Source organism: Paenibacillus radicibacter (genome assembly GCF_024721995.1).
Classification (GTDB): domain Bacteria; phylum Bacillota; class Bacilli; order Paenibacillales; family NBRC-103111; genus Paenibacillus_AM; species Paenibacillus_AM radicibacter.
In genome coordinates this window covers 288,356-346,026 of the sequence record NZ_JANQBC010000001.1, presented here as the reverse complement: position 1 = coordinate 346,026, position 57,671 = coordinate 288,356, and the positions used below count along the sequence as shown (strand labels likewise).

The 57,671-nt window shown below is 42.7% G+C and carries 47 protein-coding genes (2 of these 47 running past the window's edge); 36 read left to right on the top strand and 11 right to left on the bottom strand.

Going from position 1 to position 57,671, the window contains the following annotated elements:
- From NV379_RS01625 to NV379_RS01605, 5 genes are all read left to right on the top strand, one after another.
- Positions 1–895, top strand: the 3' portion of a protein-coding gene (locus tag NV379_RS01625) for a sulfate ABC transporter substrate-binding protein (RefSeq protein ID WP_373426063.1). 167 nt of this gene lie to the left of the window's left edge; the window shows 895 of its 1,062 coding nt (coding positions 168–1,062); the start codon falls outside the window, past its left edge; it ends in the stop codon at positions 893–895.
- Positions 896–916: 21 nt separating this feature from the next.
- Positions 917–1,753: a sulfate ABC transporter permease subunit CysT gene (gene cysT, locus NV379_RS01620; RefSeq protein ID WP_258205515.1), complete on the top strand. Its 837-nt coding sequence runs from the start codon at positions 917–919 to the stop codon at positions 1,751–1,753.
- Positions 1,754–1,762: 9 nt separating this feature from the next.
- Positions 1,763–2,653: a sulfate ABC transporter permease subunit CysW gene (gene cysW / locus NV379_RS01615; RefSeq protein WP_258205514.1), complete on the top strand. Its 891-nt coding sequence runs from the start codon at positions 1,763–1,765 to the stop codon at positions 2,651–2,653.
- Positions 2,654–3,724 carry a sulfate/molybdate ABC transporter ATP-binding protein gene (locus NV379_RS01610; protein WP_258205513.1) on the top strand — a complete coding sequence of 357 codons (1,071 nt, stop codon included), beginning with the start codon at positions 2,654–2,656 and terminating at the stop codon, positions 3,722–3,724. It abuts the gene before it with no gap.
- A 184-nt stretch (positions 3,725–3,908) separates the two neighbouring features.
- Positions 3,909–4,907 carry an alpha/beta hydrolase gene (locus NV379_RS01605; RefSeq protein ID WP_258205512.1) on the top strand — a complete coding sequence of 333 codons (999 nt, stop codon included), beginning with the start codon at positions 3,909–3,911 and terminating at the stop codon, positions 4,905–4,907.
- Between the two features lie 64 nt (positions 4,908–4,971).
- Here NV379_RS01605 and NV379_RS01600 read toward each other — a convergent pair whose 3' ends face one another.
- The gene (locus NV379_RS01600; protein WP_258205511.1) at positions 4,972–5,301 is read right to left on the bottom strand and encodes a DUF1700 domain-containing protein; all 330 of its coding nucleotides are present in this window, start codon (positions 5,299–5,301) and stop codon (positions 4,972–4,974) included.
- Positions 5,302–5,311: 10 nt separating this feature from the next.
- Positions 5,312–6,169 carry a DUF4097 family beta strand repeat-containing protein gene (locus NV379_RS01595; protein WP_258205510.1) on the bottom strand — a complete coding sequence of 286 codons (858 nt, stop codon included), beginning with the start codon at positions 6,167–6,169 and terminating at the stop codon, positions 5,312–5,314.
- Positions 6,170–6,345: 176 nt separating this feature from the next.
- On the opposite strand from NV379_RS01595, the gene NV379_RS01590 reads away from it, so the two are divergent.
- The gene (locus NV379_RS01590; protein WP_258205509.1) at positions 6,346–6,876 is read left to right on the top strand and encodes an FtsX-like permease family protein; all 531 of its coding nucleotides are present in this window, start codon (positions 6,346–6,348) and stop codon (positions 6,874–6,876) included.
- A 104-nt stretch (positions 6,877–6,980) separates the two neighbouring features.
- Here NV379_RS01590 and NV379_RS01585 read toward each other — a convergent pair whose 3' ends face one another.
- Positions 6,981–7,652 carry an LrgB family protein gene (locus NV379_RS01585; protein ID WP_258205508.1) on the bottom strand — a complete coding sequence of 224 codons (672 nt, stop codon included), beginning with the start codon at positions 7,650–7,652 and terminating at the stop codon, positions 6,981–6,983.
- On the bottom strand, positions 7,652–8,023 hold the full coding sequence (locus NV379_RS01580; RefSeq protein WP_258205507.1) for a CidA/LrgA family protein: 372 nt from the start codon (positions 8,021–8,023) through the stop codon (positions 7,652–7,654). The genes NV379_RS01585 and NV379_RS01580 overlap by 1 nt, the downstream gene beginning before the upstream one ends.
- 113 nt (positions 8,024–8,136) lie before the next feature.
- Here NV379_RS01580 and NV379_RS01575 point away from each other — a divergent pair, with 113 nt between their 5' ends.
- From NV379_RS01575 to NV379_RS01560, 4 genes are all read left to right on the top strand, one after another.
- Positions 8,137–9,027 (top strand): LysR family transcriptional regulator, encoded by an 891-nt coding sequence (locus tag NV379_RS01575; protein ID WP_258205506.1) that lies wholly within the window; start codon positions 8,137–8,139, stop codon positions 9,025–9,027.
- Positions 9,028–9,115: 88 nt separating this feature from the next.
- Entirely contained in the window at positions 9,116–9,661 is a 546-nt protein-coding gene (locus NV379_RS01570) for a chromate transporter (protein ID WP_258205505.1), read from the top strand.
- Between the two features lie 77 nt (positions 9,662–9,738).
- Entirely contained in the window at positions 9,739–10,077 is a 339-nt protein-coding gene (gene ytxJ, locus NV379_RS01565) for a bacillithiol system redox-active protein YtxJ (RefSeq protein WP_258205504.1), read from the top strand.
- Positions 10,078–10,184: 107 nt separating this feature from the next.
- Entirely contained in the window at positions 10,185–11,105 is a 921-nt protein-coding gene (locus tag NV379_RS01560) for a DMT family transporter (protein WP_258205503.1), read from the top strand.
- 229 nt (positions 11,106–11,334) lie between these two features.
- Here the strand turns inward: NV379_RS01560 and NV379_RS01555 are convergent, their stop codons facing one another.
- Positions 11,335–12,507, bottom strand: a complete 1,173-nt coding sequence (locus NV379_RS01555; RefSeq protein ID WP_258205502.1) for a M20 family metallopeptidase — start codon at positions 12,505–12,507, stop codon at positions 11,335–11,337.
- A gap of 343 nt (positions 12,508–12,850) precedes the next feature.
- Here NV379_RS01555 and NV379_RS01550 point away from each other — a divergent pair, with 343 nt between their 5' ends.
- Complete coding sequence (locus NV379_RS01550) at positions 12,851–13,531, top strand: GDSL-type esterase/lipase family protein (RefSeq protein ID WP_258205501.1); 681 nt, start codon at positions 12,851–12,853, stop codon at positions 13,529–13,531.
- Here the strand turns inward: NV379_RS01550 and trhA are convergent.
- Positions 13,517–14,155: a PAQR family membrane homeostasis protein TrhA gene (gene trhA / locus NV379_RS01545; RefSeq protein WP_258205500.1), complete on the bottom strand. Its 639-nt coding sequence runs from the start codon at positions 14,153–14,155 to the stop codon at positions 13,517–13,519. The genes NV379_RS01550 and trhA overlap by 15 nt on opposite strands.
- 242 nt (positions 14,156–14,397) lie before the next feature.
- Here trhA and NV379_RS01540 point away from each other — a divergent pair, with 242 nt between their 5' ends.
- The 21 genes from NV379_RS01540 to NV379_RS01440 all read left to right on the top strand — a co-directional run bounded on the left by NV379_RS01540 (position 14,398) and on the right by NV379_RS01440 (position 41,641).
- Entirely contained in the window at positions 14,398–15,177 is a 780-nt protein-coding gene (locus NV379_RS01540) for a transporter substrate-binding domain-containing protein (RefSeq protein WP_258205499.1), read from the top strand.
- An 82-nt stretch (positions 15,178–15,259) separates the two neighbouring features.
- Positions 15,260–15,910 (top strand): amino acid ABC transporter permease, encoded by a 651-nt coding sequence (locus NV379_RS01535; RefSeq protein ID WP_258205498.1) that lies wholly within the window; start codon positions 15,260–15,262, stop codon positions 15,908–15,910.
- Positions 15,903–16,625, top strand: a complete 723-nt coding sequence (locus NV379_RS01530; RefSeq protein WP_258205497.1) for an amino acid ABC transporter ATP-binding protein — start codon at positions 15,903–15,905, stop codon at positions 16,623–16,625. Before NV379_RS01535 ends, NV379_RS01530 begins: the two co-directional genes overlap by 8 nt.
- 317 nt (positions 16,626–16,942) lie before the next feature.
- Positions 16,943–21,568: a discoidin domain-containing protein gene (locus NV379_RS01525; RefSeq protein ID WP_258205496.1), complete on the top strand. Its 4,626-nt coding sequence runs from the start codon at positions 16,943–16,945 to the stop codon at positions 21,566–21,568.
- A gap of 155 nt (positions 21,569–21,723) precedes the next feature.
- Positions 21,724–22,203: a glutathione peroxidase gene (locus tag NV379_RS01520; RefSeq protein ID WP_258205495.1), complete on the top strand. Its 480-nt coding sequence runs from the start codon at positions 21,724–21,726 to the stop codon at positions 22,201–22,203.
- Positions 22,204–22,260: 57 nt separating this feature from the next.
- A complete protein-coding gene (locus NV379_RS01515) occupies positions 22,261–23,007 on the top strand; it encodes a stalk domain-containing protein (protein WP_258205494.1) in 747 nt (248 codons plus the stop codon).
- A 410-nt stretch (positions 23,008–23,417) separates the two neighbouring features.
- Complete coding sequence (mle, locus tag NV379_RS01510; protein WP_258205493.1) at positions 23,418–24,266, top strand: alpha/beta fold macrolide esterase; 849 nt, start codon at positions 23,418–23,420, stop codon at positions 24,264–24,266.
- A gap of 267 nt (positions 24,267–24,533) precedes the next feature.
- Positions 24,534–26,423, top strand: coding sequence for a beta-N-acetylhexosaminidase (locus NV379_RS01505; protein ID WP_258205492.1), 1,890 nt, complete (start codon positions 24,534–24,536; stop codon positions 26,421–26,423).
- Positions 26,424–26,448: 25 nt separating this feature from the next.
- On the top strand, positions 26,449–27,360 hold the full coding sequence (locus NV379_RS01500; protein WP_258205491.1) for an ABC transporter permease: 912 nt from the start codon (positions 26,449–26,451) through the stop codon (positions 27,358–27,360).
- A gap of 13 nt (positions 27,361–27,373) precedes the next feature.
- The gene (locus NV379_RS01495; RefSeq protein WP_258205490.1) at positions 27,374–28,261 is read left to right on the top strand and encodes a carbohydrate ABC transporter permease; all 888 of its coding nucleotides are present in this window, start codon (positions 27,374–27,376) and stop codon (positions 28,259–28,261) included.
- A gap of 51 nt (positions 28,262–28,312) precedes the next feature.
- A complete protein-coding gene (locus NV379_RS01490; protein WP_258205489.1) occupies positions 28,313–29,917 on the top strand; it encodes an extracellular solute-binding protein in 1,605 nt (534 codons plus the stop codon).
- 12 nt (positions 29,918–29,929) lie between these two features.
- Complete coding sequence (locus NV379_RS01485; RefSeq protein ID WP_258205488.1) at positions 29,930–31,072, top strand: ROK family transcriptional regulator; 1,143 nt, start codon at positions 29,930–29,932, stop codon at positions 31,070–31,072.
- A gap of 24 nt (positions 31,073–31,096) precedes the next feature.
- On the top strand, positions 31,097–32,875 hold the full coding sequence (locus NV379_RS01480) for a prenyltransferase/squalene oxidase repeat-containing protein (protein WP_258205487.1): 1,779 nt from the start codon (positions 31,097–31,099) through the stop codon (positions 32,873–32,875).
- Between the two features lie 160 nt (positions 32,876–33,035).
- Positions 33,036–35,306: a type IA DNA topoisomerase gene (locus NV379_RS01475; protein ID WP_258205486.1), complete on the top strand. Its 2,271-nt coding sequence runs from the start codon at positions 33,036–33,038 to the stop codon at positions 35,304–35,306.
- 12 nt (positions 35,307–35,318) lie between these two features.
- Positions 35,319–36,047, top strand: a complete 729-nt coding sequence (gene ung / locus NV379_RS01470; RefSeq protein WP_258205485.1) for a uracil-DNA glycosylase — start codon at positions 35,319–35,321, stop codon at positions 36,045–36,047.
- Positions 36,048–36,068: 21 nt separating this feature from the next.
- Positions 36,069–36,488 (top strand): MarR family winged helix-turn-helix transcriptional regulator, encoded by a 420-nt coding sequence (locus NV379_RS01465; RefSeq protein WP_258205484.1) that lies wholly within the window; start codon positions 36,069–36,071, stop codon positions 36,486–36,488.
- A gap of 96 nt (positions 36,489–36,584) precedes the next feature.
- The gene (locus NV379_RS01460) at positions 36,585–37,337 is read left to right on the top strand and encodes an SDR family NAD(P)-dependent oxidoreductase (RefSeq protein WP_258205483.1); all 753 of its coding nucleotides are present in this window, start codon (positions 36,585–36,587) and stop codon (positions 37,335–37,337) included.
- A 22-nt stretch (positions 37,338–37,359) separates the two neighbouring features.
- Positions 37,360–37,737, top strand: a complete 378-nt coding sequence (locus NV379_RS01455) for a steroid Delta-isomerase (RefSeq protein ID WP_258205482.1) — start codon at positions 37,360–37,362, stop codon at positions 37,735–37,737.
- A gap of 179 nt (positions 37,738–37,916) precedes the next feature.
- Positions 37,917–39,365, top strand: coding sequence for a spore germination protein (locus NV379_RS01450; RefSeq protein WP_258205481.1), 1,449 nt, complete (start codon positions 37,917–37,919; stop codon positions 39,363–39,365).
- A gap of 21 nt (positions 39,366–39,386) precedes the next feature.
- On the top strand, positions 39,387–40,511 hold the full coding sequence (locus NV379_RS01445; protein ID WP_258205480.1) for a GerAB/ArcD/ProY family transporter: 1,125 nt from the start codon (positions 39,387–39,389) through the stop codon (positions 40,509–40,511).
- Positions 40,508–41,641: a Ger(x)C family spore germination protein gene (locus NV379_RS01440; RefSeq protein WP_258205479.1), complete on the top strand. Its 1,134-nt coding sequence runs from the start codon at positions 40,508–40,510 to the stop codon at positions 41,639–41,641. The genes NV379_RS01445 and NV379_RS01440 overlap by 4 nt, the downstream gene beginning before the upstream one ends.
- A gap of 41 nt (positions 41,642–41,682) precedes the next feature.
- On the opposite strand, the gene NV379_RS01435 is transcribed toward NV379_RS01440, so the two are convergent.
- Together NV379_RS01435 and NV379_RS01430 are read right to left on the bottom strand one after the other, a co-directional pair.
- Positions 41,683–42,273, bottom strand: a complete 591-nt coding sequence (locus NV379_RS01435; protein ID WP_258205478.1) for a GNAT family N-acetyltransferase — start codon at positions 42,271–42,273, stop codon at positions 41,683–41,685.
- Positions 42,274–42,460: 187 nt separating this feature from the next.
- Positions 42,461–43,876 (bottom strand): hypothetical protein, encoded by a 1,416-nt coding sequence (locus tag NV379_RS01430; RefSeq protein WP_258205477.1) that lies wholly within the window; start codon positions 43,874–43,876, stop codon positions 42,461–42,463.
- Between the two features lie 173 nt (positions 43,877–44,049).
- Between NV379_RS01430 and NV379_RS01425 the strand changes: the two genes are divergently transcribed.
- Positions 44,050–45,009 carry an ROK family protein gene (locus NV379_RS01425; protein WP_258205476.1) on the top strand — a complete coding sequence of 320 codons (960 nt, stop codon included), beginning with the start codon at positions 44,050–44,052 and terminating at the stop codon, positions 45,007–45,009.
- Between the two features lie 107 nt (positions 45,010–45,116).
- On the opposite strand, the gene NV379_RS01420 is transcribed toward NV379_RS01425, so the two are convergent.
- The 3 genes from NV379_RS01420 to NV379_RS01410 are packed head-to-tail and all read right to left on the bottom strand — an operon-like array spanning position 45,117 to position 46,274.
- Positions 45,117–45,461, bottom strand: a complete 345-nt coding sequence (locus tag NV379_RS01420) for a hypothetical protein (protein WP_258205475.1) — start codon at positions 45,459–45,461, stop codon at positions 45,117–45,119.
- Between the two features lie 6 nt (positions 45,462–45,467).
- Positions 45,468–45,896 carry an SHOCT-like domain-containing protein gene (locus NV379_RS01415; RefSeq protein WP_258205474.1) on the bottom strand — a complete coding sequence of 143 codons (429 nt, stop codon included), beginning with the start codon at positions 45,894–45,896 and terminating at the stop codon, positions 45,468–45,470.
- A 12-nt stretch (positions 45,897–45,908) separates the two neighbouring features.
- Positions 45,909–46,274 carry a DUF2089 domain-containing protein gene (locus NV379_RS01410; protein WP_258205473.1) on the bottom strand — a complete coding sequence of 122 codons (366 nt, stop codon included), beginning with the start codon at positions 46,272–46,274 and terminating at the stop codon, positions 45,909–45,911.
- Positions 46,275–46,709: 435 nt separating this feature from the next.
- On the opposite strand from NV379_RS01410, the gene NV379_RS01405 reads away from it, so the two are divergent.
- The 3 genes in view from NV379_RS01405 to NV379_RS01395 are tightly spaced (at most 22 nt apart) and all read left to right on the top strand, a layout consistent with a single transcriptional unit that may run on beyond the window.
- A complete protein-coding gene (locus tag NV379_RS01405; RefSeq protein ID WP_258205472.1) occupies positions 46,710–53,066 on the top strand; it encodes an Ig-like domain-containing protein in 6,357 nt (2,118 codons plus the stop codon).
- 18 nt (positions 53,067–53,084) lie between these two features.
- Complete coding sequence (locus NV379_RS01400; protein ID WP_258205471.1) at positions 53,085–56,993, top strand: immune inhibitor A domain-containing protein; 3,909 nt, start codon at positions 53,085–53,087, stop codon at positions 56,991–56,993.
- A 22-nt stretch (positions 56,994–57,015) separates the two neighbouring features.
- Positions 57,016–57,671, top strand: partial view of a copper amine oxidase N-terminal domain-containing protein gene (locus NV379_RS01395; RefSeq protein ID WP_258205470.1) — the 5' end (the start) only. Its footprint extends 961 nt past the window's final position; 656 of the gene's 1,617 nt are visible here — the first part of the coding sequence; it begins with the start codon at positions 57,016–57,018; the stop codon falls past the right edge of the window.

Sequence of the window (57,671 nt, the reverse complement as noted above, 5' to 3'; positions counted from 1 at the left end):
GTATCGGGACTATAATCAAGCTTTTGAAGCATATTGGAAGCAGTTAAAGGGTCAAGATGTTGTCATTAGACAGTCGCACGGAGGATCAGGGAAACAGGCAAGGACGGTAATTGACGGGTTGCAGGCAGATGTAGTGACACTTGCACTAGAGAATGATATTAATCAGCTCAAGAAAGTGGGATTAGTCCAAGGAGATTGGCAATCGAGGTTACCTGATCGGTCAGCACCCTACACCTCAACGATTGTATTTCTAGTGCGCAAAGGGAATCCCAAAGAGATCCATGATTGGCCAGATCTGATTAAGCCGGGAGTTGAAGTCATTACACCGAATCCGAAAACTTCAGGGGGAGCACGTTGGAACTATATGGCAGCATGGGGTTATGCACTCAAGACGAGTAACAAAAGCGAAGCAGCAGCCAAAGACTTTGTGACGAAGTTGTATCAGAATGTCAAAGTGCTTGGTACAGGAGCTCGTGACTCTACAACGACTTTTGTTGAGCAAGGAATCGGGGATGTGCTGATTACTTGGGAGAATGAAGCGATGTTAACGACCAAGGATGTAGGCAAGGACGATTATGAGATCGTGCTGCCGTCCATGTCTATTCTGGCAGAACCACCTGTTGCTGTTGTCGATCAAGTCGTGGATAAGAAAGGCACACGTGAGGTCGCTGAAGCGTATTTGCAATATTTATACACCAAAGAGGGTCAGACCCTTGCGGCAGAGCATTATTTCAGGCCAACGATGCCTGAGGTTGTGGAGCAATTTCGTGCAACGTTCCCAAGCATTCCACTGTTTCGCATAGATGATCCAGATTTAGGCGGATGGGATCTAGTGCAGAAGAAACATTTTAGCGATAATGGGGTATTTGATTCCATTTATAAGTTAGCGAAGTAAGCGAGCAAGGAGTCGTGATGTATGGCAGTGCGTGTAAAAAGACGTTCAATTTTACCCGGTTTTAATTTATCTCTTGGTTTTACCTTGTTGTATTTAGGCTTGATTGTGTTGATTCCGCTTTCGACCGTGTTTATTACAACTTCTGGGATGTCTTGGGCCGACTTTTGGCAGACCGTGACAAGTGATCGAGTTGTGGCTTCGTATAAGCTGAGCTTTGGCACAGCGCTCATTGCAGCAGCTGTTAATGCAGTATTTGGATTTATCGTGGCATGGGTGCTTGTACGGTATTCTTTTCCAGGCAAAAGGATACTCGACGCGCTTGTCGATATGCCGTTCGCGCTTCCAACTGCAGTTGCAGGAATTGCGTTAACGACGCTTTATTCCAAGAATGGATTTATCGGTCAAGTGCTTGAACCCCTGGGGATTCATGTAGCATTTACACCGCTTGGGATTATCGTAGCGCTCACCTTTATTGGAATCCCGTTCGTTGTACGAACGTTGCAGCCTGTCATTCAAGAGCTCGATATGGAGGTCGAGGAGGCAGCCGTAAGTTTAGGTGCTTCAAGGCTGCGGACATTCGCCCGAATCATCTTTCCCTCATTAATTCCACCGTTGTTAACGGGGTTCACTTTAGCCTTTGCAAGAGGAATAGGTGAATACGGGTCAATTGTATTTATCTCAGGGAATATGCCGCTTAAGACAGAGATTACACCTCTGTTTATCATGACAAAGCTTGAGCAGTTCGATTATCCAGGTGCAACAGCAATTGCACTTGTAATGCTCGTGTTCTCATTCTTATTGTTATTGTTTGGTAATTACTTACAATGGCGTGCGAATAAGCGCGTTACGATCAATTAGGGGGCGGCTATGCAGGATCAAATGTCGAAAGATTTTCGAATGACACCGATTGTTAGACGCCCTCACTTAAGTGAGTCACCCGTTGTCCGCTGGATATTAATCGGTATTGCCTTGTTATTCTTAGTTCTGCTCTTGGTACTGCCACTCCTTACGGTATTTATTGAGGCGTTCTCGAAAGGAATATGGATTTATCTGCAATCCTTGATTGATCCTGATGCTCTTGCAGCGATTCGTTTGACGCTTACTGTAGCAGTCATTGCGGTTCCGATGAACGTTCTGTTCGGTTTATCTGCAGCTTGGCTTGTCTCTAAGTTCAAATTTCGTGGAAAAAGTATCTTGCTGACGTTGATCGATTTACCTTTTGCCGTGTCGCCGGTTATTGCAGGGCTTGTCTTCATCCTTCTATTTGGTGGAAAAGGTTGGTTCGGGCCATGGCTTGCTGACCATAACATTCAGATTATCTTCACGCTCTCGGGTATGGTGATTGCGACGATCTTTGTTACAAGTCCACTAGTTGCTCGTGAATTAATTCCTCTCATGCAATCTCAGGGTACGCAAGAAGAAGAGGCTGCCGCATCGCTTGGGGCTAAGGGCTGGCGTATATTTTACCGAGTGACACTTCCTAATATTAAATGGGGACTGTTATACGGTATCATCTTGTGCAATGCAAGGGCGATGGGAGAGTTTGGTGCTGTTTCTGTTGTATCAGGACATATTAGCGGGTTGACGAATACGATTCCGTTGCATATACAAATCTTGTACAACGAATATCAATTTGCTGCCTCATTCGCGGTTGCTTCACTCCTTGTGATGTTGGCAGTTCTAACATTAATCGTGAAAAGTATATTTGAATGGAAATATCATGGTAATGGAATTCACAAAGAAAGTGGGGAACGTTAGATGCAGATCGAAGTCCGGTCTCTGCGTAAGAGCTTTGGGGGGTTCCAAGCAGCAAGAGATGTTTCTTTTGAGATAGAGAAGGGTCAATTAATCGGATTTCTTGGGCCGAGCGGGGGCGGGAAGACGACGATGCTCCGTATGCTTGCGGGTTTGGAACGTCCTGACGCTGGAGATATTTATTTTGAAGGGCAAAGGGTCAACGATTTAACACCGCAGCAGCGCCAGATCGGGTTTGTATTTCAAAATTATGCGTTGTTTAAGCATATGAATGTGTTTGAGAATATTGCATTTGGGCTACGTGTGAAAAAAAGTACCAAAGAGCAAATTAAGGCACGGGTACACGAGTTATTAGAGCTAACAGGATTATCTGGGCTGGACAAACGATTGCCGCACCAGCTATCTGGTGGACAGAAACAGCGGGTAGCTTTTGCTCGTGCATTAGCACCACAACCTAGTGTACTGCTGTTAGATGAACCGTTCGCTGCCATTGATGCTAAGGTGCGCAAAGAGCTGCGCAGTTGGCTGAAAGAGACAATAGAACGTGTGGGCATCACGACGATTTTTGTTACACATGATCAAGAGGAAGCCATTGAGGTCGCAGATGAGATTATGATCATTAATCATGGGGAAATCGTGCAGAAGGGTAGTCCTTATGAGATTTATAAAAATCCAATGACACCATTCGTCGCTTCATTTATTGGCGATTCGACTGTACTCGGTGATATTTCATATTTACGCGGATTCGAGAGTGTTGAAGGTGATGCGATCATTCGCCCTGAGTTCGTCGAAATAGGCAGTGAAGAAGAAATATCGTGTCTGCATGCGGCAGAGCGAGGCATTGTTCGCAATGTTTGTTTCCGTGGAACAAGTTGGCAAATTGAGCTTGAGGTACGGGATCATACGCTTGTTGCGTATCGGTCTTTGGAGAAAATGAAGCTTGAACTTGGCAGTGAAGTGTATGTGCTTATTCATCGGGTCTATGTGTTTAATGAAGTGAAATCAGGCTCTGTTGAGAACACATGCAAACACGCTAAGGTGACACCCCCCACGTTAATCCGAAGTGTTCGATAACAATTAGTCACTGTAGCATAACAATCCTTTGCGGCTTGCTGTTTCGTGATGTATTGCCTAACGAGAGCGAAGCAGCTAAGCACAAGGGTAATCTTTCTTGTTTAAGAAGGAATTACCATCCTAATTCTGCGTATTTGTGGTAAAATGATGAAGAAACATATGCAGAATGCGAGGTTTAAATTCGATGATAACAGAAAAATTTACATTTATGGACCCACAAAATAATGATATATTCGTCTATTGCTGGAAACCAAACCATGACGTGAGTCCTATTGGAGTCGTTCAATTGGCCCATGGTATGGCTGAACATGCAGGGCGCTATGTGAGGGTTGCAGAGGCGCTTACAGCTGAAGGATATATTGTATATGCGAATGATCATCGAGGACATGGACGTACCGCTCATTCCTCGGATGACTATGGCTTTGTTGGGTATGACGGATTTCATTGGTTGGTACATAATTTAGGACAATTATCTGAAGTAATCCGAGAAAGGCATCCTAATTTGCCTCTTATTCTGATGGGGCACTCGATGGGATCTTTTTTGGTGCAAAATTATATGTATACCTATCCAGATCAAGTCGATGCTTTTATCTTATCTGGTACAGGTGGCAAGCAATCTGCCGTACAATTATTCTTTGGCACCTTGCTCGCACGTAACCAAGCGAAGCGTAAGGGAGAAAATCACCGTAGTATCCTGCTAAACTCATTAACATTCGGGAAGTACAACAGTGGCTTTAAACCAACCCGTACGGAGTTTGATTGGCTGACTCGTGACGAAGAAGAAGTCGATCAATACGTAGATGATCCCATGACAGGGGCTGTATTTACTGCATCGTTCTACCGTGATTTCTTCACAATGCTGAAACAATTACACAAGCGTAAGAATATGGAGCTAATTCCACGAGATAAGCCTGTGTATATTTTTGCAGGAGATAAAGATCCAGTTGGGTTTAATGGTAAAGGTATTCTTGATTTAGTAGAGCGATACAAATCACTAGGTATAACGAATCTAACTTACAAGTTGTACCCCGATGCTCGTCACGAAACACTCAATGAAGTGAATCGGGATGAAGTAACGAAGGACTTGATTACACAATTGAACGATATGGTAGAGAAGATTTCTATAGTCTCTTCAAATACTAAATCAGACTCCGAATCAGAAGATTCCAATCCAGACTCTTGATATGAAAAAAAGCTCCCTTTGCCAAGAACGAATTGTTCATGGTTGAAGGGAGTTTTCATTTGCTTTAGCGCGGACGAAACCAGGTACGCAAATTCCATATATAATAACGTCGGCATAGACGTCGTATTGGGCGCATTAAGAGATAAACCGCAATTAAGAGCAGGATACCAAACCCACATATCGTAATCGATAGGAAAAATTCTGACCCTGAATATACACCCGCGAGCATAAAGTCAATAATTGCAATAAGTGGAGCGCTCGTTGCTATAAGTGCCATGAGTCCTAGAATGAAGTAAAGTGCAAGCATGATCAGACAGATTGGCAGCGTGAAAATGATATGGAATACGATAAAGCCAATTAATCGGGGGAGAGATAGGTTATTCCTTTTATTCATCTTTACCACCTTATCTTTGGATGACCGTGATGTTTCCCACATCAGAGACGACTTTAATTAACTGGTCCGATTCACCTGTTGTCTTGGGTTCTTTGATTTGACCCAGATTTGTCTTTAAGTCAAACCTTCCTGAATAGCGGCTAGGTAAACTGATTGTTACATTACCAACTGAAGTTCCGATTTGAGCAGAAGCTACGTAGTCTTGGAATAAGTTAACCTCGCCAGATTTGGTTAGGATAATGGAATCTCCAGACATATGATCGATGTCTACGTTACCACTTCCAGTAATGGCATACAATCTGCCGTTAATCTTACTCCCTGTAATCATCCCCATATCGGTCTCTGCTCTTACTGTATTCGTCGTTAAATTGCTAAGAGTCACCCCACCAAGTGCGGTATGGATCTCTGCATTGCGAACAGTGACGTTATTGAGCACGACATTGCCGTTATCCGCTGAAACCTTCAGATTATCAATCTTTGCTTTGTCAGATAAAGACACCGTAATTTGATGGTGAAGTGAGGTTTCGGTTAACTGAACGTGGAGTAATCCGATGTTCTTCTCGACTTTCGAGTTAATTTCTAATTTTTTGTTAGAGATGGTTGAGCTTTTAATTTGATTGATCGCTTTACTTGGCGCATTGCCTTTAATTTCAATATGATTTGTACCGTCCGTACTTTTTGTGAATTGAATAACAGATCCATAATTGCTATTAATAACAAGTTGATCGAGTTCATCTGCATTAAATGCCCACTTCAATTCATAGGGAACAGCGGGTTCTTCTTCATCAAATTGAAACCCATAGAAGAGCATGCCTACGACGCCAACAACAATCATCCATATTGCTGTCCAAACAAGCTTTTTCATCATGGTTCATGCGTCCTTTCCGTGGGAGTGCTATCTTGATTATGTCCTACGATTCCACGGTTTGATACATCTTGTCACAAATGTTTGCCGCCAAAGCCCTTGTCTTGATTGTACTTATCACTTATCGTAACACTAGTATAACAAAAATGAAAGTTTACTAAAGGTAGCGGGGGAGTAAGATGTATCGCATTTTAATTGTTGAAGATGAAGAGAAAATTGCTGTAATTTTACAAGAAATGCTCCGTAAATTCGGCTATGAAGCTATTCGCGCGACGGAGTTTCGTGATTTGAAGAAAGAATTTATACAGGTGCATCCGCATCTTAGACAAATTCGTACGATATCCAATGTGCCAATCTTATTCGTCTCTATCTTATTCTTCATCGCTTCTGGCTCCATGTTATATTTCAAATTGTTCACGGAGCTTGAAGAAGACCGTAGACAGTTCGATGCCTTATCTCGGATCGGAATGCCGATTCAAGAAATTTCACGTGTTTTAACGATGCAGACGGCGGCACTCTTCATCATTCCTTGTATCGTAGGTGCGGTACATATGTTATTCGCAATGAAAGCACTGAGCAACATCTGGAATGACAATACGATCTACTTCGGAATTGCAGTAGTGGGGATCTATATCTTGATGCAGCTTGCCTACTTCTTCGTCGCTCGGAGAATGTACATGAAGCGAGTATTAAGTGGCATTGTGCAATAGAAGGAAAGACATGAACAAATAAAAAAAGAAGCGATCCTCTCATTCGGGTCGCTTCTTTGTATGTACGATATGGTGCATGGCATACAGGGCACTACATCAACGCCCTACAACCATGCAGTTACAAGTGGTGCTAATGCTAGTGTTGAACCGCCTGCAATAATGATCGATAAGCTGGATACCGAACCTTCTACAGATCCAATTGCATATGCTTGTGCCGCTCCCATCCCATGTGCGCCCATACCAAGTAATGTACCTTTGGCAAGCTGAGATTTAATTTTCATATGTCGAATCAAGAACGGACCAATCACACTTGTAAGACCTGTAATCACGACGAAGATCGCTGTCATACTCGGTATGCCGCCAATCGTCTGAGATATATCCATTGCAATCGGTGTTGTAACCGAACGCGGTGCCATACTTTTTAAGATCGAAGGATCAAGGTGCATCAACTTCCCAAGCATGACTGTGGATACAATCGCCGCAAAGCTGCCGATCACAAGACTACTAATAATTTCAATGAAATGCTTCTTAATAAGTGGAGCGAATTTATATAAGGGTACGACGAACGCGACGGTCGCAGGTCCTAACATCTTGGAAAGCCAGATGTTACCTGTCATCCACTCTGTATAATCCAAATGCGTTAATTTCAGAATTGCTATAATGCCAATCATGGATAGAATGACGGGTGAGAAGAACGGGTACGACCAACGTTGGTATATTTTTTTCGAAATGATATAAACTGCAATCGTTAGCGCCAAGTAAAGGATGGCCATCATTATGAATTCATGCCTCCTCTGTATTTGACTAGTAACTCCGTGATCTTGCCGGTAATTCCCATCACGATTATCGTACTAAGTACGATAATAATTATGAATTGCAAGCCATAGGAGCGAACAAGCTCGCCATAGTTAACAATCCCAATAGCGGCAGGAATAAAGAAGATAAGCATTTCACCAATCAACCACTGCGAACCGAGTTCCAGCCATTCTAACTTCAATACGCGGAAATGTAGTAAGGCGAATACGATTGCGATCGCAACGAATGCGCCGGGAATTTTCCAATTTAGCGCTGTGACAATATAATCGCCAATCAGCCAGAAGATATAGAACAGAATAACCTGTCCTGTACCGATCAAAAACTTTCTCATAGATGTCATCTCCTCTGTGTGTAACTCAAGTATACATGGATCTATGTATGAGGTAAAATATATAGATCGCATGTTATCCATGCATTCTATCTATAGATAAGAGGCGAACATTCATGGAGCTTCATCATTTGATGTATTTTAAAGAAGTCGCTGAGAAAGGCGGTTTTACGAAAGCAAGCCAACATCTGCACGTCAGTCAACCGACGATTAGCAAAATGGTGCGTGATCTCGAAGATGAGCTGGGCATTCAATTGTTTGATCGAAAAGGTAAGCGTGTCGTCCTAACCGATGCTGGAAAAGTATTACTTGATCAAGCGAACAAGGTGCTCGATGCTTTTCATAATGTACCTACGGAATTGTCTGAAGTCATTCATTTGCAAAAAGGTTCGATTCGTCTCGGCTTGCCGCCGATGATTGGTTCGATTTTCTTTTCGAAAGTGATAGCAAAGTTTCATCAACTATATCCTGCGATTAAGATCCAAATTATTGAAGCGGGAGCGAAGAAAGTGACTGAATCGATCCACGAAGGAAGCTTGGATTTAGGTGTTGCCATTTTGCCAGTAGATATATCGAAGTTCGAGGTGTTTCCGTTCTTTCAAGATGATCTGATGGTGTTGACCCACTCCAATCATCCACTTGCAAGTCGAGAGCAGATTACGCTGAGTGAGCTCAGTCAAGAATCGTTCATTATGCTCTCGGAAGACTTTGCGCTGCATGATATCATTCTGAATTTGTGTGCGCATATGGGCTTTACGCCGGATATTGTGTGCAAGAGCTCGCAGTGGGATTTTATTGGAAAAATGGTCTCGGCAGAGCTTGGTATCTCGTTCTTACCCGAGACGATCTGCACTTTGCTCGACAAAGAGAATATTAAACTTATACCGCTAGTCAAACCGAATATCCCCTGGCATCTTGGACTCATATGGGGGAAAGATCGCTATTTATCCTATGCCGCGAAGGAATTTATACAAGTGACGCAATCCCTATTACCAGCTGAAACATAAGGGTGTATGGGTTTATTTGGTTGTCGATTATTCTTCGATTGGTGTATGCTAAGAACAAATGCTTGAGAAGAGAGAAGGTACTTGAGCGATGTTAATGAAACTGTGGGGACTGTTCTTGGGGTTTGGTAGATCGACACTGCTCGGTTATGGTGGAGGACCATCTATCATTCCTTTGTATGAACACGAAGTTGTAGAAAATTTCAAATGGTTAAGTAAGGATGAATTTGGTCAGGCTCTTGCATTCTCGAATGCGCTACCAGGACCGATTGCTACGAAGCTTGCGGCTTATGTAGGTTATCGGGTAGCAGGCTGGGGAGGTGCATTAATTGCACTTGGAGCTGTTGTACTTCCTACAGCCTTACTTATGATTGCACTCGTCTTTATGATGAGCAAGCTGCAGAACAATCAGGTTATTAAAGGGATGATTCGCGGGATTCAGCCCGTGATCTTCGTTATGATGGCAATGCTTGCCTATGAATATGCGAAGTACGTATTTGAGCCAAGCACCGGCGTTGTGAACTATGTGCCATTTTTAATCGCAGTCGGATTTTTTATTATGGTACAATACATGGGAATTAGCGTGATCTGGGGAATTCTAGCAGCACTTGTTGCAGGAGCGCTGTTCTTAAGATAAATCCATTAAAAATACATGGATTTTACAGCTATCTTTATCTATACTAGAGGGAGCTATTAGAGGGGAGAGGTTACATAATGACCTATCAAGAAATTACGACGCTTGAAGAATGGAATACTCTGTTGCAGGAGTTTGATAATAAGGGAATTGTTGTTTTTAAGCACAGCACAACATGCCCGGTATCAGCTTCTGCACTTGAAGAATATGAGCAATATTTAGAAGGTACACCGAACACAGATGTAGCTTACTACTTTGTGAAGGTTATCGAATCCCGCCCTGTATCGAATCAAATCGCTGAAGATTTGCAAGTGAAACATGCTTCACCGCAAATTTTGTATTTCGATAAAAAGCATTGCGTATGGAACACTTCGCATTGGTCCATCACTGTAAAGCACATGACGGCTGTCTTGAACTAACTGCTTAGCTTACATGAAGTAGTGTCTGACTCCTTATGGAGTCTTTTTTATTGAGTGCAATTAATAATTCATTTTTCAGATATTATAGAAACAGATAGGAGTACACCATGAATCTTGTGAAGAAACCACCTGTATCGCTGTCTCTCATGCTTGTGGTTGGGATTATTGCAATTTCGTTTTCTGCTATTTTTGTCAAATGGTCGGCAGCTCCTGCACCTGTTATTGCGATGAATCGTTTGCTGATTACTGTTCTCATTATGTTACCGTTTATCTACAAGTACTTACCTGAGTTTCGTCGTATCTCGCTGCGTTCTTATTTCTCACTATTTATGTCCGGGCTTATGCTCGGTTTGCATTTCTTATTCTGGATGGAGTCCTTGCGCTGGACGTCGGTTGCTTCATCAACCGCAATCTTAACACTTGAGCCTGTGCTTGTAATGGCGGGTTCATTCTGGGTGTTTCGTCATAAAGTAAGTCGAACAGCGATCGTGGCAATGGCGGTGGCTATGTTCGGTGCAATCTTGATTGGATGGGGTGATTTCCGTTTCTCAGGCGATGCTCTTAAAGGTGATCTCCTGTCTTTCATTGGTACGATAGCCGTTGCGGTGCATATGATCATTGGGAAAAGTCTACGGGCGCATATGTCTGCCTATGTATACTCGATGTGCGTCTTTCTAATTGGAGCGTTCGTTCTTGGTGTCTATAGTGTCGCGGTAGGTTATCCACTATTCGATTATTCAGCGGATGAGTGGGGATTATTCTTCTTACTCGCGGTGGTTTCAACCTTATTCGGACATTATGTATTCAATTGGTTGCTCAAGTATATGTCCGCGACAACAGTGTCCATGGCCGTGCTGGGAGAACCACTTGGTGCAACGATTCTTGCATTCTTCTTATTAGGGGAGAGCATTACACCTGTTCAGTTTGCGGCAGGCTTATTACTATTAGTTGGTGTAGCCGTATTTATCCGTTCTCAGGAAAAAGAAGACATCACCGACCACGTACCCATCGCGAAAAAAGCGACGTAGAAGTGTGCGGTATAAACAAAGACGTGCTGGCCAGATGGCTTGCACGTCTTTTATTTTGGTGAGTGTGTTCAAAAAGTTTAAACGGAAGAGAAAAAATGCACTATAGGAACGAAGTGTTCGCCTTTGAAATCGTGAAACAACCATTAAATAAATTCAAATTTTACGATTGAGAGAGCGACCGGAAGTGCTTTTTTCTCTGTAGTGATCAATCTTTTTGAACAAGCGATGATTACTTAACAGCTAGCGCTTTCTCAAACTCCGCTTTCATGGAAGCAAGTAATTCAGGCTGTGTAATTACATCATAAGCCGTGGATGCAAGAATTTTACCCGTTAAGATCATCGCATCGAATGCTTGGTCCAGCATCGCAAGGTCACGGAACTCTTTCGTATGAAGCAGATGCTTCTCACTCACAACTTTCATATAAGGGTGGATCGTTGGGCAGTAGATCGAAACATTACCTAGATCAAGTGATCCGTGGTCTTTGCCAATTTCAATCTGATCTTCTGAAATGCCGAAGTCAGCGAGATTACGCTCGTATGCATCGGATAATGTTTTGTTCGTCAACAATTCGTCATAAGAGTATTCATAATTGCTAGTCTCAAGCGTGCAACCTGTTTGAAGAGCTGCACCTTCTCCGCAAGCAAGCACCTTCTTCACAACTTCATTCGTGTAAGCACGTGTGCCTGCACGAACGTAGAATTGAGCTACGGCATAGTCAGGAATGATGTTCGCCGCTTTACCGCCCTCTGCAATAATACCGTGAATCCGAACGTCACTACGTAGTTGCTGGCGCAGAGCATTTATGGAGTTAAATAGTTGCAATACTGCATCCAGTGCGTTAATGCCTTCATGTGGACTAGCTGCTGCGTGAGCAGGCTTTCCTCTGTATTCGAATTGTATCGCATCGATTGCTAAGGATTCACCGGAGCGCTCGTATGTGTAATAAGGATGTGCCATCATCGCAGCATCGACATCTTTAAACAGTCCAGCAGCTGCCATCGGTACTTTCGCACCTTTCGTCTCTTCAGCAGGCGTTCCGTATACGCGAATTGTACCGCCAATTTCATCAATTACAGATTTGAGGCCAATTGCTGCTCCGATACTCATTGTACAGATCAAGTGGTGACCACAAGCATGTCCAAGATCAGGCAATGCATCGAACTCGGCAAGAAACGCGATAGTAGGTCCTGGTTTAGAAGATTTGTAAGTTGCAATGAATGCCGTTGGAATATCGAGTACCGCGTGTTCAATGTCAAATCCTTGATATTCGAGTTCTTTCGTCAATTTCTCATAAGCTTTAAATTCTTCATGACCAAGCTCTGGGTTTTCCCCAATAAAACGAGATATTTGTTTAAGACGCTCTGCGTTGGCGTCAATTGTCGCATGTATAGTCGTTTTCACGAACTGCACGCTCCCTTCAAGAGTCAGAAAGTTTAAGTTTCATGTATGTACCTATTGTAATACAAACAAGATATCGCTTCCACTGGTCATTCTTGTCCCGAATGATGAATCACTGCTAAATGATTCAGGATGCGAATATACATAAGAGAGCAGTGGGTGTTCAAAAAGTTAAACGTAAGAGAAAGAAACAACTGGAGGAACGGAGTGTTCGCCTTTGAAATCGTGAAAATACCAATTAATAAATTCAAATTCACGATTGAGACAGCGACCGGAAGTGCTTTTTTCTCTGGAGTGACCAAATTTTTTGAACACACTCTACGACCGAACGAAGGAGTGATGCATCATGAATCTTTCCAATTCGTATTTGGCATTCGGGGACTCGTTAACGGCAGGAACAGGCGCGACGGATGGTTGTGGTTATGCAAGCAGGGTGCATCGTGCACTTGTTGATGATTATGGGGATCAAGTTGGGTTTGCATTATGCGGAACAAGCGGAGCGACTTCAGGTGAACTTTATGAACAGATCCGAGCGGATCTTGCACTTCGGGAGCATGTCGAGCATGCTGCAATTATCGCAATAACTGCCGGAGGCAATGATTTAATGCAAGCGGCAGTCCCATTCTTCCGAGATGGCGAATCACGTCCACTCACATCGGCTTTGCAGCAATTTGTTACGAATAATCGTAAGATTTTAGCCGAAATTCATACAATTAAACATGCTACGAGTAAACCTGCCTTGATTTTGCAGCTCGGTCTATACAATCCTTTTCCTCAGTTTCCAATTGTAGTGGAATGGATTACCCGATTTAATCGACATATGCAGCGGCTCAAACGATCGGGAGCTGTGTATGTGAATGTGTACGATGCCTTTATCGGTCGGGAGAAAATGCTGTTATCCGACGATATGGTCCATCCGAATGAAGAAGGCTATGTTGTGATGGGAGAGCAGGTGAAAAAGGCACTTTCGGCACCTGCTCATCAGGAACTATTGCGCAACTTATTTCGTGATTCACTTCACCCATAATAAGAAGTTGTTCAAGACAACGAAATGACAGATGGAACCACCTAGAACGAATAGATGCCAGATCGCGTGGTGATAACGTAAGCTTTTCCACATAAAGAAGAACGTTCCTATTATATAGAGCAGATCACCCAAGATAAGCCACATGACTCCCATAAGTGGGATGATCTGCATAAATGGTTGTATAAATAGTAAGGTGAATACACCCATAGCGACATAATAATACGTCGTTAATAGCCGATACTTCGTAAACCATCCCCAGAACGTAAGTGCAATTCCAATGATCGCCATCAGCCATACGATTGCAAGCATTGTCCATCCTAAATTGTTGCGCAATCCAATAAAAATGAATGCGGTGTATGAACCAGCAATGAATAAATAGATACCTAAGTAATCCAACAATTCAAATCTCGGACCCCATTTCATTGAGGTACTGCTATGCAAGAGAGTTGAAGACGTATAAACATGCAACATCGTGATACCAAAAATAAGAAAACCAGCCATATGCCAAGGTGTTCCGAAAGTAAAGGCACGTTGCATCAAAATATAAGTCCCAGCTAGTGACAAGGGGATGCCAATACCGTGTGTAATCGCGCTATATAAGGATTCGCGGGTTAAAGCATGCATTACAAAACCTCCTTGATCCTTGCAGATCGTACATCATACTGAGTCTCTAGGCGGAAAGTTCCTGTCCAATCGGGATATTCGCCTATTTTTTTGTGAACAATAGCTTGTACAATAGTTTTGGAAATTGTCAATTATTAATGGCTTTAAATGCATTGTATATTTATAAGTTTCCCTGTATAATAACGCGTATATTAATTTTCAGAGGGTCAATAAACAACTTGGATACAGAGGGGTTAAGTCAGATGAAAAAAATCGTACTTGCATTATTATCACTCACTTTAGTATTTGTATTAGGCGCGTGTGGACAAAAGAACAGCGCAGTTTCGAAAGAGAAGCTAGTTCTTGGTACAAGCGCAGATTATCCGCCGTATGAGTTCCACAAATCCATCAACGGTAAAGATACCATTATTGGTTTCGATATTAGCATTGCCGAAGAAGTTGCTAAAGATATGGGCAAAACGCTTGAAATTAAAGATATGAAGTTCGACGGTCTGCTAGCAGCGCTTCAAGCCGGTACAGTAGATATGGTACTTGCTGGGTTCTCTCCAACAGAAGAGCGTAAACAGAACGTAGATTTCTCCAACATCTATTACACAGCTTCTCAAGTCGTTGTCGTTCGTACAGAAGATAAAGACAAATACAACTCACTTGCAGATCTTAAAGGTAAGAAAATCGGTGTTCAAAAAGGTTCCATCCAAGAACGTCTAGCTGGTGAACAAATTGAGAATGCAGATTTGAAGCCACTTGGTAAAATTTCCGATATCACGCTTCAATTGACGAGCAAAAAAGTAGATGCTATTATTCTTGAGCTTCCACTTGCGAAGTTCTACACAGAGCGTCAAAAAGAAATGAGCTTGGCTAATGTGGAGCTAAAAGTTGAAGAAGCGGGTTCCGCGATTGCAATTAAAAAAGGAAATCAAACATTTGTTGATCAAGTCAACAAAACTTTGGATAGACTAATTAAAGAAGGCAAGATTGATCAATTCGTGACTGAAGCAAACAAGCAAGCTGAAGATAATTAAGCATAACCTGAAATAGCGGTACTATGCCGCTATTTTTTATTGTTTATACAACTAGAGATCAAGATGGGGTGAGAGTTACACAATGAATTTTTCATTCTTAGATAAATATTGGCAGTTTTTCTTAGACGGCGCCATTACAACATTACAACTTTCATTATGTACAATGGTAATTGGTGTTGCCGGTGGTATTATTCTAGCGATCATGCGCTTGTCCTCGATTAAACCATTCAAGTGGTTTGCAGTTTCCTACATTGAGTTTATTCGTGGCACGCCGCTTTTAGTTCAGTTATATATCGTATTCTATGGACTTCCACAAATTGGTGTTGATCTACCGACTTTTCTGGCAGGGGTTATTGCGCTTTCGATTAACTGTGCAGCATATGTCGCGGAAATTTTCCGTGGTGGTATTCAATCAGTAGATAAGGGGCAGATGGAAGCAGCGCGTTCTCTAGGGATGTCCAATGGACTAGCAATGCGTATGATCATTTTGCCACAAGCACTTCGTAACATTTTGCCAGCGCTTGGAAATGAACTTATTGTCTTAATTAAAGAGTCTTCTATCGTATCAATTATCGGTATTTATGACTTGATGTACAATGCGGACACGGTAAAAGGAAACACAGCGCTTCCATTCGAACCGCTTATCGTAGCGGCAGTCATATACTTTGCAATGACGTTTACTCTATCCAAGCTGCTTGGTATCGCTGAACGGAGGATGAAGGCACATGATTAAAGTGAATGATTTACACAAACATTTTAAGAAACTAGAAGTGCTTAAAGGCATTGATATGGATATTGCTAAAGGTGAAGTAGTCGTAGTTATCGGCCCAAGTGGATCTGGTAAAAGTACGTACTTGCGCTGCTTGAACTTACTTGAAACGCCGACTAAAGGTGAAATCTTATTTGATGGTGTGTCCATTACAGATAAGAAGACAGACATTAACCAAATGCGTCAGCGCATGGGCATGGTGTTTCAGAATTTCAACTTATTCCCGCACTTAACGGTGATGGATAACATTACGCTTGCTCCCCGTAAGCTGAAAGGCTTATCCGCGGGGGATGCAGATGCGATCGCTCGTGATCTGCTTCGTAAAGTTGGACTTGAAGACAAGGCAGTTAACTTCCCAGGTCAATTGTCGGGTGGTCAGAAGCAGCGTATTGCGATTGCACGTGCGCTTGCGATGCAGCCGGATGTTCTACTTTTTGACGAACCAACTTCAGCGCTTGACCCTGAGATGGTCGGTGAAGTGCTTGAAGTTATGAAGAGCTTGGCGAAAGACGGCATGACGATGGTTGTTGTCACTCACGAGATGGGCTTCGCAAGAGAAGTAGGTGACCGCTTAATCTTTATGGACGGCGGTGTCGTTGTAGAACAGGGTGATCCAGTAGAAATTTTCAGCAATCCACAGCATCCGCGTACGAAGGAATTCCTTAGTAAAGTGCTGTAAGAGGTATGATTTAGAAGCCGCTCATGTAGCGGCTTTTTTTAATGTCTTATACATATTTGGATCCAAATTTCTGAATAAAGCAACCATAATAATCCAAAATTGTATGTTAAGTCCAAACAATTTCTTATATAATAGACAAATAGTACTAGGCTGAATCCAATCGAACAAGCAGAGTGAAATGATTCGAGCTAGCTACTGTCTGTAACAAGCCAGTTATGATAGGAAAGCAAGGAAAGGAGGGAAGGTTACAACTGTTTGAATAAAAACCTTTGTTGATTGGTTTTCGTCGTTCCTGATGAAAAAGGAGAGTGTGTGCGGTGAGGATACAGAGAAGCGGATTAGGATTTTTATGCTGCTTGGCGGTTATATTAACCTTATTTTTCATCGGTGGAAAACTAACATTCGCAGCAACAGTGGGTGACATAACGGGTTTTGAGAAGACAGATGCCAAGACTTTCACGATCACATCAGGCAATGATAAAGTTAAAGTTGTTTTTTATCGCAATGACATTGTTCGACTCTGGCTTGGCGTCGGTGGTAGTTTTCAGACGTTAACAGGCAAAAGCACCAGCACACCGAAGGAACCGATCGTTATTAAAGAAGATTTTGGATCAGTTACAGTGAACTGGACGGATGAAGGCAGTTATTACAAGATGTTTACGGACAAATTCGTACTTCGTGCTTACAAAAGTCCGCTGAAATTTGCCATGTATAAGAGCGATAACCAGACAATAGTCTGGCAAGAAGGCGAAGGACTTTCTTATAGCGCAAATTCAACCTCGCAAAATTTACTCCGTGGAGAAGATGAATATTTCTATGGTGGAGGGATGCAGAACGGCTACTTCTCGCATCGCGACCGTACGATCAAGATCGCCAATAATTATGGCGACTGGGGAAGTGGAACAGTCTCCAATCCATCTCCATTTTATTTAAGTACAGCAGGTTATGGCGTCTTGCGCAACACGTTCCAAGATGGCACTTATAGCTTTACTAATCCCCTTCAATTGGCACATAATGAAAATCGTTTCGATGCGTATTATTTTTATGGCGATACAATGAAAGATATTTTAACTGGCTATACGGATGTAACAGGAAAGCCTTCGTTAATTCCTAGGTGGGGAATGAGCATGGGAGATGCAGATTGTTATAACACAAGTAATACAGGAGCGAATAAACCGAATAAGATGACGACTCCAGATGTGCTGAAAGTCGCGCAGGGCTTCCGTGATAACGATATGCCTGGCGGCTGGCTATTGCCCAATGATGGCTATGGATGTGGCTATGTGCAGTTGCCAAGTACGGTGTCACAGCTTCATAATCTAGGGTTTTACACGGGGCTATGGACACAGAATGGTCTGGCTAATATTGTTCAAGAAGTTGGCGTTGCAGGTACACGACTGAATAAGCTGGATGTTGCGTGGGTCGGCCCTGGTTATGATTTTGCATTAGATGCAACGAGACAGGCGAATAAAGGGGTCGAGAACAACTCCAATGATCGTGGATTTGTGTGGTCAGTAGGAGGTTGGGCAGGTACACAGCGTTATTCTGCGGTATGGTCAGGTGATCAATCGGGAGACTGGGAATATATTCGATTCCATATTCCATCGATTATTGGAGCGGGGCTCTCGGGAATGAATTATGCAACTGGGGATGTGGATGGCATCTTTGGAGGCAGCAACAAGACGTACGTGCGTGACCTGCAATGGAAGGCTTTTACCCCTATTCTGATGAGCATGTCGGGCTGGGCATCAGTTGATAAGCAACCATGGCGCTATGGAGAGCCTTATACAAGTTACAATCGTGAAATTTTAAAACTAAGACAAAGATTGACCCCTTATTTCTATACGTATTTGAATGAGTCCTACCAATCGGGTGCGCCACTTGCAAGAGGCATGGTCTACGAGTACCCGAATGATCCGAATACGAAGAACACATTGACTCAATATCAGTTCATGTCAGGTGAGTCTTTCTTAGTAGCTCCAGTGTATCAAGACACAACGGTACGCAATGGTATTTATTTGCCAAAAGGTAAATGGATTGACTACTGGACAGGTGCTGAACATTACGGCTCTAAGATGTTGGATGAATATAACGCTCCATTGAATCGGTTGCCATTACTCGTTAAGGCTGGAGCTATTATTCCCATGTATCCGGAAACGTTGTATGACGGCCAGGTGCCGCCAAATCCGATCACTTACGACATTTATCCTTACAAAACTTCTAGTTTTACCATGTATGAAGATGACGGAGTTTCTAGAGAACATCGTACAGGTAAATTTGCGAAGACGCTTATCACCTCTACTGCTCCTGAGTCAGGAACAGGTACTTTGAAGGTTCAAGTTGGAGCAAGTGTTGGCGATTATACGGGCAAACTTATGGCTCGTACAAATCAGTTCCAAATTCATATGCACACGAAACCGGCCAGTGTTTCAATTGGAAGTACTGTGTATACGGAGTACGGTAGCAAAGCGGCCTTAGCAAGCGCAGCAAGCGGTTGGTATTATGATGCAGCAGATAAAGGTGGCATTGTATACGTAAAAACACCAAATTTACCGACGAACCAAGCATTTGAATTACAAATCGCAGGTTTCACAGCAGATACGACACCACTCCTTGATGCAGTCGTACTCACACCACCGGGACCAGACAATGACCCAACCAAAATTGTCCAAGAGGACATCACAGCAACCGCAACAAGCAGCGATTCCACAACGCCAGTTGAAAACGCATTTGACGGCAACTATGAGACAATATGGAGTACGAAGCTAGATGGAAGCAATCCGCTGCCACAATCCATTACACTGAATTTAGGGATGAAGTATTCCATTAACAAACTCAAGTATTTGCCTAGACAATACTCAGGTACGAATGGGATTATAACGAATTACAATCTGTATGTAAGTACAGACGGTACAAGTTTTACGAAGGTAGCAGCGGGCAATTGGAGCGCAGATAAGTCGGAGAATACCTTGACTTTCAATACGGTGGAAGCACAATACGTCAGATTAGAAGCGCTTGCTGGACTAAATGGGTTTGCAGCTGCTGCTGAACTCAATGTATATCGTGATGGAACTGTACCTGCACTTACCGCTATTCCTAAAAATCAGATGACCGCCTCAGCGTATAGTTTTCAACCAGGTAGTGAAGCTTCCAAAGCTATTGATGGTAATTCCAGTACAGTCTGGCATACCAAGTGGGATGGGTCTGATGCGTTACCGCAATCTATTATTTTGGATTTAGGTAAAATCCGCAATATCAGTCAATTCCGCTATGCACCACGCCTTGACGCTGGCAATGGCACAATTACAACTTATAAATTGTATGTCAGTACAAACGGTACGAATTATTCGCAAGTTAGCACAGGCAACTGGATTCGCAATAATTTGAAGAAGTATGTTCCGTTTAATCCCGTAGATGCTAGATATGTGAAGCTGGAAGCGACAGCAGCAGTTGGCAACTTCGTATCCGCATCAGAGCTTGATGTATATGAAGCCCCAACAGTACCTCCTGTTTTGGGAGATATTTTGCAAGGCAAGCTTGCGAGCGCAGATAGTGCAGACCCGGCTTTCCCAGCCTCCAATGCAAATGACGGAAACCCAAGTACAATGTGGTCAGCAAATGATACGAATGTGGGTCATGTATGGTCTGCCGATTTAGGCAAAATGTATTCCATTCAAGGGTTGGAAATTTCTTTTGGTCAGAGCAGCAAGGTATACAAGTATAAGCTTGAGGTTCGAGAAGCAGGCAGCAGCAATTGGGTTCAAGTGTTGAACCGGATGAATAATACGGAAGCGGGTCAAGTGCTGAAGGACACATTTGGCAGCCAAGGTCGATATGTCCGGATTACGATTACGGGACTACCTGATACAAGCACGAAGGCTGCAATCTCAGAAGTGAAACTCATTGGTTTGCCGATTAATGGAACGGCAGCAGTGACAGGAGTAACACTTGATCGAACGACGTTAAACTTAAATGTGCAAGATGCCCCTATAACACTTGAAGCAACCGTACTGCCACTAAATGCAGCAAATACGACAGTTACTTGGAGCAGCAGCAATCCATCTGTTGCGACAGTAAATAGTAGTGGTGTCGTTACGCCTATAAGTGCAGGTACAGCTCAAATTAAGGTTACAACACAAGAGGGTGGCTACCAAGCAACCGCTAATGTTACGGTAGCGGGAACAGGAACAACAAATTTGGTCAAAATTTCACAAAGTCAAATGACGGCTTCAGCAAGTAGCTACCAAGCTGGAGATGAACCGCAAAAAACACTCGATGGCAATGCGAGTACTTGGTGGCATATCAAATGGTACGGTGTCGATCCTCTGCCACAATCCATTACGTTAAATTTAGGTGGCACGAATTTGATTGGTAAGTTTAGCTACTTGCCTCGTCCAGATGGAGGCAATGGCACAATTACTGCTTACAACATTTACGTGAGTATGGATGGTGTTCAATTTACGAAAGTAGCAAGTGGCAATTGGGCGCAGAATAACTTGCTGAAAGAAGTGAGCTTTACGCAAGTAAATGCAGCTTATGTGAAGCTTGAAGCAACAGCAGGTTCAGGTGGTTTTGCATCTGCGTCAGAATTGAACGTCTACAAAGTCGTTCAAACTCAAGTATTACGTTCGGTTGACCCAGTTGTACCAAGTTCAGATGTTCAATCCATTGCGTTCGATGCGACAAGCTACGAGGTCGAGGCTGGGCAATCATTCCCCTTGCAATTAATCGCGGAGTATATGGATGGCACAACGGAAGATGTCACGGCACAAACACTCTTCGAGATAGAAGATCAATCGATTGTGTCCATCATAGATGGTATTGTCACTGGGAATTTGGAAGGTATGACAGTAGTAACGGCTACTTTTGGTGGCAAGACCGTATCGATAATGGTGAATGTAAACCGTGCATCAACATTAGCACCACCAAGAGAAGCGATGTAATCAGGAATTGAACATAGAGGGAGAATCACATGGTAATCCATGAGGTTCTCTCTCTTACTTTTATTCGCTATTTATTTACAAGTTATCGTGTGATTTTAGAGGACATCGGTTTTTTGCTTGTGGTATAATGAGGGAAATTTAAAGGAGGATGACCCATGAGCAACATTTATTCCATTCCAGTCACTACAGCTAAAGGTGAAGCGACTTCACTTGAATCTTATAAAGGTAAAGCCCTTCTAATTGTTAATCTAGCATCGAAATGTGGATACACGCCGCAATATGCAGGTTTACAGCAATTACATGAACAATATCAGGATCAGGGACTTGCCGTTCTTGGTTTCCCATGCAATGATTTCGGTGCACAAGAACCGGGAACAATGGGTGAGATTCAAGAGTTCTGCTCGTTGAACTATGGCGTTAGCTTTGATCTATTCGAAAAAGTAGCCATTCTCGGTGAAAATAAGCATTCGCTATATACATGGTTAACAGAACATGCAGAGCCACAGGGTGATGTTCGTTGGAACTTCGAGAAGTTCTTAATTTCCCGTGACGGTGAGGTTGTCGGTCGATTTGGCAGTGGTGTGACACCAGAGTCAGACGAACTTGTTCAAGCCATTACACAAGCACTCGCATAAACATCGAGTACGGCATAAGGTAATAATGATGGATCTTCGAAGAGGAGATGACTTGATGTGAAAATCCATGTGAGAATATGTCAGCTGCGGATTGCGATACTATGTACATTCATATTCATGGTATTCATGCCAGCGGCAGCTTCTGCTCAAACCATAACCTTACTAGAAACACCAATTAAGATCATACCACTTGAATCGATTACTGAGCAGGGTAATCTTGTGCCTTTGCGGTCTGTAGCAGATTCATTAGGCGCAGTCATTGTTTGGGATGTGGAAACCGATCAAGCAGCGATTAAACGGGGAAAGCAGCAGTTCATATTAAAGCTCAATAAGCAGAATGCATTCGTGAATGGCAAGTCCTATATAATGAGTGAGAAAGCGAAGATTATTGACGGGCAGATGATGGTACCAATTGATGTGTTTCAAGCAGCATTCGGCGGACCGTTTACTTGGGATAAATCTCGCGGACTTCTCATTTCGGATAAAGATACCGATTCGCTAGCCGCTCATTTTATCGCTTTGCTGAGGCAAGATCAAGCTGATCTTGCTTATGCAATGCTCGGTTTGCAGCTTAAAAAATCGCTTACCGTGAAAGACCTCGATTCGTGGTGGAATACCACGAATGGGCAAGTGAATCCTGTGAAAATTGCAGATATCTCACATGAAACAAACATGACAAACACAGATGTCGTACTGACTTATCAGGATGAGGAAGACACCGTATTATCGAATCGATACCGAATTCGATTTGATCAATTAGGTAAGATTGTCGATTTCCGAGTAGTATCTTTAACTGGGAAATGATGGTTGACTGAATTGGAGTTGATTTGTTAAAATGACCTCAATTGATTTGAACGGAGGGTTACGTGTGGCTAACTAATTTCGATGTATTTTGCACAATGAATAGTAAGAGTAAGGCTATGCGATGTGCATCGTATTTGAATTTGGTGTGCCTATACAGGTAACTCTAATAACATGAAGGAAATGAGTAAATCTTTGGCGTACAAGGGATTTATGAGCATTTCTCTTTATATGTTAATTTTCGAGTACGTGAAGCGCAGGCATACAGTCTGTGCTTTTTCTTGTTTTAAAGGAAACGAAAAGAACTGTTTAAGTGTATGAATGAAAGGAGGAGCTAATTTGTCATATATAACATTCTCAGATGGAGAGAAGTCATATATAAAGAAATTCAATAATAGAGGAGAGATATGCAAATGACAGAACTACTATTTCCGATAAATGGTGTTGAGATTTGCGCAGAAAGCTTTGGGAATGCTGCTGATCCTGCGATTTTACTCATGATGGGGGCGCAGTCATCTATGGTATATTGGGAAACTGAAATGTGCGAACGCATCGCAAGTACAGGACGATTTGTGATTCGTTACGATAACAGAGATGTTGGACGGTCAACCACTTATGAACTTGGCAATCCAGGATATACGTTTGAAGATTTGGCAGATGATGCGATTGGAGTCTTGGATGCCTATCAAGTTCAAAAGGCACACTTTGTCGGAATGTCAATGGGAGGGATCATTGCTCAAATGATAGCACTTCGTCATTCTGAGCGCATGTTATCCCTCACACTCATCTCCTCCTCCAATTTCGCACCGGATCTTCCTGCTATGGATGAGAAAGTGATGGAAAAGTTCGCTACTTTGGGTGAAATCGACTGGTCGAATGATCAAGAGGTGGTGGACTTCTCAGTTGCGAAGTGGCGTATACTTGCAGGTTCCAAGCATCCATTTAATGAGGATCATATGCAGGCGTTAATATGGACAGATGTAAAGCGCAGTAATAGTATGGTTGCTGCTAATAATCATGCCATGATAAGTGGCGGTGAGACCTATTTGCAGCGGACTAAAGAGATTAATGTTCCAACACTTGTTATTCATGGTACAGAGGACCCGATCATCCCAGTTGAACATGGACACAATTTAGCTCGTTCGATTCCAGGAGCTAATCTTGTTTTACTTGAGGGGACTGGGCATGAACTTCCGATTGGAGATTGGGATACCATCATTGAAGTAGTGAAGGAACATACGGCAACTTCTCTATTACGATAGTGGAGTAGTTACAATTCATTTTCGTAAGAGATCATTGAGCGTTTCGCAAGTAGTGAGTATTAATGTAATCAATAATTAGAACGAAACAAGGGCAGCTAAGCCATTTTTAGCTGCCTTTTTCATATCTAACCGCAGATAAAAAGCGGAAATGGCTATGAAAAAAATAATCCAAATAATTAATAAGGACACTGTACAAATTAAAAAATGCTGATATAATGAACTCAAATACAGAATTTTCTGATATAAACATCGTTAGGGGTGAAGGTAGTGAAAATCCATCTTCAGGGTGATCTGACAGACGACATGTACCAAGGTGTATCTTATTTAGAGAATGAAATGAAATTCGAGCTGCATCCAGATGGATTACTCATCCATGTGAAGCAGCAAGCAGGGCCACTTGTAGTCATATGCGATGAACAAGTTGGGACGATCCACTATGAGCAGCCTGTCCATTTCTATCGTGCACTGGGATTGTTTCTTGAAAATATGCAATTTGGCAAACGCTTTCATGAAACGGAAACTCCGCAATTCGAGACCGTTGGGGTCATGTTCGATGTCTCTCGTAACGGGGTTCTGCGGGTAGATAGCATCAAGCGCTTCATACGGTTGATGGCTGTTATGGGAATGGATACTCTCATGTTGTACACGGAGGATACATATACAATCGAGGATCTTCCATACTTCGGTTATATGAGAGGTAAATACAGCTTTGAGGAGTTAAAAGAATGCGATGATTATGCAGCTATTTTCGGTATTGAGATGGTTCCTTGTATTCAAACTTTAGGGCATTTAACACAAGCATTGAAATGGGATTATGCAAATGGAATCAGGGATACAGATGATATTCTGCTTGTAAGTGAAGAGAAGACGTATCAATTTATTGAGAAAATGATCACGTCGATCATGGCTCCTTTTCGCAGCAAACGGATACATATTGGAATGGACGAAGCCCACGGGCTGGGACTTGGGAAGTACTTAGACAACAACGGGTACCAGAAGCGATTCGATTTAATGAATGCGCATTTGCATCAGGTACTGGCGATCACAGAAAAGCATGGACTAGAGCCGATGATCTGGAGCGATATGTATTTCCGTCTCGGCTCTAAACACGGACGTTATTATGATCCTGATGTACATATTCCACAAGAGGTCATTGATGGAATGCCCGCAGGTGTTCAGTATGTGTATTGGGATTACTATCATGCGGATCAAGCTTTCTATGAAGACTATATTCAAAGGCATCAAGCATTCGGCTCAAACCCGATATTCGCAGGTGGGGTATGGACTTGGACAGGGATTGTACCGAATTACGGGAAGACATTGCGTACAACGAATGCGGGACTTCAAGCATGTAAACAATTAGGTGTGAAGGAAGTTATCGCAACGATGTGGGGGGATAACGGAGCTGAAGGAAATTATTATGCTGGGTTATTGGGATTGCAGTTGTTCGCAGAACATGCCTATGCAGCTGATGTTCTAGATGAGAAATTAGCGAGAAGATTCCATACGTGCACAGGTGGTAATTATGAAGCGTTCATGAATGTGAAGTACTTGGATGAAACACCGGGTACGACACTTGATAACTTGGAGGAAGCGAATCCGTCTCGGTACTTATTGTGGCAAGATTTATTGTTGGGAATGTTCGACCATCATGTGGCAGCACTCGATCTTGTGAATCACTACACCCATTGGGAAGCGAAGCTGCAAGGTTATGCAGATACAAGTGGAGAGTGGTCATTCCTATTCGATGTGTACGTGAAGTTAAGCCGAGTACTGCGGCTCAAATGCGACCTAGGGGTTCGGATTAAGCAACATTATGATAACAAGGATTTAGCGCGAATTAAACATCTTGTAGATCACGATCTTGTGAACTTAACTCAACTTGTCCATGAATTACGTGCAGCACATCGGAAGCAATGGTTCATGACGAATAAAGCATTCGGCTGGGAAGTGATCGATATTCGTTATGGCGGGTTAATTGCTCGATTAGAGTCAACAGCGTACCGACTTGCGGAGTACACCTATGGCTTAATTACGGAGATTGAGGAGTTAGAGGAGAGTAGGCTTGTGTTCGAATCATTTTACGGGTGGGAAGAAGGATCACTGGGTCATTGTAATTTGTACCATCGGATCGTTACGCCAAGTTCATTTATTTAGTGAGTAGAAGGTGAGGAATCGGTTTATGAGATGGCGGGCGATTAAGAAGGAGCTTAGTCATAACAAGTGGTTGTACATCATGTTTCTTCCGGTATTTATTTGGTTCATCCTATTCGCGTATTGGCCGATGTATGGGCTTGTGATTGCTTTTCAGAAGTATAACGTGGTCAAAGGAATTTCGGGAAGTGATTGGGTGGGGCTGAAGTATTTCAAGCAATTTTTCGCTGATCCTTACTTTTTCCGGTTAATACGAAACACCTTGCTTGTTAATATTTATGGTTTGATCTTCGGATTTCCAGTTCCAATTATCTTAGCCCTTTGTTTCAATGAAATTCGGAATTTGTTATTTAAAAAGATTTCGCAGACGATCAGCTATTTGCCTTATTTTATATCAACGGTTGTGGTGTGTGGGATGGCCTTAACGTTCTTCTCGCCAAGCGTAGGAATTATAAACGTAATTCTAGGAAAGTTCGGTATTGAAAGTATTTACTTTTTCCAAGATCCTGCATATTTCCGTACGCTCTATGTGTTGCTAGGAATATGGCAAGGAGCGGGATTCTCCGCCATTATATACATCGCTGCATTGTCTGGCATTAGCCCTGATTTGTATGAGGCAGCGAAGATTGATGGAGCCAACCGTTGGCAGCAGATTCGTTACATTACGCTTCCAAGCTTAGTTCCGACAATTATTGTGATGCTGCTGCTTAATCTTGGTGGGATGCTCAATACGGATTTTGCTAAAATCATCTTGCTGTACAATCCAGCGATTTATGAGACGGCCGATGTTCTTAACACTTACGTCTATCGACTTGGACTCAAAGAGTCGAATTACAGTTACGCGACAGCAGTCGGCTTGTTCCAAGGTGTTGTTGGATTCATCCTCGTGTATGGGGCTAATTATATCAGTCGTAAAGTAAATAAGACGTCACTGTGGTAGAGGAGGATTTGGTATGACGAAGACTTTGAAGAAGTTGGGCAATGGAGATACATGGTTCTCTCTCCTTGTTTACGTAATCATTATTAGTATGTGTGTTGTTACGCTATATCCATTCCTCTATATCATCAGTGTGTCGATCAGTCAGACAGATAGCGTGACACGTAATGAAGTGTTGTTATTTCCCAAAGGGTTTAATCTTGCTGCTTATGAAACTGTGCTTAGTTATAAAGGAATTATGATCGCTTATGCCAATACGATCTTCTACACGGTGGTTGGTACGTTGTTTAGTTTAATGCTAACAGTGTTAGCTGCTTACCCCTTATCACGTAAGGATTGGAAGCTGCGCCATTTTGCCTCTATCTTCATCATTATTACACTCTGGTTCGGTGGGGGAATGATTCCGTTCTACCTCGTCATTAAGGAATTGCACTTGCTCAATACGAGAGCGTCAATCATACTCTATGCGGCCATATCGACGTTCTACATCATTATTGTTCGCTCCTACTTCGAAAGCTTGCCCAAAGAGATGGAAGAATCAGCGAAGATGGATGGTGCGAGCGATATTCGAATCTTTTTCCAAATTGTACTGCCATTATCTAAGCCGGTTCTTGCCGCAATTGGACTTTATTATGCCATTGGTAAATGGAACTCGTTCTTCTGGGAGATGATTCTGCTTAATAAAGAGGATTTACTACCCGTTCAAGCGTTACTTGTGCGAATTATTCGAGAAGGCTCATTTGACAAAGAGATGGAACGCGCGCTTGTTCAACATGCTTCGGTGCTTCCAATTACGATTCAATATGCTGCCATTATTATTACTTCATTGCCAATCATTGCGCTGTATCCTTTCCTACAAAAATACTTTGTGAAAGGGGTGATGATTGGTGCCGTTAAAAGCTAGATGCTGATCAAGGTTTGTCATATACGCCAAATAATAATGGAGGTCTTCGAAATGAGAAGAACAATGAAATGGAAATCCATGATTTTACCTGCAATGGCCTTAACGCTAATTACATCAGCATGTAGCAGCAACACAGCAAGCAGCACCAATTCCCCGAGTACGAATACAACTTCTTCAACAGATGGGAATAGCAATGCAAAGCCCGTTAAGCTATCGATCTTTATTACAAGTCGTGCGACAGATGCGATGTATTCGAATGAGACAATGATCTGGAAGGAACTTGGCAAGAAACTGAATATTGAGTTTGAATTTATTACAGGCGATGCGAAGACAATGAACGATAAGTTCCCGATTATGGTTGCATCAGGTGAAATTCCAGATATCGTATCGGGTCGAATTCGTGATTTTAACAAGTTTGGTGCACAAGGAGCTTTTCAATCATTGAACGAATTAATAAAGAAGGCTCCTAACATTCAGAAATATCTCATGGACGACAAAGCTGCTAAGATGCAGACGATGGCTGCTGACGGCAATATGTACTCCATTCCAATGCTATCCGCTGTTCGTACTTCTGAAGGCCCACTTGTACGTAAAGATTGGCTAGATAAGCTCGGTTTACCGATGCCAGAGACGATTGATGATTGGTATACGGTACTTAAGGCGTTCAAGGAAAAGGATGCCAACGGCAATGGCGATGCGAATGATGAAGTTCCTTTTGCCACAACAGGTACGCCTGATACGTATTACTTGAACTTTGCAGATGCTTGGGGAATCGATCTCAATGCGGATGGACGCTGGATGGAAGAAAGCGGGAAGATGGTATTCACCCCAATTGATCCAAGAGCCAAAGAATATTTAGCGACGATGAATAAATGGTACAGTGAAGGGCTGCTCGATAAGGAGATGCTGTCCCGCCAAGAGAAAGATTACACGGCGATGATCTTTAATGATAAAGTCGGTGTGACGAATCACTGGGTCGGTTATGTTGCAGGGTTTAACGCAAGACCTGAAGCGCAGAAGATACCTGGATTTAACTTCCAAGTCGCACAGCCTCCTGTATTGAAAAAAGGTGACAAACCACTTACGAGCAGACAACAGCAAATTACGGTGCCATGGGCTTGGGCAATCGGTAATAAGAACAAGAATGTCGAAGCTACAATGAAATTATTCGACTATGTGTACAGTGACGAAGGACAATTGCTGCTTAACTTTGGTCTGGAAGGAGACACGTATACGAAGTCGGGTAATGACGTGAAATATACTGATAAAATTACGAAGAATGCGGATGGGTCTGCTAAAGCGTTGTACCGGATTGGGGCACAGTCACTCATTGGTTTCCGCCAAGATGCACGTTATGAGAAAGCTTCCTGTGTAAGTGATGATGCTTGTAAGCAATTGTTTGATTACGTTGATCATAACTACTTCAGAGATCCAGTTCCGTCGCTAAAATACACAGAAGATGATGCTGAGAAGTTCAATGAAATTTCTACTCCAATGAATACGTATGTTGATGAAATGATGAGTAAGTTTATTATTGGTCAAGAGCCAATAGGGAAATTTGATGATTTTGTTGCAAAGGTGAAATCAATGCGTTTTGATGAAGTGAATCAAATTCAGCAGAAAGCCTATGCGAAATACAAGGAAATGTCAAAATAGAAAGGTCATGCCATGAAACATGTTCGCGGGAATTTGTTCTTAATGAAAGAAATTAATCGCTCTACCATTCTAAGTATGCTACAACGGGAAAAAGCGTTGTCTCGCGCGGAAATTGCACAGACAACAAAGCTTAGTGCAACGACCATTTCCTCTCTCGTTGATGAGTTGATTGCAGAAGGTTTTATCGTGGAATTAGGGGAGAAGTCATCACCAGGAGCAGGTAGAAGGGCAATCATGCTTGAGATAAGCAGGGACAATGGATTCGTGATCTCTATTGGTCTTGGGAATCGTATATTCTACGGCACATTATCGAATTATCACAATGACGTGATCGCAGAGATCACGGTACCAGCTGTGATTGGGCATGAGAATGTGCTCGAATGTATACGCACATGTGTCTCGAAGCTTGCAGCTAAAGCGAATATTCAAGATTTGTCGATGATCAAAGGAATCGGTATTGCATCCCCTGGCATTGTCGATGAGAGTAACGAAACGATTACGTATTCACGTTCATTAGGATTGAAAGATTTCGAAATTGCGCGTGAGCTGCAAGCGTATTATCCAATCCCAATTCATGTCATGAATGATACGAATGCAGCAGCGTTTGCAGAGTATTATTTGCTCGGCAATTCTGATGTGAAGAATGTGCTGTATGTGTGGATTTATGAAGGTGTAGGTGCAGGGCTGATTGTAAATGGTCAGGTACTGTCTGGTTATAAAGGCAGAGCTGGGGAAGTTACGTTCTTGAATGATTACTTATATGACGCTCCGAGTGTGATTAAGCAGGCAAATCGGCAAGCAGCGAAGTACGATCCGAACACTATTTTTGAAGAAATCGAAGATGTCATTCAAGCTTATGAAGCAGGTGTTCCGTGGCTAGAGACGATGATGCGCCGTGTGCTGCAAGTCTTAAGCAAAGCAGTAGCGATCATGATGAATCTGCTTGGACCTGAGCAAGTCATTCTTGATGGTTGGTTCATTAAGTCACCGAAGTGTATGGCAATCGTTCATGATAATCTTGAAAAATATAGTGTTCACACGCCATACGAGCCAAGCCGAGTAACCTCAGCGCAATTAAGGGAGAAGAATTATGTAGTCGGTGCTTCCACCATCATTCTCTATCAACTTTTCAAAGAAAAAGTATTGTTAACTTGAGTTTTGAGGAGAGGGAAGATGATCATGACAAGACAATTTGTGATCAAGAAAATCGGTATAGTAGTTGTAGTATGTATGATGCTACAAATGTTGCCCTATTTCATGAAGTCGTCTCAGGCTACTGTGAACGCTAATGCGACGAGTTCCTTGAACTGGCTGAAAAAGCAGCTGGATGCACCTGTTTATCCAGTAGCAGTGAGTATTACGAGCAACAATGGAACAAGTGTTGGAATTGTATCGGGAACAGTTGGCACTACGAATGCACCACTTCCTACTCATACCCTTCAGACGAATCCGAATATCAAATCCACGCAATCATACCCGAATCAATATAGCGGAGTTGTAAGTGGAACTTGGGGTGGCATCACGAATCGCAGTGATTATTCGATCTATGTATTCGATGAAACCGATATTGCTTACAAGAAAGTGGAGGTTACGCTGAATGCGAATGGAACGTGGTCAACAGGAAGTTTAACATTTAACGGAAAGCCAGTAGTCGCACTTGTGAAGAACAACAATACGGTAGTCGGTTTATTGAATGAATTCGTGAAGAAAACCGTAGTTGAATATGAGGTGTACACATTCGCGAAGTCGGATGCACTCTATTACCAGACAAAAGCTCCGATTTACGAAGATGGAACGTTCTCTACGCGCAAAGTGCCTATTTTTAATGGGCAAGATATTACAGGGTATACGACTCCAGACAGTGTGGGTACGAAAGTCGTTCAAGTCGTACGCAAGTCAGATGGGAAAGTACTCTCAACGAGTGAATTGCCACGTCTTGATCTGATTCGCTCGTATTACATTCCACTTGAAGATTCGCATAATACGCTTGGTGTAGATCGCCGCAGTTGGATTTATGACGATGCCCTTGCGGTCATTGCTTTCTCGTTAGCTGGGGATCAGACACGCGCCAACAAGATTCTTCAACAGCTGCAAAATTTGAAAAACCCAGATGGCTCATTATATTTCTCCTACGATACATTCTCGAATGATTTCGATAACAAGAAGCGTAGTGGAGCGATTGCATGGGTGGGGTATGCTGCTCTACAATATGAGAAGAAGTTCTCAAGTACGACTTATCGTGGGTTCGCGACGTCACTTGCTGATTATTTGCTTACATTGCAAAGTCCAACAACAGGAAGTATTAAAGGTGGACCAGATGTTGCGTGGTACTCAACAGAGCACAACGTGGATAGTTATTTCTTCTTCCGCGACTTGGGGCAGTTAAGTGGCAATGCAACTTATCAGAATGCAGCGACTGCAGTAAAGAATGCACTTCTGGGATCGCATTGGAATACGACGGAGCAGCGATTCAATCAAGGGATTAATGATCCATCAGGTTCGCTCGATGCGAATTCATGGGGTTCGATTTTCCTGGAGTCTATCGGCAGACATGATCTTGCGGTTACGGCAACGGCATACTTGAACAATTTTAAAGTTAACAATGTCCCGTTCGTTAAGAGTAGTGATCTGAATAAATACAACATGACTTACGAAATCCTGGGTCTAGTATCAGGCTATAAGCCTTATCTACCAGACAACAATGATTATGTAAATGCACCGAGTGTCATCTGGACAGAAGGTACTTGGGGTGTAATCAATCTATTCGAGCGTCAGGGGACGAATGCGACTGCCTTGAAGCAGTCCATGTACGATATTCAATCGGCAGATCCAACTGGAGGAACGGTCTATACGAATGAGGGTTATGCGCCTCTGCCTTATGAATTCTACGTGTGGCCATCTGTTGCAGCTAGCGCTTGGGCGTATATTACAATCTATAATCCTACAAGTATTTGGTAATGAAAAAAGAGTCTGTGGCGATCGTACGCTGCAGACTTTTTTGCTGCTAGGGTTATACATGAACCTTCGTTCATGGTATGATGGACGTTAACCCCCATTTTACTTCGGTCTTCCGAGCCAAAGTGGGGGTTCATTCTCGCTAAACGAGGGGTTAATTGTTTTGAAAACGTTGATTATTGCTGAAAAACCGGACATGGGGCGCAATATTGCAGCTGCAATTGAACCACGGTCCCTTAACAAACGAACCTATATCGAAGGTGACAATTACATTATTACATGGGCAATCGGTCATTTAATTGAACTTGCAGAGCCGGATGCTTATGACCCTAAATATAAGAAATGGAACATCGGGCATCTGCCAATTATTCCAGAGACATTCCGTCTAATCCCTAATCCACGGACGAAGGATCAACTGAGTGTGATTGCAGATCTTGCCAAACAGTGCGGAGCAGTCGTTAATGCATGCGATGCCGGGCGCGAGGGTCAGCATATTTTTGCACTCATCATGCGCTATTTGCAATTGAAATTACCAGTGAAACGACTTTGGATATCGGACTTAACACCAGAGACAATTCGTCAGGGATTTGCGGAACTGAAGGAAGGTTCGGAATATGCGAATTTGACGAAAGCAGCGCGGGCACGAAGTGAAGCAGATTGGGTTATTGGGATGAATGGAACGCGTGCATTTACAACGAAGCACAATGTGCTGCTATCAGTGGGTCGTGTGCAGACTCCCGTTCTTGCCCTGCTTTATGAGCGTCAGAAGCTGATTGAGTCGTTCGACTCCTTAACGTTCTACGATCTGGAAGCGACTTTTAAACAAAATGAGACCGAGTACAAAGGCATGTGGCAGGGTGATCGGCTGACAGACCCTGAGAAAGCGGACAGGCTTTTGCAAAAGGTAAAAGGCAAAGAGGGCAAAGTACAGTCGTATGAAGTGAAGGATACGAAGGAATATCCATTTAAGCTGTATGATCTTACGCTATTACAGCGGGATGCGAATGCAAGATTCGGATTTTCTGCGAAGAAGACACTCGACATTGCACAGTCTTTGTATGAGAAGCATAAAGTTATCTCTTACCCGCGTACGAACTCGAACTATGTGAATGAAGCGAACATTCCACAGATGCATAGTGCGCTTAATGCACTGCGTGGTACGGCTTATGATGAATGGGCACAGGGAGCTAATCGAGCACTCGTGAATGCCAATAATAAATCGATTTGTAATCCGGCGAAGGTAGAAGATCACCATGCAATTCTGCCTACAGGTAAGCGAAGTACAACGCTTTCTACGGATGAGAATAAGCTTTTCGATCTCGTGATTCGAAGATTCCTATCTCAATATTACCCAGCAGCCATGTACAAGCAGCATACGGTCATTACGGTCGTAGAGGGGGAAGAGTTCAAGACGAATATTAAGCAATTGCTGTCCAAAGGCTGGAAAGCAATCTACGAAGAGCTCAAGCAAGAGAAGCGAACGAGCAAGAAGAAGGAGGAAGATGAGGAAGACGAAGCAGCTGAAGTAACAGATGATTTCTCCGTTGTAGAAGGTCAAGCTTCGACTTGTACGGATGCGATTGTGAAAGAGAAGCAGACGCAGCCACCGAAAGCTTTTACAGAAGGAACACTACTTAAAGCAATGGAAAGTGCGGGTAAATCGGTGGAAGATGAAGAGCTTCGCGAAGCGATGAAGGATTCGGGACTTGGAACTCCAGCTACGCGTGCTGCGACGATTGAACGCTTAAAGAATGTAGGATATATCGAAGGACAGGGTAAGCGAATGGTGATCACGCTGAAAGGTCGAACTGCCATTGAGCTGATTCGTAATGCGGGTGTTGAACTGCTGACTTCCCCAGAGATGACAGGTCAGTGGGAACGACGGTTGAATGCGATTGCCAAAGGAGAAGCTTCGGATGAACAGTTCATGCAGCAAGTGAAGCGATTCGCAGCATTTATCGTGGATAAAGTAAGGCAACAGAGTCGAGCGGCACAGACAGACTTTGGTGAAGTCGATGGAGCAGGCGGTAAAGGGAAGGGTAGTGCCAGTAAAGCAGGTAAAGGGAAAAGTGCGGATGGCTCGGCGAAATCAACATCGAAGCCGAAGACAGCAACTCGTAGCAAATCGACTGGAGCAAGTGCAACTTCCAATCAAGGGCCAGTTCCCGTAACAACTTGTCCGCGTGAAGGCTGCGGCGGTACGATCATTATGGGCAAGAAGGGCTATGGCTGTTCGAACTACAAGACGGGCTGCGGCTTTGTCATCTGGAAGGATAGTTTCGGGCGGACATTGACGGAAACCCAAGTTAAAGCATTAATTGAAAAAGGCAAGACGGCAAAGCTAAAGCTTACAAGTGATAGTGGTGAAGAGTTCGATGGTCGTATTCAGTTAGCCGATGCATCTTCTGGAAAATTAACGGTTGAACGTGTGTAAGGAGAGCGAAGGATGAAGCAAGTTCAAATGTGGCAAGATCAGTTGAAGAGCGACTGGAAGTCTATTCTAGGCGAGGAATGGAATAAACCGTACATGCTGGAATTACTTGCATATATGGCGGATGAATACCGAGACCATGAAGTGTTTCCTGCGCAGGAGCAAGTATTTGCCGCGCTTGAAGCAACACCTTATGAAGCGACGAAGGTTGTTATTCTGGGACAAGATCCTTATCATGGAGCGGGTCAAGCGCACGGTATGAGTTTCTCGGTACAACCTGGTGTAGCTATTCCTCCTTCTCTTCGCAATATGTACAAGGAATTACATAGTGATCTGGAGCTTCCAATTCCTACTCATGGCTGTTTACGAGCTTGGTCAGAGCAAGGCGTGTTGCTACTGAACACGGTACTAACTGTGCGTTCTGGCGAGCCATTGTCACACCGCAAGCGGGGTTGGGAGACATTTACGGATGAAGTCATTCGACAATTGAATACGAAGCAGGAGCCTGTCGTATTTATTCTATGGGGGAATGAAGCGATTAAGAAAGCGGAGATGCTGGATCGCAGTCGTCATCACATCCTAACTTCCGTTCACCCTAGTCCGCTATCTGCACGTCGTGGATTTTTCGGATCACGTCCTTACTCGCAGACGAATGAATTTCTAGTCCGTCATGGACTTACGCCGATTGATTGGTCCATACCCGAATATGTGATCCAAGCAGAGGAATTATTTTTACACAATTAGCAGTTTAAAGGGGCGGCGAACATGGACAATCAGTTTCAACAATTCGAGCGAGATTTCTCAACCGTATATCGGAAAATCGCATCGGAATACAGCAAGACACATACAGGTGGTGTATCCGGTTCACAATATTTTCTACTCCAGATGTTAGGTGAGGGTCCCAAGACGGGGATTGAAATTGCGGACACGCTTGGGGTTACTCTACCAGCCGTTACGAGCATGACGAAGAAGCTTGCAGCAAACGGCTATATTAAGCAAGTACGTTCGGATGTCGATAGACGCTATGTCTTCAATCATCTAACAGAAGAAGGTAAGACACAGCTCGATCTCATGCACAAAGATGGTTTGCATATTCTCACTCGAATGATTCGCTCACTAACAGAAGAAGAATTCAAGCAATTAACCGAAATTTATCATAAAATGAGTGCCAGATTTCAGGAATAGCCGAAAGCTGGTTTTTTTATGAATTGACATAATAGTTAAATCTATTTATCATTAAATTAGTTAAATAAATTCTTTGTAGAAAAGGAATGATGATAAATGGGTCGTTTAGCAAACAAAGTAGCGATTATTACAGGTTCTGCTGGTGGTCAAGGTAAAGCGGAAGCGCTTTTATTTGCACAAGAAGGTGCGAAAGTTGTCGTAACTGACGTACAAGAAGGTAAAGTACAAGAAGTAGTAGCGGAAATTAAAGCAAATGGCGGCGAAGCAATCGGTTTCTACCAGAATGTTGCTTCTGAAGAAAATTGGGTTCAGATCGTTAAAGACACGGTTGAAGCTTTTGGAAAAATCGATATTCTCGTGAACAACGCTGGAATTACGAGTCAATATCCACTAACAGATGCTCCACTTGATCACTGGAATAAAGTGATGGAGATTAACCTTAATGGTACTTTCCTTGGAATGAAGCATGTCGTTCCTGTCATGTCGCAAAATGGTGGCGGTTCCATTATCAATATCTCTTCCATCGCTGGTCTTACAGGAAGTAGTGGTGCGAGCGCTTACACAGCATCCAAAGGTGCGGTTCGTATGCTTTCCAAAGCAGCTGCGATCGACCTTGCGAAGCAAAATATCCGTGTTAACTCCGTTCACCCGGGTTACATTGAAACACCGATGACAGCAGGTTTCTTCGCAGATGAGAACATGCTGAACTGGTTCAAGGCACTAACTCCACTTCCGTACCTAGGTAAATCCGAAGACGTAGCAGCGGGTGTTCTGTTCCTTGCATCTGATGAATCCAGATTTGTAACAGGTATTGAACTGCCCATCGATGGCGGTCATTCCGCACAATAAGATAGAGAAGGGAGATGTCCAAATGCAATCACAATCCGAGATGAAAGCAGCTCTGCAAAGCTATGTAGACAACTTTAATGCAGGAAATGCGGAGGGCGTTATCGCACTATTCGCACAGAACGCGACAGTTGAAGATCCGGTGGGTGAACAACCACTAGAGGGAATGGAAGCAATTACAGCATTCTATACGCAAGTGATCGCGTCAGGATCAAAGCTTACGCTTGCAGCACCAATTCGTGGTTCACACAGCAACTCCGCAGCGATGGCATTCGTTGTTGAAAGTAATATGGATGGTCAAATCATTCACATTAATGTAATTGACGTTATGACATTCGATGAGTCTGGCAAAATCTCCAGCATGCGCGCATACTGGGGACCTGAAGATATGCAAGTGATGTAGTTGTTTGTTTAACGGAACCGTTACCTGATACATTCAGGTGGCGGTTTTTTTGCGGTTGACCATGTCCAGCGATTTAATTTCGCATAAGATCCTTGATGTAGGGAATAATTTGTATAATTATCCATTAAAGAATAAATAATCTCATTTTCTGCCATCATTTCTTAGGAGGGATTCGATCAATGGACCAATTGTCGACAGATCTGCGAGAGCAATTACAGAAGCATTTTCATAAAAGTGCAGATGTGACAGTGCGCTCAATATCTTCTGAGATGGCCGTTTGCTTTGTGCCTGAACTTATTGACAAGGCACATTTAGCTGAATTCATCTTAAACCCTCTACAGTGTTTGGATAAGAGACCGACAGGAGAGCAGCTTGTGGATCTGCTTCCCATCGGCGAAGTCCAATCTGTGAACTCTCTGAAAGAGGCAATTCCCTTAGTTGCGAGAGGCTGGGTATATATTGCAACTTCACAGGGTGGCGTTGCGGCGAACATTTCCAGTATGCCCAAACGGGCATTGGTTGCTCCACAGAATGAGGCTACCATCCTTGGTCCATTGCTTGCTTTTACAGAGGCTTTGGACACAAATACTGCCCTATTGCGATCATCTATCCCCGACACTGCGCTGTGCAACGAACAGTACCCGATAGGAAATGTCAGAGAAACAACAGTTAGTCTATTGTACTTGGATAGTCGAGTGGAACAGTCGTGTGTAGAGCTTTTGCGCGAACGAATTCGCTCGCTCCGTACCAATGACATTACGGGAAGCTCAGAATTGATGCACATGCTGCAGGACAATGATGCTAGTGTATTTCCGGAGATGATGCTGACGGAACGTGTTGATATGGCGAGCAGATCATTGCTGGAAGGGAAGATCGTTCTTATTGTGGATGGCAGTCCGCTTGCGCTTATTGGTCCAAATGAGTTTGTCGATTTTTTTCTATCGCCTGAGGATCGTTATTTAGGCTGGAGCATTGGGACCTTTCTTCGTGTCCTGCGTTTATTGGGTCTAATGTTTTCCGTGTTTCTAACCCCAGCCTATGTTGCAGCACTTACTTTCCATTATGAAATTATCCCATCATCTCTACTTGTTTCCCTAATCGAATCTCGTTCAAGAGTTCCATTCCCTCCCTTGTTCGAGACTCTTATTCTGGAGGTTACAATGGAACTGCTTCGTGAAGCAGGAGCGAGATTGCCTACTAAGGTAGGACAGACAATGGGTATTGTAGGCGGTATCGTTATCGGGCAGGCGGCCGTTCAAGCTGGATTTACAAGCAATATTCTGATTATGCTCGTTGCACTCGCGGCGCTTGGCTCTTTTGCCATTCCCGATTATTTGATGAGCAGCAGTCTCCGGCTTGTTCGCTATCCCATGATCATATTTGCAGGGTTATGGGGAGGGGTTGGCATTGCTTTTATTTCGCTTTTCGTTACCTTGCATTTACTACGACAGACAAGCCTTGGAAAGGCGTATTTTACTCTGATACACCCTACGGAAAGAAAACATGATGCAACTCACGAACTGCTGCTCCCGGAACCGCACGGTTTAACCTCGAAGGGACATAATCTGCGCAAACTTGTTAAGTCTTTCAAGTTTCGCTCCTTATGGATGGGAGACATCGAGGAATAATTACAACTTAGGTGATGAAGGATGACAACTGAAGGGCTAACAAAACAACCGTTTTCTTTCAAGGCATATATGCTGCTGTTCCTAATATGCAATGCTCAAATTGGCGTGGGCATATTTGGCTTTCAACGCTTTGTTTACAAGGCTGCCCAACATGATGCATGGATTTCTGTCATTCTTGCAGGAATAGCGACCCACATTTCTGTATGGATAATGGTAACTACGCTGCGAAAGCATCAATCACTCGATCTGTATGAGATTCATCAGAAGCTCTTCGGCAGGTGGATTGGCGGAGGGATAAGCATCCTGTTTCTCGTATATTTCCTCTCAAACATGACGACGATTATACGGACGTACATAGAGGCGTTACAGTCCTGGATCTTCCCGGATTTTCCGACTTGGTTGCTCTCGCTCATCCTGATCATTTTAACGGTTTATGGAAGCTTAGGCGGGATCCGTGTTGTATTGCAGCTTAGCGTTATCAGCCTTTTTTTAATTTTGAGCATACCAATTTTGCACTATACTCCACTGGAATACGCAGTGTGGAGCCGAATTTTGCCGATTTATGATACCTCACTTCCGCAGTTGCTAAATGGAGCGATGAAGATGGGATTTACGATAGCAGGATTTGAGGCTATCTATTTTGTATACAAGCGGGTCAAGGATAAAGAAAATGTGATGAAGTATACACAGGTAAGTGTGTTATACACAAATATCCTGCATCTCTTTATTATGCTAGTCTCCATTGTCTACTATAGTGACCAGCAGCTTCTCAAAACGATTTGGGCCTCGATTACTCCACTGAAAATCATTAAGTATCCTTTCTTGGAGCGAATTGAGTTTGTCGTCACGCCTTTATGGATGTTCGTTGTTCTGCCTGGGTTGATGCTGATGGCATGGATGCTGCTAAGGGGCACCTCATTCTTGTTTGGATGGCATCAAAAAGCGACTTTGTATGGGATGGCTATGATCGTGTTTGTAGCCTCGTCGATGATTCGGAATCGAGGACAAATTAATGCCATAAATGATTATCTCGGCTTCATTGCAATTTCCGTGTCCTATATTTATCCATGCTTACTGCTTGCAATTACCTACTTGGCTGAGTGGAGGAAATCGAAAGCAAAAGCAAAAGGGAGAGATGGGGGATGAGAAAGTTATGGCACAGACTTATACTTGTCATGATAGGCATATGTGTACTCTCGGGATGTGTTCATTCGAATGTCCTTGAGAAGCTGGGATTAACGATCGCTTTGGGATTTGATAAATCAGCTGATAACAAGCTATATGTGACTTCTGCTCTCCTCAATCCCGAGGCAGGAGCAAAAGAGAAAATTAAAGTTATATCTTCTTACGGTAACAGCAGTAAAGGAACTCGTATTAACAACAATCGCCAACTGTCCAATTCGCTTGTGAGCGGACAGATTCGGGTTGCAATGTTTGGAGAGGAACTAAGCAAAGAGGGTATTATTGAAATTGTAGAGAATATGGCCCGTGATCCGTTTTTTGGAGATATGATTTATTTATCAGTTAGCAGGGGGACATCGCATGAATTGCTGAGCATCAAAAATACCAAAATAATGAACATTGGCATGTTTATGTATGAAATGCTTCAACAGCATATAAAGGAGGAGTGGGTTCCTTCCTGTACCATGCACGATTTTCGCAGCGACTTTTATAGTGCTGGCAAAGATCCTATGCTTCCAATCATAAATCAGCACGAGGGAGGAATCGAGATTGAAGGACTTGCTTTATTCCACGATGATCATCTTGTAGGCTCCATTAATCCGAACGAGGCGTATTTGCTCAAGTTATTGCGGGGTAAACAGAAAGCCAGGCTAAAGGAGCTGCGGATAAAGCGAGAAAGGCTGCGCCCATACATTCAGGAGAGCAATGTTCTTGATGGTGAAGTGAAGGTAGTTGTCTCTGCCTTGAATAGCAAGGCTCGAATTCGGCTTTTGTCTAAAGAACAATTGGAGTTTAAGGTAAATGTGAAATTAAATGTGGAGGTCGAGGAGATTACAGAACTGTACGACTTCAGTAATCCTGCGGCAACAGTCCTGCTTCAGCAGGAAATAGCCAAATCGATGACAGAAGAAATCAACCGTCTCGTTCAGAAGATGCAGCGCCTCAATTCGGATGCAGTCGGATTTGGCGAAACCTACAGAAGCTCAGTTAGGCACTCACAGCTTAGCAGAGATAAATGGCATGACATGTTCCCGCAAGCGAAAGTTGAAGCTGATGTAAAAATAAATATTGTCCGGACAGGGACAATTGAATGATGCTCCTTTTTTAGGTAGGTATCTACTCTATGGGGGACATTTTAGTTAAGGGTTGACCTCTTTTTGTGGAGTCGATAGTGCTGGTAGTGTTCACGGTCGATTTGAATCGTATCCTGAAATTCAAACCCGCATTTTTGTAAAACACGATTAGAGGGTGCATTGTTATCAAGTGCAATTGCGCAGAGCACTTCGACAGTGGTATTTTCAAATAAATAGTGGACGATTCCTTGAACTGCTTGGGTTGTATAGCCTCTACCACGGTGGTCCTTAGAGATGGCATACATGATTTCCCGATTGGGTGGAGGGAGTTCGTCCTTGATCCCTGTACAGCACCAGCCGATAAATTCATTCGTTTCTTTTAGAATGATACCTAATCGAAGACGAAGTGAGCCGATGTCTTTCTTATCTGCAACTGCCTTTATAAATTGTTTGTTCTCGGGGATCTCGTAGTTGTTAAACCACTGCTCGCGTTGCTCTTTAGTTACGTTCCATCCTGGTAAGGAAATGTGAATTTCAGATTGCCAGGTTAGGGCATGAAAGGAATCTAGATCTGATGTTATGTATTCTCTTAGAATGATGTCCTTGCAGTTGATTTGAAAAATCGGTTCTTCTGTTTGCGTGTGAGTATTCATGTGTGAGCTCCTTAAACATTTATGAAATAGGGTTCCAATTACTCTTTCAATCTGTCTTTCTATAATCTAACTTAGCATATAAGAATTGAAACGAATATGGCATAAATTAATTTAATTGGATCCATGCATAAAAACACCTAAACTTTTTCGTTTGGGTGTTTTCTGCATGGATATCAATTTGCATATCCTACAATAAAAACGCAGCCACGATTGTGGTAACAACCAACCCAATCACTACAGGCTTGAGATTACGTCTAGCAAGCTCGAATGGACTGACTCCGCAGATAGCGGCAGCAGGGATGAGTGCCCAAGGGATGAGTGTCCCACCACCTACCCAAATGGCAGAAATTTGACCTAGCGCAGTTAGGGTTGCAATCCCTTTACCAAGGGCAACACCGAAGAGGTGAGCGACCGAACCTGCAAGCGATATACCGGAGAATCCAGATCCATCTAACCCCGTAATAGCACCTACAGAAGTGAGCGTAAGAGCGCTAACTGAAGCGTTTGTTGGTACAGATTGTGCTAATGCGAGACCAAGATCGTTCACGATTCCGTGTGATGTAGCGGGAAGTATTTTACCGAAAATATCAATTAACGCGGAATCCCCTAAATAGAAGAATGCGGCAATCGGTATCACGGGTCCGAACACTTTAAATCCGAATTGAAGTCCCTCCAGAATATATCCGGTTACCCGCTCCAAGCCATCTTTCTTGTGTGCAAGCATCGTAACTAGGCCCATAATAAATACACAAGTTCCTCCAATTAGTGCTGTCGCATCGCCGCCTTGAAGGTTTAAGGTATACATGGCATAGACATCTGCTGCAAATAGCAAAACAACTAGAATAGCGAGAAAGCGACGTAGATTTCTACTTATGCCATATCGTTTCTCATCGGAGATGTAAGGGGCAGATTCTACATTTATTCGACTGAGTAGTGCAGATAGATCAGGTCCGAGTTTCCCTTTTTTCATATCGCGATGTAAGAACCAGAAGGCAGTAACTGTTGTAACAACACCCATCACGATGACTAGTGGAATAGAAGCTTGCATCACATCCCCGATCGGGATTCCAGCTGCTCCTGCGGTTAGTTTCGGTGCTCCTTGAATGATATAGTCCCCAGATAGTGCAATCCCGTGCCCGAACAAGTTCATGGCAATTGCTACACCAATAGCGGGAAGTCCAACACGCAGAGCAACTGGAAGGAGTACCGCGCCAATCAGAGCAACGGCAGGTGATGGCCAGAAGAACAACGAGATTACCAGCATGATTAGACCAATAATCCAATATGCGAGTGCAGGTGTGCGAATAAATCGAGCGACAGGTGCGATCATCATTTCATTAATGCCCGTCTTGGTTAAGACATTACTCATCGCAACAATTAATGAAATCACGAGGATAGTCCCAAGTAACTCTTTAATCGCATAAATAAAGGAGTTAAACACACCACTTACCGATTGTGACAACGATTCAGTAGCGAGTAGCCCAATGAGAAAGATGCCTATTATGCAGACAAGCGTCGTATCTTTGCGCATAACCATACAGCCAATGATAAGGACGATGAAGACTACATACAACCAATGTATGCCAAGTAATTCAACCGCCATATGAATTCCTCCTATAAAAAGGCTTTTACCTGTGGTCATACAGGTTATGCGCCTATTGAAAGAGGGTGACGGAACGAACATTCATTGAAAGACTTAAAGAAATCGCTTACAATATGAAGCGTAATCATAGATAAGCAGTTTATTAAAAATGATAAACGGGAGAGTGGCAGTAGATGAATTATTGGGTTGGAATTGATCTTGGTGGTACGAATATGGTGTGCGGTTTGCTGGATGATCAAATGAACATTGTGGCAAAACTCAAGAAACCAACGCTTGCAAGTCAAGGTTCGGATGATATTATCAGGCGCCTTGCAGAAACTGTCCATGAATTATTAGAGCAAAACAATATACATAAGAACGACTTACAAGGAATCGGAATGGGCTCTCCCGGATTCATTAATCCAGACCTAGGCATTGGTGTATTCTCCGCTAACTTAGGTTGGAAAGACTACCCTGTTGCTGCACGTCTGCAAGAACTAACAAATGTGCCTGTATCTATCGATAACGATGTGCGGATGTATGTGTATGGCGAATCGATTCAAGGTGCGGGTCGTGGTCATAAACATGTACTAGGCATTACGCTTGGAACGGGAATCGCAGCTGCAGTTGTCAGCAATGGTCAGTTATTCTATGGCGGAGGCTATATGGCTGGGGAGATTGGTCATATCCCAATGGATGGTGTAACGGCGCAGTGTGGCTGCGGATTGGTTGGTTGCTTGGAAACTGTAGCATCAGCGACAGGTATTGCTCGTCAGGCGAGAGAAGCTTTGCTAGATGGTCGTACAAGTCTTCTAGGCGATTGGTTTGATAGCGATAGCCTAGCACGACTTACAGCAACAGATGTTTCCAAAGCGTATGACGAAGGGGACGAACTTGCGAAAGAAGTTATGGAATATACAGGTCGTGCTCTTGGAAAAGGACTGGCTGCTGCGGTCACGCTATTTAGCCCAGATTGTATTGTCATTGGCGGCGGGGCTGCCCTAGCAGGGGAAAGATTATTTGCACCTATGCGTGAAGAAATTCAGAAGAACGTGATTGCAGGTTATTGGGAAAAGCTAACGATTGTTCGTGGTGAACTGATTGACGATGGTGGAGTGATTGGATCGGCAACATTTGCGAAGAGTCGGGCGTAAGTATCGACCAACAGCAACGTTGAAGAAGACCCCTTGAGAAAGGGGTCTTTTTATTGGGTCATTCATATGTTAAAAATCTACAAGAACAGAATGAATCTAGCTTCAACCTACAATTTAACCAACACTTCTGTGCCGTCCTTAGCTCGGACATCGACAAGGACTGTTCCTTTGTAACGTTGGATCTCCTTGATGAGCTGCCTGAGCATTTGCTTCGTGTTTTGGTTTTCAAGAATTGATAGCATCAGTTCAATTCCGAATCGACCGCTATCCGATACAAAATCTTGATCATGGCTTGATCGTATACTCGCATGTTCATCGGGCTTACCGAGCGATTCCCTCATTTTACGTTGAATGAAATTGGAAGTCAGAATACCGATCCCTGTATACAATAAGGAATAAGGGACAGGAATCCAATAAGTAAGTTTTTTATACTTCACTTTTACAATCATCATGACCTGTCACTCAATCACTACGGAGACTGTCTCTTCAGCGGAGCGGACGTCAATGATTTGCCCATCAAGTTCGTTCTCAATGGCATCAATTAGTAGGTCGATGTCGATATCCTTCACGTATTGGGCAGCTTGTGGAATATTGGATGCAATGTTATGTCCCACACTAAGAACAGCCTTTATCAATTTAATCGGCAAATTAATGTTCACATTATCGTTTTTAAGGGATGTGACTCGTATTTTCAACGTTTTATCTAAATAACTGCTGGATGTCGATGACAGTTTCTTTGGATAGTGGGGTTTACCCAATACTTGTACAGCTTGTGTTGAATGAACCGTTTGCTTCTCCTTCAGCGCATCAATCAACTCCGAAGCTTTATCAGAATCAATTTTGCCTTCTTGCATCATGGATAACACTTTGCTGATTTCTTCTTTCATCGCTTTTCCCCCTCATTCATTCTTTAGCAGCTTAACTGCTTCATCCGCGGTAATTTCGTTATTCTCCAGCATAGAAATGACTTTCTTGGCATCTACCTCTGGCTTCTTCCGCGCATCGTAGCCGAGAGCTGTAATGATATCGTTAAGCTTACCGCGCACCGTCGGATAAGATATACCGAGCTCTTTTTCGACTTCCTTTATGTTGCCTCTATTCACTAAAAATGTAATTGCAAAATGGAGTTGTTCAGGCGAGAGTAGAGCTAGCTTTGATAATTCAAACGTATTCTCGATCGTCGTCCGGCAATGTCCGCATTCCAGCTTGACGGCGTGCAGTTGATGGTCGCAAACAGGACACTGTGTGATGATGGGATATTTCATACTCTACTCCTCTCTTTCATTTTATTTGAATTATAAATTAATTTATTCAATTTGTAAATAAATATAATTAACTTTTTTTGATAATAAGATTAATATTATTGATATTAGGGGTTAGTTCATTTATTTTTCTGAAGCAAATTCATCGGGAGATGAAACTGATTCAATCAGGTAAACCGTTTAGGTAGTATCTACTGCTTAGACGGTTTTTTTCTGTGTGTATAGCTATAACTACAATGTGTATAGACTTACACGGAAATGTAGAAGGAAATGGACAAGTTTATGTAAAGAACATGAATTTTTGCTTGACCGCCATAATTGGTATGCTTCTTGCTTTATTACGTTACTAAGGAGAGGTGAGTAAAAGGAGTTGAGAAATTTGTAAACGCTTACCTAATTTGGTTTCGATTATGTATTTTTAAATATGGAGGTTAAGAAATGGCCTTATACCGTTTAAGAAAAACGAAACTGTTGAAATTATTTATGATTCTGAACATGATCTTGTTATGTTTCTCAACCAACAGCAGTTGGGCATATGCCCAAGAGGAGCAAGTCGTACAGGTTCAAGAACAAACCGATGTGCAGGTACCTGAAGATGCTGGATTAGGTTCCGTATCTGAACCTAGTGGGCAAATCCTAGACGAAGCGAGTGATCCAGTTAATTCCGGACATTTAATCAAAGTTACAAATCCAGATGCTGGACCGGGGTTTCATACGATAATTACATCTGAAGGTATTCAAGGGTTAAATGAGTTGACCATTGCTGGTGATGGCTCCATGTATGTGAGTAGCAGTCACTTTGATAATGATACGTATCCGAATACAGAATACATTCACAAATTAGCCGCTGGTGAAAGCAGCAGTTCCCCGTTTGGACCGAAGGGGAATATGACTAGGAACATCACCTTAGATGATCAATATGTTTATGTCTATGATACGTATGGGGTGTTAACCTATTATAACTCAGATGGTAGTGTAGCTCATAAGAATGATCGCAATTACTACATGTCATATTCGGGCCCAATGGCAGTCGATGATACGACTGTATACATTGCACAAGGTGGTAATAAAAACGCCGTTCAATCGTACGATAAATCGGGTCAATTCCTATCAGAGTGGGGATCGGGTTCCATACAGAATCCTAAAGCGATAGCAGTAGACGCGCAGCATGTGTATATATTGCAATCTAATCATGAGCTTTTAATCTTCGCGAAAGACGGTACGCTTCAAAATAAAATAACATTAGACAAAGCACAATCAACAGTAGGCTTAGTTGTAAGCGACGAGGGAAGCTTCTATGTACTCGATCAATCGACTAGTAAAGTCATTCAATACGATAGGACTGGAAAAGAACTTAAAAGCTGGGGATCACATGGATCGGCAGAAGGACAGTTCTTGAACCCGAATGCATTGACACAAGACCCTCAAGGTAATTTATATGTAGTGGATACTGGTAATAACCGAATCCAAATGATGCAAAAGCCTGTGTCACCTCTACAAGTGATGTCAGCAAGCTCAACAGCAGGTACAGTAAATGATAATGGTCAAGATCCAGTAACCGTGAATTATTCAATCGAAGTGTTATATTCAAAATCAATAACCATTCGAAATGAAAGTGGTATCCAATTGTTTGACGCAACGACTCAAGCGCCTGTAAGCACAACAGTAACGCTAGGAAATAGCGGTAAAGAATTACTCGTTCATTCCCAAAATGGACTTGTATCCAATCATGCGTACCAATTACGTATTCCAGCAAATAGTGTGGCTGGTACAGACGGCAGTCTGCTCGAACAAGATTACAACTACGATTTCACGACGAAGGATGTTACACCACCGCACGTTCAACTTACAACACCAGTTCAGAATGAAACAGGTGTATCAGCCAATGTGCGTTTGAACATTGCTTTTTCCAAAGAAATTGCAGCAACTGATTACTCTAAGATTACTTTAAAAGACAAGAATCAAGCAGATTCTTCAATTGAAATAGCAGTCTCATCGACTGATTCGAAAGTCCTCACGATAAAACCGAAGAGTTCACTTCTCTATGAAGAAACTTACAGCCTCAACATTCCAGCACTGACGATTCAAGATAAGCTAGGTAATCAAGTGAAACAACCGTTTACACTGACATTTACTACTGAAACTCCTGATTTAGCCCCACCAATCATTACAAGTACAGTTCCAACTGATCAATCCACAGATATTCCAATTTCTCAAGAAATCAAAATTACTTTTAACGAAGACATCCAATTGAATGCAGAAGAAGGTACAGAAATTACACTAAAGACAGGAGAGAATCTAGTACCTACAACCTTAAGTGTAAAAGAAAATGTACTGACAATAAAACCGAATGCACCACTAAATGTGAACTCTAAATTTATCGTTCATATCCGAGATCATGCTGTTAAAGATATGGCAAACAACGCATTTGCGAGTGTTAATCAGAAGGGGTATTCGTTCGAATTTACAACGCAGAATCCAGACGTAACACCTCCAGTTGTTGAAAATATAACACCAGCTGATGGTTCCAGAGACGTTGCCATCATGCAAGAGATCACGATCCAATATAATGAAACCATCGGATCGATTAATCCAGAAAAACCGATTCAACTTCTAGATGCATCAGGGTCTAATGTGCGGATAACCACTCAATTAGATTCAAATGATCCTCGCAAAGTTATTGTTAAATCAGTACAACCTCTTGGCTATTTGACGAAATACGAACTTCATGTGCCAGCAGGCGCTGTGCGAGATGGATCGGGGAATTTATTGGCAGAAGCATACTCATCTTCTTTCAAGACAATTATGAATCCGAACGCTGGTAGTGGTCATTATAAGTCCATTAATCTAGCGAGTGTAGCACGTTTCTCAGGAATGGCACTTGGTCAAGAAGGGAATGTGTATGTGAGTACGGATAAAGCCGTACAGAAATTCGATCCTTACGGTAATTTGCTTTATGAAATAAAAAATTTAAGTTCTCCTAGCGAGCTTGCACTGGATGAAGCGGGTAATTTGTACGTGCATAACTATTACGATATTCGAAAATATGACCCTGCCGGGCAAGAGTTCAAATTTCCTGTAGAGTTTAAAGCCGACAGCGGCGGTGGAGTTGCTGTTGACCGAGCAGGCAACATTTATCTCACAAGTTCTGCTAAGGGCAAAGTGTACAAATATGATGGAAGCGGTAATAAATTAAGCGAGTGGGGTAGACAAGGAAGTGGCAATGGTGAGTTTAATAGTCCGGGTCCAATTGTCATTGACTCTAAAGGTTCTATATTTGTAGCAGATAAACAAAACAAACGTATTCAGAAGCTTGATGCAGGTGGGAATTTCATCACATCATGGACACCTTCTGAAGCCAACTATTATTGGGGAGCAAGTCCTGTCAATTTGACTGTTGATTCCTTCGGTAATGTATATGTAGCAGCGGATGACGGAAGTAAGCTTGTTCTGATGTACGACAACAATGGTAATTTTATTCAAGAAATCGGTACGATGAAGCCAGCTAATGGGGCGGATAAAGATTGGTATTATTCGAAACCAGTTAATGTGCAAGTAGATAAGTTTAATAATCTCTACTTGTTGGACAGCACTAAGAAGCGTGTTCAGTATATCGATATGGCACCACGTATTGAATTGATATTGGAACATAATGTTCCAACTGTAGATGCGACAAAAGTCAATTATTCCATTGAAATGACTTGGAGCGAGCCAATTGGAGTGAATGACTTGAGCAAAATTCAATTGCTTAATGCTTCGGATGTACCACAGGCAATTGATGTTCAGGTTGAGGATAATGTTATGACAATCCATTCGATCGAACCATTAATGGCGGATGCGAAGTACTTTTTATCCGTTGGAACAAGTGCAGTTAAGGATCTTGTGAATCAAGGATTGGCAGCACCATTCTATAAAGTTCTATATACAAAGGATACAACTGCTCCTTATGTTGCACGGTCGATTCCAAGCCACAATGGGAAAATATCCGATCTAACTGCACCTATTATTCTTGCGTTTAATGAAGCAATTGTAGTTGGTGCCCAGTTTACATCGATTAAGCTAACTGATCTAACCGATAATGCGATTCCAATTGTTGCTTCGATCGACGGCAATATCTTAACGATTCAACCTGCTGTTGGACTTACAGATCGTACTAGCTATAACCTTGTTGTTCCGCAAGGCGCAATTTATGACAAAGTGAACTTACCTATGCAAGAAGATTATCGAATCACATTCCGTGCGTTGAAGCCAGATGTTACTCCTCCTATGCTTAAAGAAGTTGATCCGGCACAAGGTGCAACGAATGTCCCAATATCCAGCGAGATTAAGCTGACATTCGATGAACCGATTGGTCAAGGAGAAGATTACCGAATTATTTCTTTGCTTAAAGGTAGAGATCATGTTGAAATCAATCGTCGGATCGAGGGGAACTCAGTTATTCTCACACCAAGGCAGCCTCTTCAATATGGAACGGACTATAAGATTGTACTCCCGAAAAAGGCGGTTGTAGATGTAGCGGGCAATCCGAATAAAGAGACCCAAACATTCATATTCTCAACGGGAAAATTGATAGTACTTCCCTATGTGGCAAGCAGTAATCCATCACCAGGAGATGTAGATGTAGATGTAGCTGTAAATGTACAGCCAACCCTTACCTTCAATAAAGATATTCAAGTGAACAATCTAGAACTCATCCAGCTTAGTGACACAAACGGTCAGGTTCAAATCAATGTTTCCATCAATAAGAATATGATGACAATTGAACCGCAAAGTGAACTTAAGCATGGAGAACATTATCGCTTAGTTATTCCTGCAAATACGGTATCGGATCTGGATGGAAATAGTCTGGATACAGAGTTTGCACTTGAATTTACAACGGTGAGTAACAATGCGAATTTATCTACGTTTTTTATCGACATAGATACGAAAGTAACGGTACTTCCGAACTTCGACCCATTAAAAACTGAATATTCAATTAATGTATCAAAAACTAGTAAACTTGCTGTCATCGTAAGTCCGGAAGATGCCAAAGCGAAAGTGACCATAGATACGAAAGACCAAACATCCACTGGCTATACCATTGAAGTGAACGTCACAGCACCAGATGAGGAGACAACGAAGCAATACCGTCTTTATGTAACCTATACGCAAGATCCAATTGTGCTTCCTTATGTAGTAAGCAGTAATCCTGCATCTGGAGCAACATCTGTATCTGTAAATGAACTTCCAACTTTTATTTTTAATAAAGATATTCAAGTAAAGAATAAAGAGTTAGTTCAACTTTACGATTCGAACGGATCGGTTAAAATCGACCTTGACACTAAAAATATTATTTTAAGAATTAAGCCGCAAAGTGAACTTAAGCATAGAGAACACTATCGCTTAGTCATTCCTGCAAACACGATATCGGATATGGATGGAAATAGTCTAGATTCAGAGTTCGTCCTTGAATTTACAACAGTGAGTAACAATGCAGATTTATCCAAATTTTTAATTGACATTGACTCAGTCATAACGGAACTTCCAAGTTTCAAACCAAAAAAAACAGAATACTCAATTAATTTGTTTAAAAGTAACAAATTAAGAGTCTTGGCGATTCCAGAAGAAATTATGGCGAGAGCGAGTATTACTATGAAAGACCAAATCTCAACGGGTTATACCATTGAAATCACTGTGACTGCACCAGATGGTAAGACAACGAAGGTTTATCGTCTACATGTCTCCTACAAGCAAGATCCAACAACACCTGTTGATCCAGTTGATCCTAGCACTGGTGGAGGAAATGTAGGTGGTGGAGGTTCAAGTTCTGAATCAACCACACCAAACCCTGCAACTCCAACACAGGTAGACGGTAACAAAATGGTAGAAGAGGCACTTACAACAGGTAAACAAGCTCTAATTAACTTGACGCAAGATCCAGATGGCAAAGCATCACTTGGCATGTCGAATATACAGAAGCTGATGGATAAGAAGCAATCGCTTGTCGTGGAAAATGGTGTCGTAAGGCTTGAATTTGCACCTACGGCATTACTAAGCAAACAGGTAACCGATCTACTTAATAATACTAAAGCTAGTATCGAATTCGGTGTTCGAATCCTAAAAGCAAGCGAGAAGCAGGACATGCTTAAGCAAGCGAACCTCGATCGCTTAGGCTTGATTGATATCGGAGGAGTGATCGTCGAATTAACAGCAGATCTTGTGGCTAGCGATGGAACGAAGACGGCAATTACAAGTTTTGTAGAACCGGTAAAAGTCACACTGGATACATCTATGTTATCACTTTCAGCAGCAAACATCGCTAAGCTAACCGGTGTGCGTTTTGTAACGAGTACAGACGGTTCGAAGTCCATTGTGAAGCTAGGTGGTAAATATGATGCTGACAAGAAAATATTTACTTTTCATACGGATCGATTCACTTATTACGGCTTGCTCAAAGCAAATGATTTAACAACGATTGAGCTAACGCTCAATAATTCAAATGCAACTGTTAATGGTACATCTACCGAGAATGACGTGGCAGCTATGGTTGTAAGCGATCGGACATTCGTTCCATTGAGATTCATTGCAGAAGCATTTGGTGCAAAAGTGGAGTGGAATGAAGAAGCTCAGCAAGTCACGATTGCACAAGGTAATAAGACATTAAAGATGACAGTCGGTCAAGTTATTGAAGGTTATGATCTTGTACCTACTATTGAAAAAGATCGCATACTCGTACCACTTCGTTATATTTCGGAACAATTAGGGGCATCTGTTCTTTGGTTCCCTTCAACAGAATCTATTAACATCATTAAATAATCCGATTCAGGAGGCATTATGAAGAAAATACTAATCAGCAGCTTATTATCTGTATCGCTATTATTCGGCGCTGTTCCTAGTGCTTTTGCAAAAAAACCTATGGATGGCAAAGATAAAGTCGTCGTTAAACCACTAGTCATTATGATGGATTTTAAAGATTACAAGCATAACGATTTTAAGGAAAAAGAAGAGCGTTATCGTCCTTTCTTCTTGCGAGATACGTATGAGAAGGATTGGTATCAAGATTTATACTTCGGCAAGTCTTATGAACTGTATGGTGAGACTTTCGATTCCATGAAAACCTACTATGAAGAGCAATCCAGAGGCAAATACATTCTGGACGGCGGTATTGCAGGGTGGTACACGGCGAAATATCCAATTCGTGAGTATGGAAAAGAAACGCAAGACAATGCAGCTGAACTCGTTCGTGAAGCTATCGCAGCCGTTGCGAACGATCCGAATTTTGATCTATCCGAATACGATGTAGAAGATAAGTATGATTATGATGGTGATGGTGAATATTTTGAGCCAGACGGTATCATCGATACGATCATTCTGATCCATGCGGGTCGTGGAGATGAATGGGGATCAGGATCACTTGGCAGCGGTGGTGGAATTTGGCCATTCCGTGGGAAAGTGTCTTGGTACAATTCCTTTTCCGATTCGAACAACTCCTACAAACAATACGAGGTAACCGATACGCGTGGTAAGAAATTTAAAGCAGAAGACTTTGTTACGGTTGCACAGGATTCACTCCCAATGCTAATGAACCACGAATTTGGTCATGCGATTGGGCTACCAGATATTTATGGACCTACTGGTAAAGAGCCTGCACGCAACTGGTCAATTATGTCGAGCAGTTACTTAGGCAGTGTATATGCAACGATGTCACCACAATTCGGTGGGATAGGTAGAGCTATTCTCCAGGAGAAATTAGGCGGCGATTGGGCACGTGAGAAGGCTATAGACTTCGATGATATCAATAGCGAAGGGTTAGATTTCGAGATCGGGGCTTTAATGTCGAATACGGATACCGACCTCGTACGTGTGAATTTACCACCGAAGCTTGAATTTATTGAACCTTACAGTGGTGGCAATATGTATTTCAGCCAGAAGGCAGACAATGCTCGTAATTCGATGACAACGGCGTCCAGTATTGATTTAACCTCCTATCCGTCGAATATTAGTCTAACATTCAAGACTCGCTATGATATCGAACAAGATTGGGATTATGCGTCCGTTCAAATTCGTGAAGAAGGAAGCAGCGAGTGGAAATCCATTCAAGGCAATATTACAACCACGGATAATCCGAATGGTGGAATTGACAACCCAGACGGGACTGGACGAAATCCAGGTCATGGAATCACGGGAAGTACAAAAAACACGAAAACAGGTCAATACGAATGGGTGGATGGCATATTCGACCTAAGTGCTTATACAGGAAAGAAAATTGATCTCCGATTCTACTTCTGGTCAGACAGCAATACACCGAAGGAAGGCATTTACATTGATGATATTAAAATTACGCATAATACAGCTAGCAAGATCCCTACAACACTAATGGAGAACAGCAGCAAGAAAGCTGAGAAATCAGCAGAAGAACCAGCGATTAAAGAGATCAAGCCACCTCGTGGAGAACAAGCAGATCAAGGTGACGAGAACAAGGATTCATCTTCCGAGCCTCCGGTATCGCAGCAACCTGTTTCAACAGAATCTCCAACAGCACCTGTGGATGAACCGAAGAAAGAGGAAGTCCCAACACCTACACCCGATACAAATGTTACTCCTGTTGATACGGATACGCAGCCACCGGTCGTAGCTCAGCTTCTCTCCGATAAGGACAATGAAGAGTTTGCTGTGGATAGCTCCATCCGGATCGTCTTTAACGAGAAGATTGAGCAAGGGGATGCGTATCAACAAATTACATTAACAGGCGAAGATGGCTCAACTGTTGTCATTACATCTACGATTCAAGATCAAGTATTAACACTCAAACCGACTGAGCCGCTTGAACATGGTAAGAAATATTTCGTAAACGTTCCACAAGGTGCGCTCAAGGACAGTGCAGGTAATCCATTACAAGGTGCGTACGTTGCTCAAATTTTAACAACATTAAATGATGAGAAGAAAGAAGAAATTGCTAAAGAAACGGTCATATTCTCAGATGATGCGGACAGTAAGGATCCAACTCCAAACTTCGTATTTGATGGTTTCAAAAAAGATGATGGTGTCAAGATTGCGAATCACTATTACTTGCTAGAGTGGCGTAATCACGAGGGGACAGATCGCTCCTTAAAATCGTATGTACTTGGAAATTGGATTGAAAAAGGAGCTTATGATCCGGGTCTCGTCATCTGGTATATCAATGAATCACTTGGAACGAAAGATCGTTTGGATCAAGACGTTGGTGCACATCCAGGCAGCTTGTCAGTAGGAGTCGTGGATGCGGATCAAAGCGCGCATGAGAAACGGACTTTGTATAAGAATGAAGTAAACACAGATTACTTGCTACGTGATTCGGCGTTTAGTTTGCGAAAAGGTACGGAGTTGTTCGTTCCTTACAATGATGGGATTGTATCCGATAAGAATCTAGAGCCGAACCCAATCTTTAATGATCATAAGGATTACACGAATAAATCAGATCCGATGCAGGGACTCATTCTAGATCAATTCGGATTGAATGTGTACATCACGAAGGAAACGGAGAATCGTCGCTCAGCAACAGTCCATATTGCAAATAGCAAAAAACCGAAGACGTATACGCAGAGTAATGTGAATTTATCGATCGATCATCAGAAGAACGAGATCAAGCTTGCAGCTGATGGACAGCCAGGGTATAACGCGAATATCTCGTATGTTCTGCAGACAGATAAAGGGCAGCGCGAATATTTCCAAACGTTGACTTACATGGATGGCTACTATCGCGGTCCAATTAATACAGCTATCATTAATGCCAAAGAAAATTGGAAAGTCAATTATGTATTAATAGATGGTGGAGAGATTAACGGTCCTGTCGTTGGGAAAAAGATCTACTTTAGTGGTACGGGGGATACACTACGAAACTCGATGTCGACTAAGATGGATTTAACGAATACGACAAGCCCAACTTTACAATTCCAGACCTGGTACGATATCGAAAAAGACTGGGATTATGCTTCCGTGCAAGTGAAAGCGGAAGGCTCAGATAATTGGGTAGCTGTTCAAGGAAATATTACAACAACGGATAGTCCGAACCAACATGTAGATAATGACGATCTGATGGGACGTAATCCGGGTCATGGAATTACAGGGGCTTCGAAAGCGGGTAAGTGGACAAAAGCGGAATTTGATCTTAGTGCTTATGCTGGCAAGAAAGTGGAACTCAAATTTGTCTCATGGACAGACGCTAATACACCGAAGACAGGCATTTATTTGGGAGATATACAAGTAACGGATAACGGTAAATCTATCTTTTCTGAGAGTGTGAGTGAGGCATCTAAGTTTACATTTGAAGGATTTAGTGAGGTTAAAGAATCACCGATGCAAGATTCCGTACAAGCGATCTATAACTCGGAGATTCACCCCTTAATTGGTACGAATCTAAGCGCAGGTAACATTTATATGGAGGGTATGGACATCAAACTTGTGAATACGACAAGTGAATTTAAGCTCGATAGTGATGCATCTGTGACGGTTGAAATCACGAACAACAATGCATTCGAATCCAATGCTAAACTCATCATTACACTTTTGAACAAAGATGAGACCAAGATGTATACCATTGTGAGTGCAAGTAAAGGAATTAAATCGAAGGTGACTGAACGACTCCAAGCTGGATTTAGCATTCCGGAGACAGGTGAGTATGTCGTTAAAGTTTACGTTGTATCGAACGATAAACCAGATCAACCAGACTTTTTAACAGATCCAATAATCATTCCTGTGAAATAAGATCAGAAAGCGAGGAGCTCCTATGAAGAAAAAATTGACCCTAACAAGCGCAGCGTTAATAATAGCAATGCTAACATCGCAAATTGCCTTAGCAGACATTCCAATTCATCCACCACACAAGAATGATGCAGTTATTCGAGAAGTTCCGAATTCGATGAACCTCTTAAGGAGTAAGGAGGAGGGTAGTGGAAATCCGTCAATTCCTTCAACTCCCCAGAATGGCATTAAGATCACATCTGCTAAGAATGTAGTAACCATAACTGGAAATTTTAAAAGCAGCGATACGGTCATTTACATTACTGTGAAACGTTCATCCGACGAGTCTATCAAATATTTTAACGATGGAAAGACGAACGGACTTGGTGAATTTCGCTTTCAAGTGCAATTGAAAGATGGTGATTACACGGTAGAGGTGCAGAATAAGCAAGGTGATGAGGTCTATAAGGGGAGCTTTAAAGTGAGCCCGGATACTTCAACACCTACGCTGACTCCAACACCGACAGTAACACCAAGTCCATCTGTAACACCAACAACTTCGCCTAAGCCGACAGTAACACCAACTGGTACGCCAACACCATCGGCAACACCGACTGGCACGCCTACACCATCGATAACACCAACACCCAGTCCAACAACAGATCCTGGAACGAATCCATCTACTGGCGGTGGTGGAGGAGG

Excerpts from the sequence above, each read along its gene's own strand:
- cysT (WP_258205515.1), top strand. The coding sequence starts at position 917 with ATGGCAGTGCGTGTAAAAAGACGTTCAATTTTACCCGGTTTTAATTTA.
- cysW (WP_258205514.1), top strand. The coding sequence starts at position 1,763 with ATGCAGGATCAAATGTCGAAAGATTTTCGAATGACACCGATTGTTAGA.
- NV379_RS01610 (WP_258205513.1), top strand. The coding sequence starts at position 2,654 with ATGCAGATCGAAGTCCGGTCTCTGCGTAAGAGCTTTGGGGGGTTCCAA.
- NV379_RS01605 (WP_258205512.1), top strand. The coding sequence starts at position 3,909 with ATGATAACAGAAAAATTTACATTTATGGACCCACAAAATAATGATATA.
- NV379_RS01600 (WP_258205511.1), bottom strand. The coding sequence starts at position 5,301 with ATGAATAAAAGGAATAACCTATCTCTCCCCCGATTAATTGGCTTTATC.
- NV379_RS01595 (WP_258205510.1), bottom strand. The coding sequence starts at position 6,169 with ATGATGAAAAAGCTTGTTTGGACAGCAATATGGATGATTGTTGTTGGC.
- NV379_RS01590 (WP_258205509.1), top strand. The coding sequence starts at position 6,346 with ATGTATCGCATTTTAATTGTTGAAGATGAAGAGAAAATTGCTGTAATT.
- NV379_RS01585 (WP_258205508.1), bottom strand. The coding sequence starts at position 7,652 with ATGATGGCCATCCTTTACTTGGCGCTAACGATTGCAGTTTATATCATT.
- NV379_RS01580 (WP_258205507.1), bottom strand. The coding sequence starts at position 8,023 with ATGAGAAAGTTTTTGATCGGTACAGGACAGGTTATTCTGTTCTATATC.
- NV379_RS01575 (WP_258205506.1), top strand. The coding sequence starts at position 8,137 with ATGGAGCTTCATCATTTGATGTATTTTAAAGAAGTCGCTGAGAAAGGC.
- NV379_RS01570 (WP_258205505.1), top strand. The coding sequence starts at position 9,116 with ATGTTAATGAAACTGTGGGGACTGTTCTTGGGGTTTGGTAGATCGACA.
- ytxJ (WP_258205504.1), top strand. The coding sequence starts at position 9,739 with ATGACCTATCAAGAAATTACGACGCTTGAAGAATGGAATACTCTGTTG.
- NV379_RS01560 (WP_258205503.1), top strand. The coding sequence starts at position 10,185 with ATGAATCTTGTGAAGAAACCACCTGTATCGCTGTCTCTCATGCTTGTG.
- NV379_RS01550 (WP_258205501.1), top strand. The coding sequence starts at position 12,851 with ATGAATCTTTCCAATTCGTATTTGGCATTCGGGGACTCGTTAACGGCA.
- trhA (WP_258205500.1), bottom strand. The coding sequence starts at position 14,155 with ATGCATGCTTTAACCCGCGAATCCTTATATAGCGCGATTACACACGGT.
- NV379_RS01540 (WP_258205499.1), top strand. The coding sequence starts at position 14,398 with ATGAAAAAAATCGTACTTGCATTATTATCACTCACTTTAGTATTTGTA.
- NV379_RS01535 (WP_258205498.1), top strand. The coding sequence starts at position 15,260 with ATGAATTTTTCATTCTTAGATAAATATTGGCAGTTTTTCTTAGACGGC.
- NV379_RS01530 (WP_258205497.1), top strand. The coding sequence starts at position 15,903 with ATGATTAAAGTGAATGATTTACACAAACATTTTAAGAAACTAGAAGTG.
- NV379_RS01520 (WP_258205495.1), top strand. The coding sequence starts at position 21,724 with ATGAGCAACATTTATTCCATTCCAGTCACTACAGCTAAAGGTGAAGCG.
- mle (WP_258205493.1), top strand. The coding sequence starts at position 23,418 with ATGACAGAACTACTATTTCCGATAAATGGTGTTGAGATTTGCGCAGAA.
- NV379_RS01500 (WP_258205491.1), top strand. The coding sequence starts at position 26,449 with ATGAGATGGCGGGCGATTAAGAAGGAGCTTAGTCATAACAAGTGGTTG.
- NV379_RS01495 (WP_258205490.1), top strand. The coding sequence starts at position 27,374 with ATGACGAAGACTTTGAAGAAGTTGGGCAATGGAGATACATGGTTCTCT.
- NV379_RS01490 (WP_258205489.1), top strand. The coding sequence starts at position 28,313 with ATGAGAAGAACAATGAAATGGAAATCCATGATTTTACCTGCAATGGCC.
- NV379_RS01485 (WP_258205488.1), top strand. The coding sequence starts at position 29,930 with ATGAAACATGTTCGCGGGAATTTGTTCTTAATGAAAGAAATTAATCGC.
- NV379_RS01480 (WP_258205487.1), top strand. The coding sequence starts at position 31,097 with ATGACAAGACAATTTGTGATCAAGAAAATCGGTATAGTAGTTGTAGTA.
- ung (WP_258205485.1), top strand. The coding sequence starts at position 35,319 with ATGAAGCAAGTTCAAATGTGGCAAGATCAGTTGAAGAGCGACTGGAAG.
- NV379_RS01465 (WP_258205484.1), top strand. The coding sequence starts at position 36,069 with ATGGACAATCAGTTTCAACAATTCGAGCGAGATTTCTCAACCGTATAT.
- NV379_RS01460 (WP_258205483.1), top strand. The coding sequence starts at position 36,585 with ATGGGTCGTTTAGCAAACAAAGTAGCGATTATTACAGGTTCTGCTGGT.
- NV379_RS01455 (WP_258205482.1), top strand. The coding sequence starts at position 37,360 with ATGCAATCACAATCCGAGATGAAAGCAGCTCTGCAAAGCTATGTAGAC.
- NV379_RS01450 (WP_258205481.1), top strand. The coding sequence starts at position 37,917 with ATGGACCAATTGTCGACAGATCTGCGAGAGCAATTACAGAAGCATTTT.
- NV379_RS01445 (WP_258205480.1), top strand. The coding sequence starts at position 39,387 with ATGACAACTGAAGGGCTAACAAAACAACCGTTTTCTTTCAAGGCATAT.
- NV379_RS01440 (WP_258205479.1), top strand. The coding sequence starts at position 40,508 with ATGAGAAAGTTATGGCACAGACTTATACTTGTCATGATAGGCATATGT.
- NV379_RS01435 (WP_258205478.1), bottom strand. The coding sequence starts at position 42,273 with ATGAATACTCACACGCAAACAGAAGAACCGATTTTTCAAATCAACTGC.
- NV379_RS01430 (WP_258205477.1), bottom strand. The coding sequence starts at position 43,876 with ATGGCGGTTGAATTACTTGGCATACATTGGTTGTATGTAGTCTTCATC.
- NV379_RS01425 (WP_258205476.1), top strand. The coding sequence starts at position 44,050 with ATGAATTATTGGGTTGGAATTGATCTTGGTGGTACGAATATGGTGTGC.
- NV379_RS01420 (WP_258205475.1), bottom strand. The coding sequence starts at position 45,461 with ATGATGATTGTAAAAGTGAAGTATAAAAAACTTACTTATTGGATTCCT.
- NV379_RS01415 (WP_258205474.1), bottom strand. The coding sequence starts at position 45,896 with ATGAAAGAAGAAATCAGCAAAGTGTTATCCATGATGCAAGAAGGCAAA.
- NV379_RS01410 (WP_258205473.1), bottom strand. The coding sequence starts at position 46,274 with ATGAAATATCCCATCATCACACAGTGTCCTGTTTGCGACCATCAACTG.
- NV379_RS01405 (WP_258205472.1), top strand. The coding sequence starts at position 46,710 with ATGGCCTTATACCGTTTAAGAAAAACGAAACTGTTGAAATTATTTATG.
- NV379_RS01400 (WP_258205471.1), top strand. The coding sequence starts at position 53,085 with ATGAAGAAAATACTAATCAGCAGCTTATTATCTGTATCGCTATTATTC.